This window comes from Pseudonocardia petroleophila, assembly GCF_014235185.1.
GTDB classification, from domain to species: Bacteria; Actinomycetota; Actinomycetes; order Mycobacteriales; family Pseudonocardiaceae; genus Pseudonocardia; species Pseudonocardia petroleophila.
On sequence record NZ_CP060131.1, the window covers coordinates 2,364,449 to 2,420,321 of the forward strand.

A 55,873-nucleotide genomic window follows, 5' to 3' on the forward strand; every position below is an offset into this window, starting at 1 on the left:
GCAACTGGAAGTACGCGCAGCGCGCGGCCGCGCTCGTCGCGCTGGGCCCGCTCGACAAGTAGGGCGGGCGGAACCGCCCCGTCGGGTGCCGTACACTCGTCGTGCTGGGTGCGTCGTCACGCGACGCACCTCTCCGTCGGCGGGCAGGTCTCCCGGCGGGGTGGTCTAGGGGTGTAGCTCAACTGGCAGAGCAGCGGTCTCCAAAACCGCAGGTTGCAGGTTCAAGTCCTGTCACCCCTGCACTGCGTACAGGACGGAAGCAGCGGATCCGACCGGCAGTTCCTGCCGGTCGGCCATCCGACGGCGAGCTGGAGGACGGTCGTGACGGACGAGCGCGAGGCAAGCGAAGACGGGCGGGAACGCCCGGGCTCCGCTGCCGACCGTCGGGGTCGACGGGCCGGCTCCACGCCGACCGGCGGCGGCGACAAGGGTCGGGCCACCGCGGTCCGGGACGGCCGTCCCGAGAAGGCCTCGCTGCCGAGCAGGCTGATCCGGTTCCTGCGCGAGGTGATAGCCGAGCTGCGCAAGGTCATCTGGCCCACGCGCAAGCAGCTCATCACCTACACGATCGTCGTGCTGGTCTTCGTGTCCTTCATGGTCGCGTTCGTCGCACTGCTGGATCTGGTGTTCGCGCAGGGTGTCACGTACCTGTTCGGCACGTGACCCGGCACGACACGGAGAAGGAAGCGAGACGTACGTGAGTTCCCCAGACGGCGGCACACAGCTGTCCGACAGCGAGATCGAGGCCAACGAGGCCGCGCTCGACGCCACGGCCGAGGCCACTCCCGACGCTGATCTCCCCGAGCAGGCCGTGCAGGACGCCGACGTCGAGGCCGCCCACGGCGCCGAGGTCGTGTCCGACAGCTACACCGAGGACGAGCCCGGGGCCGACGACGTCGCCACGGACGAGGTCGTGGAGCCGGAGGTCGAGGAAGAGGTCGACCCCGTCGAGGAGATGCGGGCCGCGCTGCGGCGCGCGCCCGGCGACTGGTACGTCGTGCACTCCTACGCCGGCTACGAGAACAAGGTGAAGACCAACCTCGAGACGCGCGTGCAGACGCTCGACGTCGAGGACTTCATCTTCCAGGTCGAGGTGCCCACCGAGGAGGTCACCGAGATCAAGAACGGCCAGCGCAAGCAGGTGCAGCGCAAGGTGCTGCCCGGCTACATCCTGGTCCGGATGGATCTCAACGACCAGTCGTGGGGCGCCGTGCGCAACACGCCCGGCGTCACCGGGTTCGTGGGTGCCACCTCGAAGCCCTCGCCGCTCACCCACGACGAGGTCATCAAGTTCCTGCTGCCCAAGGTCGAGCCGAAGCCGGCCGCCGCGGGTGGCAAGGCCGACTCCGGCGCGAGCACGGGCGGCAAGCCCACGGTCGAGGTCGACTTCGAGGTCGGCGAGTCCGTCACCGTCATGGACGGTCCGTTCGCCACGCTCCCGGCCACCATCAACGAGGTCAACATCGACGCCCAGAAGCTCAAGGTGCTGGTGTCGATCTTCGGCCGCGAGACCCCTGTCGAGCTGGCATTCAGCCAGGTCTCCAAGATCTAGTACGAGGACACAGAGATGCCCCCCAAGAAGCGGAAGCTCTCCGCGATCATCAAGCTCCAGATCAAGGCCGGGGCCGCGACCCCGGCCCCGCCGGTCGGCCCCGCGCTCGGCCAGCACGGCGTCAACATCATGGAGTTCTGCAAGGCCTACAACGCCGCCACCGAGGCGCAGCGCGGCGACATCGTGCCGGTCGAGATCTCGGTGTTCGAGGACCGCTCGTTCACCTTCGCTCTCAAGACCCCGCCCGCGGCGCGTCTGCTGCTCAAGGCGGCCGGTGTGGAGAAGGGCAGCGGCGAGCCGCACAAGACCAAGGTCGCCTCGGTGACCATGGACCAGGTGCGCTCCATCGCCCAGACCAAGATGGCCGATCTGAACGCCGACGACATCGAGCAGGCCGCGAAGATCATCGCCGGCACCGCGCGCTCGATGGGCATCACGATCAAGGGCTGAGCACCACCCCCCCTGCATGCGTGGGAGAGCCGGGCGCGGCTCGCACCACGACCTGAACGAGACTGAGGATTCAGATGGCACAGCGCAGCAAGGCCTACCGCGAAGCCGCGGAGAAGATCGACAAGGACAACCTGTACACGCCGCTCCAGGCCGCCAACCTGGCCAAGGAGACGGCGAGCACGAAGATGGACGCCACCGTCGAGGTCGCGATGCGCCTCGGTGTCGACCCCCGCAAGGCCGACCAGATGGTCCGCGGCACGGTCAACCTGCCGCACGGCACGGGCAAGACCGCCCGCGTCATCGTGTTCGCCACCGGTGACAAGGCCGCCGAGGCCGAGGCCGCCGGCGCCGACGTCGTGGGCGCCGAGGACCTCATCGAGCGGATCCAGGGCGGGTGGCTCGACTTCGACGCCGCCATCGCCACCCCGGACCAGATGGCCAAGGTCGGCCGGATCGCCCGCATCCTGGGCCCGCGCGGCCTGATGCCGAACCCGAAGACCGGCACCGTGACGCCCGACGTCACCAAGGCGGTCAACGACATCAAGGGCGGAAAGATCAACTTCCGCGTCGACAAGCAGGCCAACCTGCACATGGTGATCGGCAAGGCGTCGTTCGACACCGAGAAGCTGGTGGAGAACTACGGCGCCGCGCTGGACGAGATCCTGCGCGCCAAGCCGAGTGCGGCCAAGGGCAAGTACATCAAGAAGATCACGGTGAGCACGACGACGGGACCGGGCATCCCCGTCGACCCGCTGCGCACCCGCAACCTCCTGGTGGACGAGACCCCCTCGGCCTGACACCGGACGCTCGACGAACGCCCCCGCCGCCCGATCCGGGCCGCGGGGGCGTTCGTCGTCCGGGGGTCAGCGCCAGTCGGCGAGCACCGACTCCACGTCCTCCGGGGCGGCGGGCGCCCCCGGGAGGTCCGGGACCGTGCGGGAGAAGCGGGGGGCGGGGGCGGCCTGCGCTACGCCGTCGGACTCCACGATCGTCGAGCGCGCCGCGATGTGCGGGTGCGCCGCGACCTCCCCGAACGCGAGCACGGGCGTGACGCACGCGTCGGTGCCGCCGAAGACCGCGGCCCACTCGTCGCGGGTGCGGCCGGCGAAGGCCTCGGTGAACCGCGCGCGCAGCACGGGCCACTGCTCGCGGTCGTACTGCGGCGGCAGGTCGGCGGGGTCGATGCCCAGCCCGGTGAGCAGTGCCGCGTAGAACTGCGGCTCCAGCGACCCGACGGCGACGTGCTTGCCGTCGGCGCAGGTGTAGGTGTCGTAGAAGGGCGCGTGGCCGTCGAGGACGTTGGAGCCGCGCTCGTCGAGCCAGATCTTCCGCGACAGGAAGCCCCAGAACATCTGGCTCAGCAGCGACGCCCCGTCGACCATCGCGGCGTCGACGACCTGGCCCTGCCCGGACCGCCCCGCCTCCCACAGCGCGGAGAGCACCCCGACGACGACCAGCATCGAGCCGCCGCCGAAGTCGCCGACCAGGTTCAGCGGCGGCACCGGGCGCTCGCCGGCCCGGCCGATGGCGTGCAGCGCACCGGTCAGCGAGATGTAGTTGATGTCGTGCCCGGCGCGCTGGGCCATCGGGCCGTCCTGGCCCCAGCCGGTCATCCGGGCGTAGACCAGCTTCGGGTTGCGCGCGTGGCAGTCGGCCGGGCCCACGCCGAGCCGCTCGGTGACGCCGGGCCGGTAGCCCTCGATCAGCACGTCGGCCCGCTCGGCCAGCCGCAGGACCGTCTCGACCCCCTCGGGCGACTTGAGGTCGGCGGCCACCCGGCGACGGCCGCGCAGCGTCGGGTCGGGGGCGTCGGCGTCGCCGAGCTGCAGCCCGCCCGGCCGGTCCACGCGCACGACCTGGGCCCCCAGGTCGGCGAGGATCATCGCGGCGTGCGGGCCCGGTCCGATCCCGGCCAGCTCCACGACCTTGCACCCTGCCAGCGGTCCACTCACCCAAAGCCTCCTCGTGATCGTCGAGCCGACACTAGGCGACCGCCACCGGTTCGGCGGTCGCACCCGCGTCGACGTGGTCGAGCCCGCGCCAGGCCAGCAGCAGCCGCTCCAGCGCGGCGTCGATGCGTTCGGGCCGCAGCGTGTAGGGCAGGCGCAGCCGCCGCTCGAACGCGCCGTCGAGCCCGAAGCGCGGTCCGGCGGCCAGCAGCACGTCGTGGCGGCGGGCGGCGACCGCGAGCCGGCTCGACACCGGTTCGCCGAGGTCGACCCACAGGCTCAGCCCGCCGCCGGGCCGCGACGGCCGCCAGTGCGGGAAGTCCGCGGCGAGCCGTCCGAGCAGGTGGGCCCGCGCGGCGGTCAGCTCGGTGCGCCGCGCCGCGCTCACGGCGTCGACGTCGGCGAGCAGACGCGCGACGACGAGCTGCTCCAGCGCGGGCCCGCCGAGGTCGATCGACGCCCGCAGCGCCGCCAGCCGCCGGACCGTCGAGGCCGAGCCCCGGATCCACCCGACGCGCAGCCCGCCCCAGAACACCTTGCTCGCCGACCCGACGGTGAGCAGGTGCGCGGAGTCGCCGAACGTCGCCACCGGCGGGGGCAGCGGCCCGTCGAGCGCGAGCTCGGCCAGCGTCTCGTCGACGACGAGCGCGGTGCCGGTGCGGCGGGTGAGGTCGACGAGCCGCTCGCGGCCCGCGGCGTCGAGCACGGCGCCGGTGGGGTTCTGGAACTCCGGGATGACGTACGCCAGGCGCGGGGCGGCGTCGCGGACGGCGGCGGCGAGCAGGTCGAGGTCCCAGCTCCCGGTGCCGTCCGGGCCCGCGCCCATCGGCAGCGGCACGGCCCGGGCGCCGCGGGCCGCGACGGCGTCGAGGGCGTTGGGGTAGGTCGGGTGCTCGACGAGGACGCGGTCCCCGGGTGCGGTGAACGCGGCGAGCACCAGCCCGATCGCGCTCTGCGCGCCCGCGGTGACCAGCACCTGGTCCGGCGAGGTGGGCAGCCCGCGGTGGGTGAACCGGTCGGCGATCGCGGTGCGCAGCGCGGGGAGCCCGAGCAGGTCGTAGCCGTGGCCGCCGAGCAGGGCGTCGAGGTCGTGGACGGCGCCCGCCGCGGCCCGGCGCAGCTCCTCTCCGGGCGCGGGGAGGGCGGCGTGGGCCAGGTCGTACAGCGACCGGTCGCCGTGCGGGGAGAACGGCGACTGCGTCGTGGCGCCCGCGGGACCGTCGGGGAGCCGGGTCCAGCTGCCGGACCCGCGCCTGCTGAGCAGGACGCCGGCGTCGCGCAGCGCGTCGTAGGCGGCGGCGACGGTGGTGCGGCTGACGCCCAGCGCCCCGGCCAGCTCGCGCTCGGCGGGCACCCGCGTCTGCAGCGGGAGCCGCCCGTCCAGGACGAGGAGCCGGACGCGGTCGGCGAGCGCGTCGGCGAGACCCCGCCCGTCCGGTGGCCGCCACTCGCCGAGCAGCCGGGCGAAGCTGCGCGCGCCGATCCGACGGTCCACGTCGTTCATGGGGTCCACCTTCCCGGAATTGGCCTTCGATGCCAAGGCCAATCGGGGTGACGATGGACGGCATGGAGATCTGGGTGTACGTCGTCCTCGTCCTGATCGCCGTCGCGGCCCCCCGCTACGGCGTCGACAGCCGCTGGGGTCCGCCGGACGGACGCGGGCGCACACCGTGGGGCGACCTCGCCCTGCTGCGTCGGGTGCTGCAGCGTCAGGTGTTCCAGTCCCAGGTGCCGCGGGCGAAGACGGCGAGCGTGTGCCCGCCGTCGTCGCGCTGCTCGGCGCTGTAGTGGTAGCGGCCGGGCTGCCACCCCTCGTGCGTCGCCACGGCCCCGAGGTAGGCGGCGGCCCACCGCTGCCACTCGTCGACGACCTCGGGCAGCGGCTCGGGGGCGTCGCACACGACGTCGGTGAACGGGTGGAAGTTGCCCCGCAGGCCGGTCCACATCCGCACGTCGAGCCACACCTGGTCCATGGACCGGGAGTATCGGGCTGCCCGCGATCGGCGGCCCGGCGGATCACCCGATCGAGCTACGCGTCGAGGAGGTCCGACCGCCCGGCCGACTCCAGGTGCGCGCGGTAGGGGCCGAACAGCTGCTTGGCCAGCGGCAGCACCTTGAGCAGCTTCGCGACCGGCCCCTTCGCCCGGACCTGCCCCTTGGCCAGCGCCACCGGCAGGATCACCTTGCCGAGCCAGAACCGGTTGCCGGTGTCGGCGGTCATGAACAGCTCGACGTTGGGCTCCGGGCCCAGGCCCGCGCCCTCGTGGATCTCCTTGCCCGGCATGTCGACGGTGATCACCGCGTCCGGGTCGGTATAGGTGATGCGCAGGACGATGCCGGTGGGTTCGAGCTTGGCGACGAGGTCGGCGTCGTCCATGCCGCGCCGGAACACCCCGCCCAGGAACTCGTAGACCTCTGCCTCGCTGCTGAACGCCGCCACGTCGGCCCCTTCGCTGGGATGGATGCTGGTCGCAGGAGTCTGGCGCACCGCGGCGGCCGCGCGCAGGACCACGAACGGGCCATGTGCGGCCCGTGCGGGCCAGGGCCGCCGCTCCCGGTTCAGCGCCCGGAGCCGCCGTCGGTGTCGTCGAGCAGGCCGTAGCGCCCGGCCAGCGCGGCCGCCTCGATCCGGTTGGCCGCGCCGAGCCGGTGCAGCAGGGAGGCGATCATGCGCTTGGCGGTGCGCTCGCTGACCAGCATCGGCTTCGCGATCTCGCTGGTCTCCAGGCCGCGGGCCAGCAGCCGCCACAGCGCCACCTCGCGCGGGCCCAGGCGCTCCAGCAGCCCGTCCCCGGTGCGGTCGCCCGCCGCGAGCAGGGCGTCGAGCAGGTCGGGGCGCACCACCCGGACCCCGGCCAGGATGGCCAGCAGCGGCGCCACCAGCACCTCCGGGTCCGCCGACTTGCCCAGGAACCCGCCGGCGCCCGCCCGCAGCGCCGCGGTGGCCAGCGCGAGGTCGTCGGTGCCGGAGAGGGCGAGGACGTGCGTCCGCGGGTAGGCGGCGGTGATCCGCCGGATCGTCTCGACGCCGCCGAGCGGGGGCAGCGCGAGGTCGACGATCGCGATGTCGGCCGCCTCGCGCCCGACGAGGGCGACCGCGTCCTCGCCCGCCGTGGTGGAGCCGGCCACGACGAAGGTGTCGCCCGCGCGCGACTCCAGCAGCAGGGCGAGGCCCTGCGAGAAGAGGGCGTGGTCGTCGACGATGACCACGACGTAGCGGCCGTCGCGCACGGGACGGGACCCTAAACCAGGCGACGGGCGGCGGGCGCCGGCCCTACCGTCCGCGCTCGTGACCCCACCCCGCGTCCGGCCCCCGCTCGTCGCCGACGAGCGCACCCAGCTCCTCGGCTGGCTCGACCTGCAGCGCGCGCTGGTCCGGTGGAAGTGCGAGGGGCTGTCCGACGAGCAGGCGCGGCGGGCGGTCCTGCCCGGCTCGCCGCTGATGACGGTGGCCGGGCTCGTGTCGCACCTGCGCTGGACCGAGCACTGCTGGTTCGAGGTGCTCTTCCTCGGCGGGCCGTCCGCGGGCAACCCGCAGTTCGACGCCGACGTCGAGGACGCCGACATGCGGCCCGACGGCGTCCCGCTCGCCCGGCTCCTCGACGAGTTCGACGCCCAGTGGGCGCGGTCGAACGAGATCGTCGCCGCGCACTCCCTCGACGACACCGGGCGGCACCCCGACTTCTCCGCGGGAGGGGCGAGCCTGCGGTGGGTCCTGCTGCACGTGCTCGAGGAGACGGCCCGCCACGTCGGGCACCTCGACACGATCCGCGAGCAGCTCGACGGGGTGACGGGCTACTACTGAGCGCCGTCCCGTCATGCTCCTCCCGTGGAGCACTCAGGGGAGGACCGGCCCGCGGTCGTCATCCGGGTCGTCGCGGTGGCGGCGGTCGGGCTGGCGCTGGCGCTGGGGCCGCAGCTCGCCCGCGGCCTCGTCGCACCCCTCACCGCACTGGTGGTGGCCGCGTTCGCCTACGCCGCGCTGCTCGCCGTCGCGGAGTTCCGGGGGTGGCGGCTGCTCCCGCCGCGGGTCGCGACCGCGATCGACGGCGGGCTGGTGCTCGTCGCGTGCGGGCTGACCGGTGGGGCGGAGAGCATCATGGTCGCGCTGCTGCCGCTCATCGTCATCGCGGCGTCGGTGCGCGGCGGGGCGGTGGTCGGGCGGCTCGCCGCGGTCGTCGCCGGGGCGGGGTTCACGGTGGGGTCGGTGCTCGGCTCCGACGCCGACGTCCCGCTCGCCGACCGCTGGCTGGCGGGGGCGTGGTGGACCGGGTTCCTGGTGGCGGCGTCGGTGCTGGTCGGGGCACTGGTGCAGATGCTGGAGCGGCAGCTGGAGGCGGCGGCCGTCGCGCGGTCGGAGCACGAGGCGTTCCTGGAGGAGCGCGACCTGCGGGCGCGGCTGCTCGCCGCCCAGCAGGCCCGGCTCGACGGCGTGCGGGTGGTGCTGCACGAGTTCCGCACACCGGTGGCGTCGCTGACCGCGCTGAGCGCCGACCTCGCCGCGGACCGGCTGCCCGGGCCGTCCCGCGCCGTCGCGACCCGCCTGCTGGCCGAGCACGCGGTGCACCTGCGCGACATGCTCGACGGCCTCGCCGACGTCGCGGTCACCGACGGGAGCCCGATCGGGCGGGTGCGGGCCCGGGTCGTGCCCCTGTCCGAGCTGGCCGACGCCGTGCTGGACGCGGCCGGGGTGGCCGCGGCGCGCCGCCGCCCGTCGGTGGAGCCGGAGGGGGCGGCCGTCCGCTGCGACCCCCAGCGCCTGCGGCGCGTCCTCACCAACCTCGTCGAGAACGCGGCCCGGCACAGCGGTGACGCCCCCGTCGAGCTCGACCTCCGCCACGCCGACGGCGTGCTGGTCGCCGAGGTCCGCGACCGCGGCCCCGGCCTCCCGCCCGGACAGGAGGGCGTGGTGACGGCGAAGGGCGTGGCGCTGGGGGAGCGGCGCGGCACCGCGGGGCTGGGCCTGTGGATCGTCGAGGCGCTGGTGGCGGCGATGGACGGCGAGCTCAGCCTGGAGCCCCGGGCCGGCGGCGGCCTGGTCGCCCACCTCGAGCTCCCCCTCCCCGCCCCCTGAGCCGTCACCCGGACGGGTGGGCTGGCACCCGCGGGCCAGGGGCGGACCCTCCGGGCCGGTGCGCACGACGGGACCGTCCCGGCATGCTTCCCCCATGCGGACGCAGGCGGCGGTGTTGTGGGAGCAGGGCGGCAAGTGGGAGGTCGAGGAGGTCGAGCTCGATCCGCCGAACGCCGGTGAGGTGCTCGTCGAGCTCGCCGCGAGCGGCCTGTGCCACTCCGACGAGCACCTCGTCACCGGGGACCTCCCGGTCGGGTTCCCGATGGTCGGCGGGCACGAGGGCGCCGGGCGGGTGCTGCAGGTCGGGCCCGGCGTCACCGACGTGGAGGTCGGCGACCCCGTCGTCATGACGTTCCTGCCGTCGTGCGGGCGCTGCTCCTACTGCGTGCGCGGCTACACGTCGCTGTGCGACGACGGCGCGGGCGCCACGCTCGGCCCGCAGCTCGACGGCACCTACCGCTTCCACGCCCGCGGCGAGGACGTCGGCCAGATGTGCCTGCTCGGCACGTTCGCCCGGCACACCGTGGTGCCGGTCAAGTCGGTCGTGAAGATCGACGAGGGCTTCCCGCTGCACCTCGCGGCCCTCGTCGGCTGCGGCGTGACGACCGGCTTCGGCAGCGCCGTGCGCACCGCGGAGCTGCGCGCCGGGGACACCGCCGTCGTCATCGGGATCGGGGGCATCGGGGCCAACGCGGTGCAGGGGGCGCGGATCGCGGGCTGCCGGTACGTCGTCGCCGTCGACCCGGTGGAGTTCAAGCGCGAGAAGGCGCTCGAGCTCGGCGCCACGCACGTCGCCGCGAGCATGGACGAGGCCTGGAACACCGTCTCGGAGATCACCCGCGGCCAGCTCGCCGACGCCGCGATCCTGACGACCGGCGTCGCCGAGGGCGCGTACCTGCAGCCCGCGCTGCAGCTCGTCGGCAAGAAGGGGCGCGTGGTCGTCACCGCGCTGGGCCACCCCGACGAGGACACCGCGTCGCTGTCGCTGCTCGACCTCACGCTCTACGAGAAGCAGATCCGCGGCGCCCTGTTCGGCAGCTCCAACGGCCAGCACGACGTGCCGCGCCTGCTGGAGATGTACAACCTGGGCCAGCTCAGGCTCGACGAGCTGATCACCCGCGAGTACTCCCTGGAGGAGATCAACCAGGGCTACGACGACATGCGCGAGGGCCGCAACATCCGCGGCCTGATCCGGTACTGACTCAGGAGAGGTCTGCAATGACGCGATCGATCGAGCACGGCAAGCGCACCGGTTTCGCCACCCTCGGCGCGGGCGGGCTGAACTTCGACTCGTTCCCGATGCGGCTGTTCGCGAAGGGCAACGCGAAGCACTGGAACCCGGCCGACATCGACTTCTCCCAGGACGCCCGCGACGTCTCCGCGATGACCGACGCCGAGCGCTGGTGGACGACGATGCTCGCCGCGCAGTTCATGGCGGGCGAGGAGTCGGTGACGCAGGACCTGCAGCCGTTCGTCGCCGCCATGGCCGCGGAGGGCCGCCTCGCCGACGAGATGTACCTGACGCAGTTCGTGTTCGAGGAGGCCAAGCACACCGAGGGCTTCCGGCGGTGGTTCGACGCCGTCGGGATCACCGAGGACCTGCACCCCTACATCGCCGACAACGCCTCCTACCAGCAGATCTTCACCCACGAGCTGCCCGACAGCCTCTACGCGCTGGCCGCGGACCCGTCGCCGCGCAACCAGATCCGCGCCTCCGTCACCTACAACCACATCGTCGAGGGGACGCTCGCGCTCACCGGGTACTTCATCTGGGCGAAGATCTGCAAGGGCCGGGGGATCCTGCCCGGGATGCAGCAGCTCATCAAGCACATCGGCGACGACGAGCGCCGCCACATGGCCTGGGGCACGTTCACCTGCCGCCGCCACGTCGCCGCCGACGACTCCCTGTGGGACACCGTCGACGAGCGCATGCAGGAGCTGCTGGTGCCGGCGATGGGAGTGGTCGCCGAGCCGTTCGACCGGCTCGCCGAGGGCGACGACCCCCCGTTCGCGATCGAGCTGAACGAGCTGGCCGAGTACGCGATGGACAAGATCGGCCGCCGGCTCGGCGCCATCGAGTCGGCCCGCGGGGCCGACCTGCTCGTCATCGACGTCGACGCGGCCCCCGAGGCGCTCGAGGAGCGCTTCCACGCCGAGGACGAGGCGGAGCTGGCCGCCGCCTGACCGTCCCGCCCGGGCAGAAGTACGGCCCGCCGCCCCCGGAGCCGGTCCGCGGAGGGGGCGGCGGGCGATCCACCGCGGCGGAGGTTCGCGCACACGCTCGGTAGCGGTGCCCGACCGACAGTAGCGACGCCCTGAGCTGGGGGTACCACCGGTTACACCTGCTGGGTGAGGCGCTCGGCGCGAACGGACCAACTTCGGGTTTCCCAGCAACTGGTCAGTAACCCACCTCACGATTCGTCGTTGGGGTGTTGTGGGCAGTCGGCCGCCCGCTCCCCGCACCGCGGCCGCGATCCGCCCGGAACCTGAACGAGGAGGCGGCGCCGTGGCCGGTGTCGAGGTGAAGGTCGAGGGGCTCTCGAAGTCCTTCGGTCGGGCGAACATCTGGTCGGACGTCACGCTGACGCTGCCGCCGGGTGAGGTGTCGGTGCTGCTCGGCCCGTCCGGCACGGGCAAGTCCGTCTTCCTCAAGACCCTGATCGGGCTGCTCAAGCCGGAGAAGGGCTCGATCGTCATCAACGACGTCGACCTCGTGAAGTGCTCGGAGTCGAAGCTCTACGAGATCCGCAAGCTGTTCGGGGTGCTGTTCCAGGACGGTGCCCTGTTCGGGTCGATGAACCTGTTCGACAACATCGCCTTCCCGCTGCGCGAGCACACGAAGAAGCCCGAGGCGCAGATCAAGGACATCGTCGCGGAGAAGATGGACCTGGTCGGGCTCAAGGGCGACGAGCGCAAGCTCCCCGGCGAGATCTCCGGCGGGATGCGCAAGCGCGCCGGGCTGGCCCGCGCGCTGGTGCTCGACCCGGAGATCATCCTGTTCGACGAGCCGGACTCGGGCCTGGACCCGGTGCGCACCGCGTACCTCAACCAGCTGATCATCGACCTGAACGCGCAGACCGACGCCACGTTCCTCATCGTCACCCACGACATCAACACCGCGCAGACCGTCCCGGACAACATCGGGATGCTCTACCGCAAGCACCTGGCGATGTTCGGGCCGCGGGAGGTGCTGCTGACCAGCGAGGAGCCGGTCGTCAGCCAGTTCCTCAACGGCCGCCGCCAGGGGCCCATCGGGATGTCGGAGGAGAAGGACACCGCGCAGGCGCAGCGGGAGATGGCCGAGGCGGGCGAGCTCGCCGGGCTGCCGGAGATGAAGCCGCAGCTCGAGGTCAGCCCGGGTGTGCCCGAGCGCAAGGCCGTGGCCCGGCGCCGGGAGCGGGTGCAGCAGATGCTGCACACCCTGCCGGCCGCCGCACAGGAGGCGATCCGCCGCAGCTACGCGAACGAGCCGGTGGCCGCGATGGCCGGCGGGGGAGGGCCCCTGCCCCAGCGCGGCCCGCGCGCCGGCGCCGACACCGAGGTGCTCCGCCCCGGCGACAACCCGCCCACGTGGTTCACCGGTCCCGGCAGCGGTCCCGGCCCGCAGGCGCCCCCGCCCGGCCCCGGCCGGCACCGGCCCCGGATGTAGGGCCCCGAGACCATGAGCGCTCCCCTCACCCGCGCGCTGACCCCCGTCGGCCGCCTGTTCTCCCTCGGCGCCGACGTCGTCGTCAGCGCGTTCAAGCCGCCGTTCCAGCTGCGCGAGTACATCGAGCAGACCTGGTTCGTCACCAAGGTGTCCGCGCTGCCCACGGCGCTGTTCACCATCCCCTTCGGCGCGACGATCGCCCTGCTGCTCGGCGAGCTCACCCGCCAGTTCGGCGCGCAGAGCCAGACCGGCGCCGGCAGCGTGCTGGCGATCGTGCAGCAGGCCGCGCCGATCGTCACCGCGCTGCTGATCGCCGGGGCCGGCGGCAGCGCCGTCTGCGCCGACCTCGGGGCCCGCACCATCCGTGAGGAGATCGCGGCGATGGAGGTGCTGGGCATCTCGCCGATCCAGCGGCTCGTCGTGCCGCGGGTCCTCGCGATGGCCACCACCGCGGTCGTCCTCAACGGGCTGGCCACGGTCGTCGGCGTGGCGGGCGGCTACTTCTTCAACGTCATCGTCCAGGGCGGCACGCCCGGCGCCTACATCGCGGCGTTCTCCTCGATCGCGCAGGTCAGCGACATCCTGGTCAGCGAGCTGAAGGCGCTGCTGTTCGGCTTCACGGCGGGGATCGTCGCGGCGTACCGCGGCCTGAACCCCCCGCCGGGGCCGAAGGGCGTCGGCGACGCGGTGAACCAGGCCGTCGTCATCTCGTTCGTGCTCGTGTTCTTCCTCAACCTGGTGCTGACGACCCTGTACCTGGACCTCGTCCCGCCGAAGGGCTCCTGAGATGGCGACCATCGGTTCCCGGGCCCGCAGCCTCGTCCGCGGCCCGCTCGACCAGCTCGAGGAGTTCGGCGACCAGCTCTCGCTCTACGGCCGGGCGATCGGTTGGGTGCCGCGCACGCTGCGGCGCTACCGCACCGAGATCGCGCGCCTGCTCGCCGAGGTCAGCTTCGGCTCCGGCGCGCTCATCGTCATCCTCGGCACCGCGGGCGTGATGCTGTCGCTGTCGCTGTTCGTCGGCTCGCTGGTCGGCCTGCAGGGTTTCCGCGCGCTCGACTCGCTCGGCGTCGAGGCACTGACCGGCTTCATCACCGCCTACTTCAACACCCGCGACATCGCGCCGCTGGTCGCCGCCGCGGCACTGACGGCCACGCTCGGCGCGGGCTTCACCGCCCAGCTCGGCGCGATGCGGATCTCCGAGGAGGTCGACGCGCTGGAGGTCATGGCGGTGCCGTCGGTGCCGTTCCTGGTGACCACGCGCGTCATCGCCGGGACGATCGCGATCATCCCGATCTACACGATCGGCCTGCTGGCGAGCTTCATCTCCTCGCGGCTCAACGTCACGCTGATCAACGGGCTGCCGGGCGGCACCTACGACCACTACTTCGACCTGTTCCTGCCGGTCAGCGACGTCCTGTACTCCTACCTCAAGGTCATCGTCTTCGCGATCGTGATCATCCTGATCCACTGCCACTACGGCTACTACGCCAAGGGCGGGCCGGCCGGGGTGGGGATCGCGGTGGGCCGCTCGGTCCGCCTGTCGATCGTCAGCACGGCGATCCTCGACTTCTTCCTCACCCTCGTGATCTACGGGACGGAGACCTCGGTGCGGGTGGCCGGATGATCAGGCGTCGGATCCAGGGACTCGCGTTCGTCCTGGTCATCGTCACCCTGCTGGGGCTGGCGATCGCGAAGTACAACGGGACGTTCGAGAGCGGGGTCCCGGTGACCCTGCAGGTCGACCGCGCGGGCAACCAGCTCACCGAGCGCTCCGACGTCAAGGTGCGCGGCCTGATCGTCGGCACGGTGGAGCAGATCAGCACCACCGGGTCGGGAGCCGACGTCACGCTGTCGCTGCGGCCCGACATGGTCGACATGATCCCCGCGGGGGTCTCGGCGCGGCTGCTGCCCAAGACGCTGTTCGGCGAGAAGTACGTGTCGCTGGTGGTGCCGGAGAACGGCGGGAGCAGCACGATCGCGGCGGGCGACGTCATCCCGATGGACCGCAGCGAGACCGCCCGCGAGATCGACGCGGCGCTCGACGGCCTGCTCCCGCTGCTGCAGGCCGTGAAGCCCGACGACCTCGCGACGACGCTCGGCGCGCTGTCGCAGGCGCTGTCCGGCCGCGGCGAGCGGCTCGGCGACACCCTCGTGCGCCTGCAGGAGCTGACCGGCGGCCTCCGCCCGGGGATCCCGGACCTGCAGGAGGACATCACGCAGTTCGCCGACTTCGCGGCCAACCTCGACTCGGCCGCGCCCGACCTGCTCGACGCGCTCGAGGACTTCACCGTGACCACCCGGACGGTGTCCGAGCAGCGCGAACAGCTCCGCGCGCTGATCGGCGGGGTGACCACGGCGTCCGACGACCTGCGCGGCTTCCTCGACCGCAACGGCGAGAACATCATCTCGCTGTCGGCTGCCTCGCGGCCGACGCTGGAGAGCCTGGCGCGCTACTCGCCGGAGTTCCCCTGCTTCTTCGAGCAGCTCAACGGCCTCATCCCGCGCCTGGACGACGTGTTCGGCGCGAACAACGGCCGGCCCGGCGTGTACGTGACCGTCGAGATCGTCAACAACAAGGGCAAGTACGTCCCGAACCAGGACGAGCCCGTGTACCTCGACGACCGCGGCCCGCGCTGCTACCCGATCCTGCCGCTGGGCCCGCAGGAGCCGCCGGACGGCCCGTTCTGCGACGGCTCGCTCGCCCCGCCGCCGCCCGCCGACTCCCCGCGCGGCGACGTCGACGACCTGGGTGGCGACACCTTCGGCACCGGCGACGCCTCCTACACCTGCGAGGACGGGTCCAGCGCCCGCGGCGAGGCCCCCGAGGGCGGGCTGCCCGGCCTACCGGGGTTGCCCGGCCTGCCGGAGCTCCCGATCGAGGCCATCGCCTACGAGGGCATGGGCCTGCCCAACTCGCCCGGTGAGCGCCGGCTCGTCGCCGAGCTGGTCGCGGCCCAGGACGGCGGCGACCCGGCCGCCGTGCCGAGCTGGAGCTCGATGATGGTCGGTCCCCTCTACCGCGGCACGGAGGTGACGCTGACGTGAGGAACCTGCCTCTCGCGCCCCTGCTCAAGTTCCTGGCGCTCGCCGTCGTGGTCGCGCTGGCCACCACCGTGCTCGGCGTGACCATCGCGAACGGCTCCGGGGGCGAGCGCACGACCTACACCGCGCGCTTCACCGACGCCGCCGGCCTGCTCGTCGGCGACGACGTCCGGATCGCCGGGGTCGTCGTCGGCGCCGTCGAGGACGTCCGGATCGTCGACCGCCGCTTCGCCGAGGTCGCGTTCAGCGTGGACCGCGCGCAGGACCTGCCCGCCTCGGTGTCGGCCTCGATCAACTACAAGAACCTCGTCGGCCAGCGCTACCTCGGGCTGGCGCAGGGATCGGGCCCGACCGGCGAGGTCCTCGCCGACGGCGCCACCATCCCGCTCGAGCGGACCCGCGGCCCGCTGAACCTGACGACGCTGTTCAACGGGTTCAAGCCGCTGTTCGCCGCGCTGGACGCCGACCAGGTCAACAAGCTCTCCTTCGAGATCATCGAGGTGCTGCAGGGCCAGGGCGGCACGATCCAGAGCCTGCTCGCGAGCACGGCGTCGCTGACCAACGAGATCGCCGACCGCGACGCGGTCATCGGCCAGGTCATCGACAACCTCAACCTCGTGCTCGACACCGTCAACCAGCGCGACGAGGAGCTGTCGAACCTCGTGATCTCGCTGCAGCAGCTGGTGTCCGGGCTGTCGGAGGACCGCGAGCCGATCGGCCAGGCGCTCGCCTCCATCGGCGACCTCACCCAGGTCACGGCCGACCTCGTCGAGGACGGGCGGCCCGCGCTGCGCGACGACATCGCCGCGCTCGGGGACCTGTCGGACAACCTCAACGCGAGCGAGCCCGCGCTGGAGAGCTTCCTGGTCAACTGGCCCGGCAAGCTCAACACGATCACCCGGGCCGGCAGCTACGGCAGCTGGTTCAACTTCTACCTCTGCCAGGCCAGCGGCACGGTCGGCCTCTCGCCGTTCGTCCCGTCGTTCCAGTTCGACGCCTACACGAACACGCAGGCCCGCTGCGGGGCCGACCCGGCCGGCAGCGGGGAGGGCGACACCAGCCTGCTGGGCGGGCCCCTCCCGGCCCTGCCCTCCTCCCCGGACCTGCCCGCGATCCCGCTGCTGGGGGAGAACTGATGCCCGAGAAGCGCGGACCCGTCCCGATCGCGTTGATCGGCATCGTGGTCATCCTCGCGGTGCTGGTGGGGGCGTTCACCCTCCCGGCCCTGCTCACCCGGGGGGAGACCCACCGGGCCGAGTTCAGCGAGGCGGCCGGGCTGCAGTCCGGCGACCTGGTCACCATCGCCGGCGTCGAGGCCGGCCGGGTCGACTCCGTCGAGCTCGCGGGGGACCGCGTGCTGGTCACCTTCGACGTCAAGGACGCCTGGGTCGGCGACCGGACGACGGCGTCGATCGAGGTCAAGACCCTGCTCGGCGCGAAGTACCTCGCGCTCGACCCGCAGGGCGACGCCGAGATCGCCCCCGACGCCGTCATCCCGCTCGACCGCACCGCGTCCCCCTTCGACGTGGTCGAGGCCTTCAACGGCCTGTCCAGCACCATCGACGCGCTCGACACCGACCAGCTCGCGGCCAGCCTCGACACGCTGTCGGAGACCTTCTCCGGCACCGCGCCCGAGGTCCGCGGGGCGCTCGACGGGCTGTCCCGGCTGTCGGAGACCATCGCGAGCCGCGACGAGGAGATCCGCAGGCTGCTCGCCGGCACACAGAACCTCTCCGGCGTGCTGGCCGACCGGGCGCCGGAGTTCGAGCGGCTGCTGCGGGACGGCAACCTGCTGCTCGCGGAGATCCAGCGCCGCAAGGACGCGATCAGCGCCCTGCTCGACGGCACCCGGGAGCTGTCCGTGCAGCTGCGCGGCCTCGTCGCCGACAACCAGGAGCAGCTCACGCCGACCCTGGAGGCGCTCGACGGCGTCGCGGAGATCCTGCAGCGCAACCGCGACAACCTCGACCTGGCCCTGGAGCGGCAGGCGGTCTTCACCCGCCTGTTCGCCAACGCCGTCGGCAACGGGCGCTGGTTCGACAACTACATCTGCGGCCTCGTCTTCCCGCCGCTGGGCCCGATCAACGAAGGCGGCTGCTGATGGCGCTCAACGACACCGACCGGCGGCAGTTCCAGCTCGTCGGGCTGGTCGCGGTGATCGCGGTGCTGCTGGCGTCGGCGTTCGTCGTCATCGCCCGCCCGCCCGGCCGCACGGTCGTCGCCTACTTCACCTCGGCCACCGCGGTGTTCGAGGACAACTCGGTGCGGGTGCTCGGCGTCGACGTCGGCACGATCGACCGGGTGGTCCCGGAGGGCACGCGGGTCCGCGTCGAGATGACGATCGACGACCCCGACCTGGTCCTGCCGGCCGACGCACGCGCCGTCGTGATCTCGCCGAGCCTGGTCACCGGCCGCTACGTCCAGCTCACGCCGACGTACTCCGGTGGCCCGGAGCTGGCCGACGGCGCCGAGATCCCGATGGAGCGCACCGCGGTCCCGCTCGACGTCGACGACCTCGCCCGCACCGCCACGGACCTCACCGAGGCGCTCGGACCGAACGGCGTCAACCGCGACGGGGCGCTGTCGCGGGTGCTCGACGTCGGCGCCGAGAACCTGGGCGGCAACGGCCAGGCCATCAACGACACGATCACCGACCTGGGCGAGCTCTCCGGCACCCTCGCCGACTCCCGCGAGGAGCTGTTCGGCACGGTCACCGAGCTGCAGCGGTTCGTCTCGGTGATCGCCGCGAACGACGCCGAGGTCCGCGAGTTCAACACCCGCCTCGAGGACGTCTCCGGCTTCCTCGCCGACGAGCGCGGCGACCTCGGCGCGGCCCTGCAGGAGCTCTCGATCGCCCTCGGCGAGGTCGCGGCGTTCGTCCGCGACAACCGCGAGATCCTCAACTCCAACGTCGACCGGCTCACCGACGTCACCGGGGTGCTGGTCCGGCAGCAGCAGGCGCTCGCCGAGACCCTGGACGTGGCCCCGACCGCGCTGGGCAACCTCGCCAACGCCTACAACGGCTCGTCGGGCACGCTCGACACCCGGGCCAACATCAACGAGCTGACGCTGCCGCCGCTCGTGCTGATCTGCGAGCTGCTCGAGCGCGGCACGCCGGAGGCGCTGGCCGACCTCCCGGTCGGGATCTCCGACGCCTGCGCCGCGCTCGGCCCGCTCGACCAGCTGCCGCTGCCGTCGGCGGCCGAGGTGATCACCTCGCTGCAGGCGGGCGAGGTCCCCCCGGTACCCGGGCTGGCGCTGCCCACCGTCCCCGCGGCCGCGGCGCCCGCCGCTCCCGCCGTCCCCCTGGAGGGTGGCCGATGATCGCCCGGAAGCTGCGGCTGGCGGCCGTGCTCACGGTCGCGACCGTGTTCACCTCCGGCTGCGGGCTGCTGTCCGACGGTCTGCGCGGGGTCACCCTCCCCGGTGGTGCCGACCTCGGCGACACGCCGTTCGAGGTGACCGCCGAGTTCAGCGACGTCGTCGACCTCGTGCCCCAGTCCCTCGTGATGGTCGACGACGTGCCGGTCGGCACCGTCACCGGCATCACGGTCAGCGACCGGTGGACCGCCATGGTCACGATGCTCGTCAACGACGACGTCGAGCTGCCGTCGGACGCGTCCGCCCGGGTGCGCACCACGAGCCTGCTGGGCGAGAAGTTCGTCGAGCTGGGCGGCCCGTCCGACGGGGCGGGCTCCGGCTCGCTCGCCGACGGCGCGGTGATCCCGCTGGAGCGCTCCGGCCGGGCCGCCGAGGTCGAGGAGGTGCTCGGTGCGCTGTCGATGCTGCTCAACGGCGGCGGCGTCGCGCAGATCCGGACCATCGCGAACGAGCTGAACCAGGCCCTCGACGGCAACGAGCCGGAGATCCGGGCCCTGCTCGACGACGTCGACACGCTGGTCGGCGCGCTCGACGAGCGCAAGACCGAGATCACCCGCGCCCTCGACGAGGTCAACCGGCTCGGCATCACCCTGGCCGACCGCCGCGGGCAGATCGAGGTGGCCCTCGACGACCTGGAGCCCGGGCTGACCGAGCTGGAGAACCAGCGTGCGCAGCTCGTCGACATGCTGCAGGCGCTCGACCGGCTCTCCGTCGTCGGCACCGACGTGATCAACCGCAGCCGCGACGACCTGCTGGCCGACCTCGAGCTGCTGCGCCCGGTGCTGCAGAAGCTCGCCGAGTCCGGGGCCGACCTGCCCGAGTCGCTGCAGCTGCTGTTCACCCCGCCGTTCACCGACGCCGGCGAGGCCGCCTTCGCGGGCGACTACGCGAACCTCTACGCCACCGTCGACCTCGACCTGGGGACCGTGCTGGCCAACCTCACGCGGTCCGAGCAGCCGCTGCTCGGCCCGGACAGCCCGCTCGCGGCGCTGCCCCCCACCGGCCAGCTGCTCGGGCCGCTGCTCGGCCCGACCGGCGCGCTGCAGGGCCTGCAGGAGTTCCCGCTCCTCGGCGACACCCTGCCGATCCTGCCCGGCCAGGTGGAACCCCTGCCCGAGCGCGCCCCGGAGGGCTCCACGACCCCGCCGCCCGCCACGCCGACCCGGCAGCCGGACGCCGGACAGAACGGCGGCGGCCTGCTCGGCGGCCTCCTGGGAGGCGGACGATGATCACCCGGTCGACGAAGATCCAGCTGGTGGCGTTCCTGCTGCTCACCGTCCTCGGCGTCGGCTACACCGGCTTCCGGTACGCGGGGTTCGGCGACGTCTTCGGCACCACGACCTACCCGGTGACGATGCGGCTCGCCGACTCCGGCGGGATCTTCACCGGCGCCGACGTCACCTACCGCGGCGTCACCGTCGGGCGGGTCGGGCCGCTGACGCTCACGCCCCAGGGCGTGGACGTGCAGCTCGACGTCGAGCGCAGCGCCCCGGACATCCCCGCCGACGTCGACGCGGCCGTCCGCAACCTCTCCGCGATCGGCGAGCAGTACGTCGACCTGCAGCCCGCCTCCGACGGCGGGCCGTCGCTGGAGGACGGATCGGTCATCCCCGTCGACCGCACCAGCACCCCGGTTCCGGTGGAGGAGCTCGTCGTCGGCGTCGACGACCTGGCGCGCTCGGTGCCGCTGCAGTCGCTGCAGACCGTCGTCTCCGAGCTCGGCACGGCGTTCGACGGCACCGCCGGTCCGCTGCAGCGGATCCTGGCCACCACCGACGCGTTCAGCGAGGACGCCGTCGCGGCGCTGCCGCAGACCCTCGACCTGCTGCGCGACGGGCGCACCGTGCTCACCACGCAGAACGAGGTGTCCGGGTCGTTCCAGAACTTCAGCGCCGACCTGGCGCTGCTGGCCGAGCAGCTCAGGACCTCCGACCCGGACCTGCGGCGCCTGCTGGAGACCGCCCCCGAGGCCTCCGAGCAGATCACCGGTCTGCTGCGGGAGAGCGGTCCGGGGCTGTCCACGCTGATCTCGGACCTGCTCACGGTCGCCCGCGTCGCCGAGCCGCGCCAGACGGCCCTGCGGCAGCTGCTGGTGACCTACCCGGCCTTCGCCTCGGTCGCCTACACGGTGGCCCCCGGCGACGGCACCGCGCACCTCGGCCTCGCGGTCAACCTCTTCGACCCCTACCCGTGCACGCAGGGCTACGAGGGCACCCAGCGGCGCACCGGCATCGAGATCGAGGACGTCCCCGCGAACGCCGACGCGTACTGCGCGGAACCCCCCGGCAGCCCGATCTCGGTGCGCGGGGCGCAGAATGTCCCCCGGGCGGACACCCCCATGCCGCCCAAGGACGCCCCGGTCGGACCGCCCTCGGGCGGTGTGTTCGCCGGTACGGCGCCGGTCGGCTCGGAGACCCCGCTGAGCAGCCCGGCCCAGATCCTCACCGGCCTGCTCCCCTAGGCCGCGTTCCCCCATGGAGGGCGCATGACCCTGCTCGACGAACGCGACACCGCCGGAGAACCGGCCGCGGCGCCCCGCCGCGACCCGGTCCGGCTGCTCACGGTGCTGGTCGCCGTGGCGGCCCTCGTCGCACTGGTGCTCGGCGTGCTGTGGGCCCTGACGGTCACCGACGACGACCGCGACCTCGCGCAGGCCCGCGACGTCGTGCTGCTCGACGCCCGGCAGGCCGCGATCAACCTGAACACCCTCGACGCGGCGGACGTGGAGCCGGGGCTCGACCTGTGGGAGCAGTCCTCCACCGGCGGGCTGCTCGACGAGTTCCGCGCTAACCGCGCCGAGTACGCCGGGCTGGTCACCGAGTCCGGCCGCAGCACCTCCGCGTCCGTCACCGACGCCGCGGTCGCCGAGCTGGACCTGCGCTCCGGCGTGGCCCGCGTCGTCGTCGGGGTGGACGTGCAGGTCACCGTGCCCGACGAGGACCCGGTGCTGCTGCGGCAGCGCCTGCAGATCGAGATGACCCGCACCGACCAGGGCTGGAAGGCCAGCCGGGCCGACGTCGTCCGCTGACCGGCCCCCGACCCGACCGCCCCGAGCAGGAGGTGCGACCGATGCCCGCACGCCGCCGCACGAGCCCCAGCCCCGCCACCCGCCGTCCGAAGGTCGCGGGCACCGCGGCCCCTGGCCGTCCCGAGACCGACGGCGACGGCCCCACCCTCACCGGCGTCCGCGCGCCCCGGCCCGCGGCGTCCGTCGCGGCCCGCGCCCGGACGCAGCCGGCCGACCCGGCCACCGACGACGCCCCGGTCGCCGACGCCCCGGTCGCCGACGCCCCGGAGGCCCCCGCCGCCGCCGCCGCGACGGTCACCGACGCGGAGCCCGCGACCGGCGCCGACCCGACGGCCGATCGGGCGACCGCGCCCCGCGGCCGTCGCAGGTCCCGGCGGTCCGCCGAGCCCGAGTCCGAGTCCGAGTCCGCAGAATCCGCCGAGCCCGCAGGCCCCGGCCGCGGTGCCGCCCTGCTGGCGCGCCTGCGCACCGTGCCCGTGCTCGCCGCGCTGCTGGTCGTCCTCGTCGCCCTGTCGGTGTTCTTCGGGATCGCGACCGCGGCGCTGCGGGGCTCCCCGTCGGCGGCGAACACGGCCCTGACGGACCTCACGGCGACGTCGGAGGTGAGCACCCAGCTCGGCGACGCGCTGGAGCTGCTGTACTCCTACGACTTCGCCCGCCTCGACGAGAACGAGCGCGCGGCCCGCGACGTCATCACCGAGGGCTTCACCCCGGAGTTCGACCGCCTGTTCGCGCAGGTCCGGGAGCTCGCCCCGCAGCAGCAGGCGGTCGTCTCGGCGGTCGTCACGGTCTCCGCGGTGCAGTCCATCGAGGGCGACACCGCCGTGCTCGTCGCGTTCATGGACCAGCAGGCCACCACCGCGGCCTCGGCCGAGCAGGTCGCCGCGGCGGGCCGCCTCACCGTCACCGGCGAGCGTGTCGACGGCCGCTGGAGGATCGCCTCGGTCGAGAGCCGCTGACCCGGCCACCCCCCGCGCCGGGACCCGGCGCGGGGGCGTAGTCTGGCGAACGGTTCCACCGAAGACCGCAGGTCTGCGCCCGCCAGCACGGGGGCGTACGAAGGCCCCGCCAGGAGCGGGCGACCCGCGCAGGAGGACGAGGTAGCTCCGGTCGCCGTCGTGCGGCCGTTCACGCCCCGTGCGCTCTGCGCCGGGGCGTCTCGCGTCTCCAGGGGCGGTCGACGGTGGGTTCACATCACCGACGACTACCCGAGAGGAGGCAGGGAATGGCTCGATCCGACAAGGTCGCTGCGGTCGACGAGATCGCCAGCCGGTTCCGGGGCGCGTCCGCCTCGGTCGTCACCGAGTACCGCGGCCTCAGCATGACCCAGCTGATCGCCCTGCGGCGCGCTCTGGGCAACGACACCACCTACCGCGTCGCCAAGAACACCCTGGTGAAGCGGGCGGCCGAGGATGCCGGAGTCACCGGCATCGAGTCGCTGCTGGTCGGCCCGACGGCCATCGCGTTCATCAACGGCGAGCCGTCGGAGGCCGCCAAGGCCATCCGCGACTTCGCCAAGGACAACAAGGCCCTGGTCATCAAGGGCGGCTACATGGACGGTCGCGCGCTGACCGTCGCCGAGGTCGCCTCGCTCGCCGACCTGGAGTCGCGCGAGGTCCTCCTGGCCAAGCTGGCCGGCGCGATGAAGGCCAACCTGTCCAAGGCCGCCGGTCTGTTCGCCGCCCCGGCGTCGCAGGTCGCGCGCCTGGCGCAGGCGCTCGCCGACAAGCGTGCGGAGGAGGGTGGCGAGGCCCCGGCCGCCGCCACCGACGACTCCGCCGCCGCGGACGACGCCACCGAGGCCCCGGCCGCCGCCGAGAGCTGATCTCCACCCCCCACCTGAGCTAGATCACCTTCCAGAAAGGACCGCCACCATGGCGAAGCTGTCCACCGACGAGCTGCTCGAGGCCTTCAAGGACCTCACCCTCATCGAGCTGTCGGAGTTCGTGAAGAAGTTCGAGGAGACCTTCGACGTCACCGCGGCCGCCCCGGTCGCCGTCGCCGCCGCCGGTGGTGGCGGTGGCGCCGCCGCCGCCCCCGCCGAGGAGGAGAAGGACGAGTTCAACGTCGTCCTCGACGCCGCAGGCGACAAGAAGATCCAGGTCATCAAGGTCGTCCGCGAGCTCGTCTCGGGCCTGGGCCTCAAGGAGGCCAAGGACCTCGTCGAGGCCGCCCCGAAGCCCGTGCTCGAGGGCGTCGACAAGGCCGCGGCCGACGCCGCGAAGGCCAAGCTCGAGGAGGCCGGCGCGAAGGTCAGCCTGAGCTGATCACCGCGTCACCACCGCACGAACGCCAGAGGGGCGGCACCCGGACCGGGTGCCGCCCCTCTGCGCGTGTCCGCTACCGCCCGCGCAGCTCGCGCCGCAGCAGCTTGCCGGTCACGGTCTTGGGGATCTCGTCGAGGAACTCGATGGCCCGCGGGTACTTGTAGGCCGCCATCCGCTCCTTGGCGAACGCGATGAGGTCGGCCTCGGAGACCTCCTTGCCCGGACGCAGGCTGACGAACGCCTTGACGCTCTCGCCGCGGTACTCGTCGGGCACCCCGACCACCGCGGCCTCGCGCACCGCCTCGTGCTCGTAGAGCACGTCCTCGACCTCGCGCGGCCAGACCTTGTAGCCGCCCGCGTTGATCTGGTCCTTCTTGCGGTCGACGATGTAGAACCAGCCGTCGGCGTCCATGTAGCCGACGTCGCCGGTGTGCAGCGAGCCGCCGGGCAGGGCCTTGGCGGTCTCCTCGGGCTTGTTCCAGTACCCGACGACCACCTGGGGGCCGGTGGTGACCAGCTCGCCGATCTCGCCGACGGGCAGGTCGTCGCCGTTGTCGTCGACGATCTGGACCACGGTGTCGTAGACGGGCACCCCGACCGACAGCGCGCCGGAGGCCTCGTCGACGGGTCCCTCGGTGCCGAACGGGGTGCCGTGGCTCGGGGACGTGGTCTCGGTGAGGCCGTAGACGTTGTGGATGTAGTGCCCGAACGTCGACGCGAACGCCTTCACCGTGGACGGCGGGATGGGGGCCCCGCCGGACAGGATCTTGGTCAGCGACGCCAGCGCGTCCTTCTCGGCGGCGGGGGAGTTCATCAGCGCGATGAACACCGTGATCGACCCGACGGTGAAGGTCGCCCGCTCGTCGCGGATCGTCTCGATCGTGACGGCCGGATCGAGCCGGTACATGAGCACCAGCGGCGCGCCGATCAGCAGCGAGATCGCGATGTGGGCGATCAGGCCGGTGATGTGGAACAGCGGGGCGACGCCGAGCACGACGTCGTCGCTGCTCAGGCCCACCCAGTCGCGGTAGGTCTGGGCGTTGAAGACCACGTTGCGGTGGGTGGTCATCGCGCCCTTGGGCGGGCCGGTGGTGCCGGAGGTGTAGGTCAGGAACGCGATGTCGTCGGGCCCCAGCGACACCGCGGGGGGCGACTGCCCGGCGAACCGCTCCAGCGCCCCCGCGAGGTCGACGGTGCCCTCGCAGGCGATCCGCTCGACGCCGGTGAAGATCCGCGGGTCGTTGCGGGTCTGGTACTCCAGCTCCGAGGTGGTGAGCACCGTGCGCACCGAGGTGTTCGGCACGACCTTCGACGCGACGTCGCGGTGCAGGCTCTCCAGGCACACGAGCACGGTCGCGCCGGAGTCGGTGAGCAGCTCGGTGAGCTCGCGCTCCTTGTTCATCGGGTTGATCGACACGGCGATGCCGCCGGCCTTCCAGGTCCCGATCTGGGCGATGAGGAACTGCGGCACGTTCTGCAGGTAGACCGCCACCCGCTCGCCCGGGGTGAACCCGGCGTCGACGATCGCGGCGGCGAACGCGTCGGTGAGCCCGTCGAGCTCGCGCAGGGTGATGCGCCCGTCGAAGTAGCGGATGATGTCGCCGTCGGGGTCGCGCTCCACCGCGGCCCGGAACATGTCCAGCGCGCTGTCGAACTCGACCGTGATGGACGAGGGCTGGCCGGGGGAGTAGCGGGCCAGCCACGGCTTGGAGCCGTAGATCGTGGACTCGGCGGCGGTGGTCATCGGATCGCGATCGGGTTCACCGGCGCACCCGTCCCGTTGACGACCTTCAGGGGCGCGGCGACGTAGAGGAAGCTCCAGCGCCCGTCCGCGGCGCAGGCGTCGGCGAGGTCGTCGAGCCAGGCGATCTCGGTGAGGGTGACGCCCAGGTTGCGCATCAGGGCGCAGTGCAGGGGCAGCGCGACCCCGGTCTCGGGCTCGTAGGTGACCTCGTTGGCGATGGTGTCGGTGACCAGGTTGGGCACCTCGCGGTCCTGGAACCACTCGACGAGCTCGCGGGAGTAGGTCAGGCCCGGCTCCTTGAAGCCCTCGTAGAACTTCGCCGGGTCGTTGAGGTCGTACCAGTACTTCATCCAGCCGGTGCGCACGCAGAGGATGTCGTGCGGCTCGATGGCGACGCCCTGGGCGGCCGCGGCGGCCTCGAGGTCGGTGTGGTCGAAGGTCTCGCCCTTGTCGAGGTAGTCCTTGCCGCGGTGCCGGGCCATGTCGATCAGCACGCCGCGGCCGACGATCCCCTTCTCGGCGATCGGGAGCACGGAGGCCTTCTGCATCGCGTCGATGGTGGAGCGGGCGTCGTAGCCGTTCCACAGCTTGCCGTCGTACCAGACGTGGCCCAGCGCGTCGTACTGCGTGGAGCCCTGGAGGAAGATGTGCGCGGTGTCGTCGGCGTAGTGCAGGCCGCCGGGGAACGCCGGGGCGCCCTCGCCGTCCCAGGTGCCCTCGTCGAGCTCGTTCTTGCGCTTGATGCCCTCACGGCCGGGCCACAGCGGGTCGCCGGGGCCGTCGGTGCGGCCCATCTGGATCTGCAGCGTGAACGTCTCCCCGGACGTCACGTGCTGGATGCCGCGCAGCACCTCGCCGGCGTCGAGGTAGTTCAGGGCCCCGAGCTCGTCGTCCGGGCCCCACTTGCCCCAGTTGGACGGGGCGTCGGCACCCAGTAGATCGCGCATGGCGGGGGCGTCGGACATCGTTGTCTCCTCGTGTGTCGACAGAAGCGTTGACGTCCGCGATCGTCATGTCGGCTGTCACAGCCTGTCAAGACGGGGGGCCGCTCACCGTGCCGCCGCAGCGTCGATCACGGAGCGCGACGACGAACGGGGGCGCCGTCGGCGGTCGACACGACGGGGTGAACCTCCGGGGTGACCGGTTGCGGAGTGCAGGAACAGGCCCGTAGGGGCCGGTCGTCCCGCGAAACAGACCACTTACCGACGCGTAGCGTCTTGACTCGGTGCGCCTGTCAGGTCACTCTTAGGTCTCGATGGTTTCCTTGGGGACCTGTCTCGACAGCGGCTGCGTATGCAGCTAGACTGCCTCTTTGCGCTGCCTCCGTCCAGCTTCGCGCGCGCATCGAGGAGTCCACCCCGGTGGTCCACCCCGAAACGCTCGCGAAGGTGGTCGGCGGCCGCGCCCTGACAACAGACGGCGTGACCCGGATCTTCCCGCTCCTACCGGACTGAACGAAACGGTAGCGCGAGGAACCCGGAGCACGCCAGATGAAGAGCGCAGTTCCGGAAGGACGCATCTTGGCATCGCCGCACGCCACCAAGACCCCCGCGACCACCTCGGACCACATGGCCCTCCCCGGAGCCCCCACCCGGGTCTCCTTCGCGAAGATCCGCGAGCCGCTCCGGGTCCCCGACCTCCTCGACCTGCAGACGCAGTCGTTCGAGTGGCTGGTCGGCGACGAGGCGTGGTTCCAGCGGCGGATCGATGCCGGGGACGAGAACCCGGTGGGTGGTCTCGAGGAGATCCTCACCGAGATCTCGCCGATCGAGGACTTCTCCGGGTCGATGTCCCTGTCCTTCTCCGACCCTCGCTTCGACGAGGTCAAGGCGTCGGAGGAGGAGTGCAAGGACAAGGACATGACCTACGCGGCTCCGCTGTTCGTCACCGCGGAGTTCACGAACAACACCACGGGTGAGATCAAGAGCCAGACGGTCTTCATGGGCGACTTCCCCGTGATGACGTCGAAGGGCACGTTCATCATCAACGGCACCGAGCGTGTCGTCGTGTCGCAGCTCGTCCGGTCGCCGGGCGTCTACTTCGACCACAACATCGACAAGACGACCGAGAAGGACGTCTACTCGGTCAAGGTCATCCCCAGCCGCGGTGCGTGGCTGGAGTTCGACGTCGACAAGCGCGACACCGTCGGCGTCCGCATCGACCGCAAGCGCCGCCAGCCGGTCACCGTGCTGCTGAAGGCGCTGGGCTGGGACGCCGAGCAGATCTCGAAGCGCTTCGGCTTCTCCGAGACGATGCTCGCCACCCTGGAGAAGGACCACACGGCCGGCCAGGACGAGGCCCTGCTCGACATCTACCGCAAGCTGCGCCCCGGCGAGCCCCCCACCCGCGAGAGCGCGCAGACGCTCCTGGAGAACCTGTTCTTCAAGGACAAGCGCTACGACCTCGCCAAGGTGGGCCGCTACAAGGTCAACAAGAAGCTGGGCCTGTCCACGCCCAACCCGGTCGGCACGCTGACCGAGGAGGACATCGCCACGACGATCGAGTACCTCGTCCGGCTGCACGCCGGTGACACCACGATGGTCTCCGACGCCGTCGAGGGCGAGGAGGGCTCGGGCGTCGAGATCCCGGTCGAGACCGACGACATCGACCACTTCGGCAACCGTCGCCTGCGCACCGTGGGCGAGCTGATCCAGAACCAGATCCGGGTCGGCCTCTCGCGCATGGAGCGCGTCGTCCGCGAGCGGATGACGACCCAGGACGTCGAGGCGATCACGCCGCAGACCCTGATCAACATCCGGCCCGTCGTGGCCGCGATCAAGGAGTTCTTCGGCACGTCGCAGCTGTCGCAGTTCATGGACCAGACCAACCCCCTCGCGGGCCTGACGCACAAGCGTCGCCTCTCCGCGCTGGGCCCGGGTGGTCTGTCCCGTGAGCGCGCCGGCTTCGAGGTGCGCGACGTGCACCCGTCCCACTACGGCCGCATGTGCCCGATCGAGACCCCGGAGGGCCCGAACATCGGCCTGATCGGGTCGCTGGCCAGCTTCGCGCAGGTCAACCCGTTCGGCTTCATCCAGTCCCCGTACCGCAAGGTCGAGGACGGCAAGGCCACCGAGCAGATCGACTACCTCACGGCCGACGAGGAAGACCGCTTCATCATCGCGCAGGCCAACGAGCCGCTCGACGAGGACGGCAACTTCGTCGGCGACCGCGTGCTGGTGCGCCGCAAGGGCGGCGACGTCGACTACATCTCCCCGGCCGGCGTCGACTACATCGACGTCTCGCCGCGCCAGATGGTCTCGGTCGCCACCGCGATGATCCCGTTCCTCGAGCACGACGACGCCAACCGCGCCCTGATGGGCGCCAACATGCAGCGCCAGTCGGTGCCGCTGCTCCGTTCCGACTCGCCGCTCGTCGGCACCGGTATGGAGCTGCGCGCCGCGGTCGACGCGGGCGACGTGGTCGTGGCCGAGAAGGCCGGTGTCGTCGAGGAGCTGTGCGCCGACTTCATCACGGTGATGGCCGACGACGGCACCCGCCGCACGTACCGGCTGCACAAGTTCCGCCGGAGCAACCAGGGCACCTGCACCAACCAGAAGCCGATCGTGCTCGAGGGCGCGCGCGTCGAGGTCGGGCAGGTGCTGGCCGACGGGCCGTGCACCGAGAACGGCGAGATGGCACTGGGCAAGAACCTGCTCGTGGCGATCATGCCGTGGGAGGGCCACAACTACGAGGACGCGATCATCCTCTCGCAGCGCCTGGTGCAGGACGACGTGCTCACGTCGATCCACATCGAGGAGCACGAGATCGACGCCCGCGACACCAAGCTGGGCGCCGAGGAGATCACCCGGGACATCCCGAACGTCTCCGAGGAGGTCCTCGCCGACCTCGACGAGCGCGGCATCATCCGCATCGGTGCCGAGGTCCAGCCCGGCGACATCCTGGTCGGCAAGGTCACGCCCAAGGGCGAGACCGAGCTGACCCCGGAGGAGCGCCTGCTCCGCGCGATCTTCGGTGAGAAGGCGCGCGAGGTCCGCGACACCTCGCTCAAGGTGCCCCACGGCGAGACCGGCAAGGTCATCGGCATCCGGGTCTTCTCCCGCGACGACGAGGACGAGCTGGCGCCCGGCGTCAACGAGCTGGTCCGCGTCTACGTGGCCCAGAAGCGCAAGATCCAGGACGGCGACAAGCTCGCCGGCCGCCACGGCAACAAGGGCGTCATCGGCAAGATCCTCCCCGCCGAGGACATGCCCTTCCTGCCCGACGGCACCCCGATCGACATCATCCTGAACACCCACGGTGTCCCGCGACGGATGAACATCGGCCAGGTCCTGGAGACCCACCTCGGGTGGATCGCCAAGACCGGCTGGGACATCGAGGGCGGCGAGAACGAGAACGGGCTCGACTGGGCCAAGCAGATCCCGGAGAGCCTGTACTCCGCTCCCGCCGGCACCAAGACCGCCACCCCGGTGTTCGACGGTGCCAAGGAGCACGAGATCACCGGTCTGCTCGGGTGCACGCTGCCCAACCGCGACGGCGAGCGGATGGTCAAGTCCGACGGCAAGGCCACGCTGATGGACGGTCGTTCCGGGGAGCCCTTCCCGTTCCCGGTCGCGGTCGGCTACATGTACATCCTGAAGCTGCTGCACCTGGTGGACGACAAGATCCACGCCCGCTCCACCGGCCCGTACTCGATGATCACGCAGCAGCCGCTGGGTGGTAAGGCGCAGTTCGGTGGCCAGCGCTTCGGTGAGATGGAGTGCTGGGCGATGCAGGCCTACGGCGCGGCCTACACGCTGCAGGAGCTGCTCACGATCAAGTCCGACGACGTCGCGGGCCGCGTGAAGGTCTACGAGGCGATCGTCAAGGGCGAGAACATCCCGGAGCCCGGCATCCCGGAGTCGTTCAAGGTGCTCCTCAAGGAGCTCCAGTCGCTCTGCCTGAACGTCGAGGTGCTCTCCAGCGACGGCCAGGCGATCGAGATGCGCGACACCGACGACGAGGACCTCGAGCGGGCCGCGGCGAACCTGGGCATCAACCTGTCCAGCCGCCCCGGTTCCGAGTCGATGACCGTCGACGACGTCGTCAACTGACCGCCTGCCCGAGCCAGATACACAGAAGGAACTGAGGCGAATAGTGCTCGACGTCAACTTCTTCGACGAACTGCGCATCGGCCTGGCCACCGCGGAGCACATCCGTGAGTGGTCCCACGGCGAGGTCAAGAAGCCCGAGACGATCAACTACCGCACGCTCAAGCCCGAGAAGGACGGACTCTTCTGCGAGAAGATCTTCGGTCCGACCCGGGACTGGGAGTGCTACTGCGGCAAGTACAAGCGCGTCCGGTTCAAGGGCATCATCTGCGAGCGCTGCGGCGTGGAGGTCACGCGCGCCAAGGTGCGTCGTGAGCGGATGGGCCACATCGAGCTGGCCGCCCCGGTCACGCACATCTGGTACTTCAAGGGTGTGCCGAGCCGGCTGGGCTACCTGCTCGACCTGGCGCCCAAGGATCTCGAGAAGATCATCTACTTCGCGGCCTACGTGATCACGTCGGTCAACAAGGAACTGCGCCACAACGACCTGTCCACGCTCGAGACCGAGATGAGCGTGGAGCGCAAGCGGGTCGAGAACCGGCGCGACACCGACCTCGAGGAGCGGGCCCAGAAGCTCGAGGCCGACCTGGCCGAGCTCGAGGCCGAGGGCGCGAAGGGCGACGTCCGGCGCAAGGTCAAGGACGGCGGCGAGCGCGAGATGCGCCAGCTCCGTGACCGCGCGCAGCGCGAGCTCGACCGGCTCGACGAGATCTGGACCGCGTTCACCAAGCTCGACGTGCAGCAGCTCATCGCCGACGAGTCGATCTACCGGGAGCTCTACGACCGGTACGGCGACTACTTCACCGGCGCCATGGGCGCCGAGGCGATCCAGACGCTGCTGCAGAACTTCGACATCCCGGCCGAGGCCGAGAACCTGCGGGAGACCATCCGCAGCGGCAAGGGGCAGAAGAAGCTCCGCGCCCTCAAGCGCCTCAAGGTCGTCGCGGCGTTCCAGACCACCGGCAACTCGCCGATGGGCATGGTGCTCGACTGCGTCCCGGTCATCCCGCCGGACCTGCGCCCGATGGTGCAGCTCGACGGTGGCCGCTTCGCCACGTCCGACCTCAACGACCTGTACCGCCGGGTCATCAACCGCAACAACCGCCTCAAGCGACTGATCGACCTCGGCGCGCCCGAGATCATCGTCAACAACGAGAAGCGGATGCTGCAGGAGGCCGTCGACGCGCTGTTCGACAACGGCCGCCGCGGCCGGCCGGTGACGGGCCCGGGCAACCGGCCGCTCAAGTCGCTGTCCGACCTGCTCAAGGGCAAGCAGGGCCGGTTCCGCCAGAACCTGCTCGGCAAGCGCGTCGACTACTCGGGCCGTTCGGTCATCGTCGTCGGCCCGCAGCTCAAGCTGCACCAGTGCGGTCTGCCCAAGCAGATGGCGCTGGAGCTGTTCAAGCCGTTCGTCATGAAGCGGCTGGTCGACCTCAACCACGCGCAGAACATCAAGTCCGCGAAGCGCATGGTCGAGCGCGGCCGCTCGCAGGTGTGGGACGTGCTCGAGGAGGTCATCTCCGAGCACCCGGTGCTGCTCAACCGGGCACCGACCCTGCACCGCCTGGGCATCCAGGCCTTCGAGCCGCAGCTGGTCGAGGGCAAGGCCATCCAGCTCCACCCGCTGGTGTGCGAGGCGTTCAACGCCGACTTCGACGGTGACCAGATGGCGGTGCACCTGCCGCTGTCGGCCGAGGCGCAGTCCGAGGCGCGCGTCCTGATGCTGTCGTCGAACAACATCCTGTCGCCGGCGTCGGGCCGTCCGCTGGCCATGCCGCGTCTGGACATGGTCACGGGCATCTACCACCTGAGCCGGCTGCGCGAGGGCGCACACGGCGAGGGCGGGATCTACTCCTCGGTCGCCGAGGCGATCATGGCGTACGACCGCAAGGTGCTCCACCTGCAGGCGCCGATGAAGATCCGCCTGCACGGGGTCACCCCGCCCGCCGCGATCGCGGAGTCCATCGGCTGGTCCGAGGGCGACCCGTGGCTGGCCGACACCACGCTGGGTCGGGTGCTGTTCAACGAGCTGCTCCCGGCCGACTACCCGTACGTCAACGAGATCCTGCCGAAGAAGCGCCAGGCCATGATCATCAACGATCTGGCCGAGCGGTACTCGATGACCGAGGTCGCGCAGTGCCTCGACCGGCTCAAGGACGCGGGCTTCTACTGGGCCACGCGCTCCGGGGTCACGATGGCCGTCTCCGACGTCATCGTGCCGCCGAACAAGCAGGAGATCCTCGACGGCTACGAGGTCAAGGCCGAGCAGGTCAACAAGCGGTACCTGCGCGGGGCGCTGTCCCACCAGGAGCGCAACGACGAGATGGTCAAGATCTGGACCCAGGCGTCCGAAGAGGTCGCCCGGGCCATGGAGGCCAACTTCCCCGAGGACAACCCGATCCCGACGATCGTCAAGTCGGGCGCGGCGGGCAACATGACCCAGGTCCGGCAGCTCGCCGGTATGCGTGGTCTGGTGGCCAACCCCAAGGGCGAGTACATCCCCCGTCCGATCAAGGCCAACTTCCGTGAGGGCCTGTCGGTGCTGGAGTACTTCATCTCCACGCACGGCACCCGCAAGGGCCTCGCCGACACCGCGCTGCGCACCGCCGACTCGGGCTACCTGACCCGTCGTCTGGTGGACGTGTCGCAGGACGTCATCGTCCGCGAGGTCGACTGCGGCACCGAGCGGGGCGTCACGATGGCCGTCACGGAGGAGACCTCCGACGGCCGCCTGATCCCGCACCGCTACCTGCGCACCAGCGTCTACGCCCGCACCGCGGGCGAGGACGCGATCGGCGCCGACGGCTCGGTCGTCATCCGTCGCGGTGAGGACCTCGGCGACCCGGCGCTCGACGCGATCGTCGCGGCCGGCGTCAAGACGATCAAGGTGCGCAGCCCGCTCACCTGCACGTCGGCCACCGGCATCTGCGGCATGTGCTACGGCCGCTCGATGGCCACCGGCAAGCTGGTCGACGTCGGCGAGGCGGTCGGCATCGTCGCGGCGCAGTCGATCGGTGAGCCCGGCACCCAGCTGACGATGCGCACGTTCCACACCGGTGGTGTGGCGGGTGACGACATCACGACGGGTCTGCCGCGTGTCCAGGAGCTGTTCGAGGCCCGCGTCCCCAAGGGCAAGGCCCCGATCGCCGACGTCGACGGTCGCATCGCGATCGAGGACGGCGAGCGCTTCTGGAAGATCACCCTCACCCCGGACGACGGTGGCGAGGAGATCGTCTACGAGAAGCTGTCCAAGCGGCAGTGGCTCGCGATGACCACGGTCGACGGCCAGGAGCGTCCGCTGGCCGACGGCGACCACGTGCACGTGGGCCAGCTGCTCCTCGAGGGCACGGCCGACCCGCACGAGGTGCTGCGCGTCATGGGTCCGCGTGAGGTGCAGCTGCACCTCGTGCGTGAGGTGCAGAAGGTGTACCGCACGCAGAGCGTCGACATCCACGACAAGCACATCGAGGTGATCGTCCGGCAGATGCTGCGCCGGGTCACGATCATCGACTCGGGGGCCACGGAGTTCCTGCCCGGCGCACTCGCCGAGCGGGCCGACTTCGAGACCCAGAACCGGCGCGTCGTGGCCGAGGGCAACGAGCCCGCGTCCGGCCGCCCGGTCCTGATGGGGATCACGAAGGCCTCGCTGGCCACGGAGTCGTGGCTGTCCGCGGCCTCGTTCCAGGAGACCACCCGGATCCTCACCGATGCCGCGATCAACGGGAAGCGCGACAAGCTCGTCGGGCTCAAGGAGAACGTGATCATCGGAAAGCTGATCCCGGCGGGTACGGGCATCGCCCGCTACCGCGACATCCAGGTCCAGCCCACGGAGGAGGCCCGCGCGGCCGCCTACGCGCTGCCGAGCTACGACGACGGCTACTACAGCCCCGACGTGTTCGGCACGGGCACCGGTGCCGCGGTGCCGCTGGACGACTACGACTTCGGCCGCGACTACCGCTAGGCAGCTCGCCGGCCCGAAGGCCCAGAACGGGGCCGGTCACCTCTCTCCCGTGGAGGTGGCCGGCCCCGTTCGTCGTTGCGCCGGCTCAGTGGTCGCGGTAGTCGCCGACCTCGAAGTGCGCGGTGCGCCTGCGGTACTCGAGCATCAGGCCGGGCCAGTTGTTGACGATCCGGCCCGACGCGGTCCGGTACCAGCTCCGGCAGCCCGTCCAGACGCTGCGGTCGAGCCGGTCCTGCATCTCGGTGTCGAACCGGCTCTCCACCTCCGGGCGCACCGACAGCGGGCCCGCTCCGCCCGCGATCGCGGTGATCGCCTGGCGCACGTAGGCGATCTGGCTCTCCAGCATGTGCACGATCGACCCGGAGCCGACGTTGGTGTTGGGGCCGTAGAGCAGGAACAGGTTGGGGAAGCCGGGCACCGCGATGCCCAGGTGGGCCCTGGCCCCCTCGCGCCACCGGTCCGAGAGCTCGACGCCGCCGGGGCCGAAGACCTTCATCGGGGTGAGGAAGTCGGTGGTGGCGAACCCGGTGCCCAGGACGATCACGTCCGCCGGGTGCTCGGTGCCGTCGGCGGTCCGGACGCCGGTGGGCGTCACGGCCGCGATCGCGTCGGTGACGACGTCGACGTGCGGCCGGGCCAGCGCCGGGAACCAGTCCGAGGAGATGCCGACGCGCTTGCAGCCGACGGGGTAGTCGGGCTGCAGCTTCGCGCGCAGGTCGGCGTCGGGGACCTGGTGGCGCAGCATCGCGTCGTGCGCCCACCGGAACGGGGGCGTCAGCAGCGGGAACCGGGTGAAGCCCAGCGCCCCCGTCTCGAAGAACAGCGTCCAGAACGCGCGGGCGGGCAGCCGCCCGGCGGGGAGCACGCGGAGCAGGGCGCGCCGGACGCGGCCGTAGGCGCGGTCCGGCTTGGGGATCAGGTAGGGCGCGGAGCGCTGGAAGACCGTCATCGACGCGACGTCGTCGACGATCGCGGGCACGAACTGGATCGCGCTCGCGCCCGTGCCGACCACCGCGACACGCTTCCCGGTGAGGTCGACGTCGTGGTCCCACTCGGCGGAGTGGAAGACCGGGCCGGTGAACGAGTCGAGCCCGGGGATCCGCGGGACCGCGGGCCGGGAGAGCTGGCCGCACGCCGGCACCAGCACGTCGGCCTCGATCGAGTCGCCGTCGGAGAGGTCGAGCCGCCACGCGGCGCGCGCCTCGTCCCAGTGGGCCTCGGTGACCTCGGTGCCCAGCCGCGGTTCCAGCCGGTGCTCGGCGGCCACCCGCTCCAGGTAGCGCAGGATGTCGGGTTGCGGGGCGAACCGGCGGGTCCACTCCCGGCCGGGGGCGAAGGAGAACGAGTACAGGTGCGAGGGCACGTCGCACGCCGCGCCGGGGTAGGTGTTGGCGCGCCAGACCCCGCCGACGCCGTCGGCCTTGTCCAGGATCGTCACCTCGGCCGTGCCCGACCCGTGCAGCGCCGCACCCAGCCCGATCCCCCCGAAACCGGCGCCGACCACCGCCACCCGCACCGGGGCCACCGCGCAGTCGCGCCGGACGGTCGCACCCAGCTCCGCGACGGCGGCGTCGGCCTCGGCGAGCAGGCCCGCGAACACCGGGTAGGCGTGCCACAGCCCGGCCGCCCGGGTGTAGGAGACCGGGACGCCCGCCGCCCGGGCCCGCTCGACGAGGGCGTCGGAGTCGCCGACGAGGATCTCGTCGGCCCCGGCCACGACGTGCAGCGGCGGGAAGCCGGTCAGGTCGGCGGTCAGCGGAACGAGCTCCGGGGCGTCGGCGCCGCGGCGGTACTCCTCGGCGGCAGGCGCGAGCGTGGACGGGTCGAGCATGGCGTCGCGGGAGGCGTTGGTGGTGACCCAGGGGGAGCGGAGGTCGAGGTCGAGCCACGGCGAGATCAGCCCGAGCGACCCGGGGAGGTCCTCGCCCGCGGCGCGCAGCCGCAGCGCCAGTGCCATCGCCAGCCCGCCGCCCGCGGAATCACCGAGCACCGCGATGCGTTGTGCCGCATGGCCCGCCGCGCGCAGCGCCCGCCACACCGCCACGGCGTCGTCGACGGCGGCGGGGAACGGGTGCTCGGGAGCGAGCCGGTAGGCCGGCACGTGCACCGGCGCGCCGCAGGCCCGGCTCAGGTGCGCGGTCAGCGCGCGGTGCGAGGTGGGGGAGCCCGTCTTGTACCCGCCGCCGTGGAGGTAGAGCACCTGGTGCGGGCCGTCGGCGCCCGGCGCCGCGACGCGCTCGACGGCCACGCCGCCGAGCGTCGTCGCGGTGCGGCGGGTGCCCAGCGGCAGGGGCAGGACGTACCCCGTGGCGTCGAGCAGGCGCCTGCTGACCGGCAGCGGCAGCAGCGGGGAGAGCAGGGGGGCGACGACGCCCCGGGTGAGCAGCCGGACGGCGGCGCGCGGAAGGGCCATGCCCGACGGTATCCACCCGTGCCCGGTGTCCGGAACGGCTCGCCGGGGCCAGGACGTGCACGAACGGGCCACGTCGCGGATCACGGTGGGTCCCCGCCCGTCTGCGACGAGCGGGGGTCGCTACGCGGCGAGCGGGCGAGTCTGCTTGCACCGCGCGCCGAGGTGCGGCACTCTGGCCGGACCGGCAGACGCTGACCAGGACCCGTTTTGACCCCCTCTCTGCGGGGCGGGTACTCTTGGTGCTTGCGCTCGACCACGGTCGGGCCGATCTGCGCGCCCGGGGGCCGCTGATCGCAGGCTCCGGCCCGTGATCGCGTCCCCGACGCGCAGGGCCGATGGCCACCCGGTGAGGTTCCCCGACTTCATTCATGCGGTGTTCGTCGGTGCGACACGCCCGACCTCGGGGGAGGGCGGCCGGTGCTACCGGCCTCCCCGGCACGACCCAGTCCAGTTAGAGCACCAGCACCACCGACGGGAAGAAGCAGACGGTTCATGCCCACGATCCAGCAGCTGGTCCGCAAGGGCCGTCAGGACAAGGCCACCAAGACGAAGACGGCCGCGCTCAAGGGGAGTCCCCAGCGTCGCGGCGTCTGCACGCGCGTCTACACGACCACCCCGAAGAAGCCGAACTCGGCGCTCCGCAAGGTCGCTCGTGTGCGGCTCACCAGCAACATGGAGATCACGGCCTACATCCCCGGTGAGGGCCACAACCTCCAGGAGCACTCGATCGTCCTCGTCCGCGGTGGCCGCGTGAAGGACCTCCCGGGTGTCCGCTACAAGATCGTCCGTGGCTCGCTGGACACGCAGGGCGTCAAGAACCGCAAGCAGGCTCGCAGCCGTTACGGCGCGAAGAAGGAGAAGAGCTGATGCCTCGCAAGGGCCCTGCTCCGAAGCGACCGCTGGTCTCCGACCCGGTCTACAGCTCGCCGCTGGTCACCCAGCTGGTGAACAAGGTGCTCCAGGACGGCAAGCGCAGCCTCGCCGAGCGGATCGTCTACGCGGCCCTGGAGGGCACGCGGGAGAAGACCGGCACCGACCCGGTCGTCACGCTCAAGCGCGCGCTCGACAACGTCAAGCCCGCCCTGGAGGTGCGCAGCCGCCGCGTCGGTGGCGCCACCTACCAGGTCCCGGTCGAGGTGCGTGCCGTCCGGCAGACCACCCTGGGCCTGCGCTGGCTGGTGTCCTACGCCGGCGCGCGTCGTGAGAAGACCATGGTCGAGCGGCTCATGAACGAGCTCCTCGACGCGAGCAACGGTCTGGGCGCTGCCGTGAAGCGGCGCGAGGACATGCACAAGATGGCGGAGTCCAACAAGGCCTTCGCCCATTACCGCTGGTGACGGGCCGATCGTCCGCGCCAACCTCTTGAGGGAAGCGAGATAGCTGTGGCACGCGACGTGCTGACGGACCTGGGCAAGGTCCGCAACATCGGCATCATGGCCCACATCGACGCCGGCAAGACGACGACGACCGAGCGGATCCTGTACTACACCGGTCTGAACTACAAGATCGGTGAGGTCCACGACGGTGCGGCCACGATGGACTGGATGGAGGAGGAGCAGAAGCGCGGCATCACGATCACGAGCGCCGCGATCACCTGCTTCTGGAAAGACCACCAGATCAACATCATCGACACCCCCGGGCACGTCGACTTCACCGTCGAGGTGGAGCGGTCCCTGCGGGTGCTCGACGGCGCGGTCGCCGTCTTCGACGGCAAGGAAGGTGTCGAGCCGCAGTCCGAGCAGGTCTGGCGGCAGGCCACCAAGTACGACGTCCCGCGCATCTGCTTCGTCAACAAGATGGACAAGCTCGGTGCGGACTTCTACTTCACCGTGCGGACGATCAAGGAGCGCCTCGGCGCCACGCCGCTGCCCCTGCAGCTGCCGATCGGTTCCGAGAACGACTTCATCGGCGTCGTCGACCTGGTCGAGATGCGCGCGCTCACGTGGCGCGGCGAGGTGAAGATCGGTGAGGACTACACCGTCGAGGAGATCCCGGCCGATCTCGCCGAGAAGGCCGCGGAGTACCGCACGGCCCTCGTCGAGGCCGTCGCCGAGACCGACGACGAGCTCATGGAGCTCTACCTCGGTGGCGAGGAGCTCACGGTCGAGCAGATCAAGCACGGCATCCGCAAGATCGTGACCGACCGCATCGCCTACCCGGTGCTGTGCGGGTCCGCGTACAAGAACAAGGGCGTCCAGCCCATGCTCGACGCGGTCATCGCCTACCTCCCGTCCCCGCTCGACGTGCCGCCGGTCGAGGGCACGCTGCAGGACGGCGAGACGGTCGCCACCCGCAAGCCGGACGTGACCGAGCCGTTCTCCGCGCTCGCGTTCAAGATCGCCGCGCACCCGTTCTTCGGCAAGCTCACCTACATCCGGGTCTACTCCGGCAAGGTCGCCGCGGGGTCCCAGGTCGTCAACTCGACCAAGGACCGCAAGGAGCGCATCGGGAAGATGTTCCAGATGCAGGCCAACAAGGAGAACCCGGTCGAGGAGGCCCAGGCCGGCCACATCTACGCGGTCATCGGCCTGAAGGACACCACGACCGGGGAGACCCTGTCGGACCCGCAGCACCCCATCGTGCTCGAGTCGATGTCCTTCCCCGACCCGGTCATCCAGGTCGCGGTGGAGCCGAAGACCAAGGCCGACCAGGAGAAGCTGGGCGTCGCGATCCAGAAGCTGGCCGAGGAGGACCCCACCTTCCAGGTCACGCAGGACGAGGAGTCCGGTCAGACGATCCTCGCCGGCATGGGGGAGCTGCACCTCGAGGTGCTGGTGAACCGCATGAAGACCGACTACAAGGTCGAGGCGAACATCGGCAAGCCGCAGGTCGCCTACCGCGAGACCATCCGCCGGACGGTGGAGAAGTACAGCTACACGCACAAGAAGCAGACCGGTGGCTCGGGCCAGTTCGCCAAGGTGATCATCACCATCGAGCCCCTGGACACCGCCGACGGTGCGCTGTACGAGTTCGACAACAAGGTCACCGGTGGCCGCATCCCGCGGGAGTACATCCCGTCGGTCGACGCCGGAGCGCAGGACGCCATGCAGTACGGCATCCTGGCCGGCTTCCCGCTCGTCGGGGTCAAGCTGACCCTGGTCGACGGTGCGTACCACGAGGTCGACTCGTCCGAGATGGCGTTCAAGGTCGCCGGCTCGATCGCGCTCAAGGAGGCCGCACGTCAGGCCAGCCCGGCGCTGCTCGAGCCGATGATGGCCGTCGAGGTCACCACGCCCGAGGACTACATGGGTGAAGTGATCGGCGACCTCAACTCCCGCCGCGGCCAGATCCAGGCCATGGAGGAGCGGGCGGGCGCCCGCGTCGTCAAGGCGCTGGTCCCGCTGTCCGAGATGTTCGGCTACGTCGGCGACCTCCGGTCGCGGACCCAGGGCCGGGCGAACTACACCATGGTCTTCGACTCCTACGCGGAGGTCCCGACCAACGTGGCCAAGGAGATCATCGCCAAGGCCACGGGCGAGTAAGAGATCGTCCCCGGCGGGCCCTCCCTGGGCCCGCCGGACCCCGTTCCACCCACAGACCCCCCCGTCAGCACGGCGGATGAAGTCACTCAGTCCAGGAGGATTCCCCAGTGGCGAAGGCGAAGTTCGAGCGGACCAAGCCGCACGTCAACATCGGCACCATCGGTCACATCGACCACGGTAAGACCACGCTGACGGCGGCCATCACCAAGGTTCTGCACGACAAGTTCCCGACGCTCAACGCGGCGTCGGCGTTCGACCAGATCGACAAGGCTCCCGAGGAGCGCCAGCGCGGCATCACGATCTCGATCGCGCACGTCGAGTACCAGACCGAGAAGCGCCACTACGCGCACGTCGACTGCCCCGGGCACGCCGACTACATCAAGAACATGATCACCGGTGCGGCCCAGATGGACGGCGCCATCCTCGTGGTCGCCGCCACCGACGGCCCCATGCCCCAGACGCGTGAGCACGTGCTGCTCGCCCGCCAGGTCGGCGTGCCGTACATCGTCGTCGCGCTGAACAAGGCCGACATGGTGGACGACGAGGAGATCATGGAGCTCGTCGAGCTCGAGGTCCGTGAGCTGCTCTCGGCTCAGGAGTACCCCGGCGACGACCTCCCGATCGTCCGCGTCTCGGCGCTCAAGGCGCTCGAGGGCGACCCGGTGTGGGCCGAGAAGCTGCTCGAGCTCATGGACGCCGTCGACGAGTCGATCCCGGAGCCCGAGCGCGACGTCGACCGTCCGTTCCTGATGCCGGTCGAGGACGTCTTCACGATCTCCGGTCGTGGCACCGTCGTCACCGGCCGCATCGAGCGCGGCATCGTCAAGGTGAACGAGGAGGTCGAGGTCGTCGGCATCCGCGAGAAGTCGTTCAAGACCACCACGACCTCCATCGAGATGTTCAAGAAGTTCCTCGACGAGGGTCGCGCCGGCGACAACGCGGCGCTGCTGCTCCGCGGCATCAAGCGTGAGCAGGTCGAGCGCGGCATGGTCATCGTGAAGCCCGGCACCACCACGCCGCACACCGAGTTCGAGGGCCAGGTCTACATCCTGTCCAAGGACGAGGGCGGCCGGCACACGCCGTTCTTCAACAACTACCGTCCGCAGTTCTACTTCCGGACGACGGACGTCACCGGCGTGGTCACGCTGCCCAGCGGCACCGAGATGGTCATGCCCGGCGACAACACCACCATGGAGGTCAAGCTGATCCAGCCGATCGCCATGGAGGAGGGCCTGCAGTTCGCCATCCGCGAGGGTGGCCGGACGGTCGGCGCCGGCCAGGTCATCAAGATCAACAAGTAGGACCGCACCACCCCCGGTCAAGGATGCCGCGCACCCGTGTGGCATCCTTGACGGGTTGCGCGTAGGGCGCCGGCATGCGCGGAGTTCGTCTCCGCGCGTGCCGGGCCCGGCGCCAGCCCCCCGAGCACAGCGACCCCCCGGGGTCGCGGGTGATCCCGGGGACCGGATCGCGAGAAACGGCGACACGCCCGACCTCGTGGACCGGAGCCCAGACCGTGCGAACCGACAGCGCCACCGCGCGCTGCGCCGGTCCACGGGCCGGGCCCGACCCGGACCACCCGTACACGCGGCAGGACAGAGAAGGACGACCGACGACCATGGCGGGACAGAAGATCCGCATCAGGCTGAAGGCCTACGACCACGAGGCCATCGACGCCTCCGCGCGCAAGATCGTCGAGACGGTCACGCGCACGGGAGCTCGGGTCGTCGGGCCGGTGCCTCTGCCGACGGAGAAGAACATCTACTGCGTCATCCGCTCGCCGCACAAGTACAAGGACTCGCGCGAGCACTTCGAGATGCGCACCCACAAGCGGCTGATCGACATCCTCGACCCGACGCCCAAGACGGTCGACGCGCTCATGCGCATCGACCTGCCGGCGTCCGTCGACGTGAACATTCAGTAGGGCTGACGGACATCATGAGCGAACGACAGATCACCGGGATCCTGGGCACCAAGCTCGGGATGACCCAGGTCTTCGACGAGAACAACCGGGTGGTCCCGGTCACCGTGGTCCAGGCGGGCCCGAACGTGGTGACCCAGGTCCGCACCACCGAGAAGGACGGCTACGTCGCCGTCCAGCTGGCGTACGGCGCCATCGACCCGCGCAAGGTGAACAAGCCGCGCACCGGCCACTTCGGCAAGGCGGGCACCACGCCGCGTCGCCACCTGGTCGAGCTGCGCACCTCCGACGCCGGCGAGTACTCGCTCGGCCAGGAGATCACCGCCGAGGTGTTCGAGAACGGCGCCACCGTCGACGTGGTCGGCACGTCCAAGGGCAAGGGCACCGCGGGCGTCATGAAGCGCCACGGCTTCCACGGCCTCGGCGCCAGCCACGGCGTGCAGCGCAAGCACCGCTCGCCGGGCTCCATCGGTGGCTGCGCGACCCCCGGTCGCGTCTTCAAGGGCATCAAGATGGCCGGTCGCATGGGCGTCGCGCGCGTCACCACCCAGAACCTCACGGTCTACCGGGTGGACGCCGAGCGCGGGCTGCTGCTGATCAAGGGTGCCGTCCCCGGACCCCGCGGCGGACTGCTGCTGGTCAAGAGCGCCGCGAAGGGTGGTGTGAAGGCATGACCACGACCGTGAAGGCCGATCTCCCCGCGCACGTCTTCGACGTCACCGCGAACGTGCCGCTGATGCACCAGGTGGTGGTGGCCCAGCTGGCCGCCGCCCGCCAGGGCACGCACGACACGAAGACCCGCGGTGAGGTTCGCGGTGGCGGCAAGAAGCCGTACCGCCAGAAGGGCACCGGCCGCGCGCGCCAGGGCTCGACCCGTGCGCCGCAGTTCGCCGGCGGTGGTGTCGTCCACGGCCCCACGCCGCGCGACTACACGCAGAAGACGCCCAAGAAGATGAAGGCCGCCGCCCTGCGCGGTGCCCTCTCCGACCGGGCCCGCGCCGGCCGCGTGATCGTCGTCGACTCGCTGGTCACCGGCGAGGCGCCCTCGACCAAGGCCGCCCGGCAGACCATCGAGTCGCTCGTGAGCGACGCGGGGCGCCGCGTGCTCGCCGTCGTCGGCCGCGAGGACGTCGTCAGCCAGCTCAGCCTGCGCAACCTGCCGGACGTGCACCTCATCGCGCCCGACCAGCTGAACACCTACGACGTGCTCGTCAACGACGTCGTGCTGTTCACCGAGGAGTCGCTCGAGACCTTCCTCGCCGGCCCGATCGCGGTGCCGACGCGGAAGTCCGCCGCCGCTGCCGCGGACGCGCCGCAGGGACTCGTCAAGAAGGCCCCGGCCGAGCCCGCCGGCGACGCCCCCTACGGCCCGCAGAGCCACGCTCCGCTGGCCGACGGCGGCGAGCCCGAGGGCTTCCCCGTCAAGGGCAACGCCGACTCGATGCTCTACCACGTGCCGGGCAGCTCGTTCTACGCCCGCACCGTGGCGGAGGTCTGGTTCGCCACCGCGGAGGCGGCCGAAGAGGCCGGCTTCCAGCTGCCGCCGTCGCAGCGCGGTGAGAAGGAGGAGAAGTGATCCCCGATCCGCGCGACATCCTGCTCGCGCCGGTGGTCTCGGAGAAGAGCTACGGGCTGCTCGAGGAGCGCCAGTACACCTTCCTCGTGAAGCCGGACGCGAACAAGACCGAGATCAAGATCGCCGTCGAGAAGGTGTTCGGCGTCAAGGTGCTCTCCGTGAACACCCTGAACCGCAACGGGAAGCGCAAGCGCTCCCGCACCGGCTTCGGCAAGCGCCGCGACACCAAGCGCGCGATCGTGACGCTCTCCGAGGAGAGCCGCACCATCGACGTGTTCGGTGGAAGGGCAGGGGCCTGAGCCATGGGTATCCGCAAGTACAAGCCGACGACCCCCGGTCGCCGCGGCTCCAGCGTCTCCGACTTCGCCGAGATCACCCGGTCGACGCCGGAGAAGTCGCTGATCCGTCCGCTGCACTCCAAGGGCGGCCGCAACGCTCACGGGCGCATCACCACCCGGCACCAGGGCGGTGGTCACAAGCGCGCGTACCGGCTGATCGACTTCCGCCGGAACGACAAGGACGGCGTGCCGGCCAAGGTCGCCGAGATCGAGTACGACCCGAACCGCACCTCGCGGATCGCGCTCCTGCACTACGCCGACGGCGAGAAGCGCTACATCATCGCGCCGGAGAAGCTGAAGCAGGGCGACCGCGTCGAGGCCGGCCCCCGGGCCGACATCAAGGTCGGCAACAACCTGCCGCTGCGCAACATCCCCACGGGCACCGTGATCCACGCCATCGAGCTCCGCCCCGGTGGCGGCGCGAAGATGGCGCGCTCGGCCGGGGCCAAGGTGCAGCTGGTCGCCAAGGACGGCCCGTACGCGCAGCTCCGGCTGCCCTCGGGCGAGATCCGCAACGTCGACGTCCGCTGCCGCGCGACGATCGGCGAGGTCGGCAACTCCGACCACTCCAACATCAACTGGGGCAAGGCGGGCCGCATGCGGTGGAAGGGCAAGCGCCCGACCGTCCGCGGTGTCGCCATGAACCCGGTCGACCACCCGCACGGTGGTGGTGAGGGCAAGACCTCCGGTGGTCGCCACCCGGTCAACCCCGCGGGCAAGCCCGAGGGCCGCACCCGCCGCACCAAGCCGTCCGACAAGTTGATCGTCCGTCGCCGTCGCACCGGCAAGAACAAGCGCTGAGCAGGGAGGTAAAAGATGCCACGCAGCCTGAAGAAGGGCCCGTTCGTGGATGACCACCTGCTCAAGAAGGTGGACGTCCTCAACGAGTCGGGCAAGAAGACCGTCATCCGTACCTGGTCCCGACGGTCCACCATCATCCCCGACATGATCGGGCACACGATCGCGGTGCACGACGGCCGCAAGCACGTGCCGGTGTTCGTGTCGGACTCGATGGTCGGCCACAAGCTGGGGGAGTTCGCGCCCACGCGGACCTTCCGGGGCCACATCAAGGACGACCGCAAGTCGCGCAGGCGCTGAGACGGAGCAGGAGGAAGTGACCATGGCTGGAACAGCCGAGAGCACGACCGCCGCGCCCGTCCGGGCGCGCGCGATCGCGCGGCACGTGCACATGTCGCCGACCAAGGTCCGGCGCGTCATCGCGCTGATCAAGGGTCGGCCGGTCCAGGACGCTCTCGACATCCTGCGGTTCTCGCCGCAGGCTGCCTGTGAGCCCCTGTACAAGGTGGTCGCCAGTGCGGCGGCCAACGCCCAGAACAACCTCGACCTGGACCCCGACACCCTCGTGGTGGCCGTGGCCATGGCCGACGAGGGCCCGACGCTCAAGCGCATCCGTCCGCGGGCCCAGGGCCGCGCGTACCGGATCCGCAAGCGCACGAGCCACATCACCGTCGAGGTCGAGTCGCAGCCCGCCAAGAACGGGCGCGGCGCTCGTGGTGCGAAGGGGAGGACCCGCTAATGGGTCAGAAGATCAACCCGCACGGCTTCCGCCTCGGTATCACCACCGACTGGAAGTCGCGCTGGTACGCCGACAAGCAGTACGCCGAGTACGTCAAGGAGGACGTCGAGATCCGCCGCATGCTCTCCAAGGGCATGGAGCGGGCCGGCATCTCCAAGGTCGAGATCGAGCGCACCCGCGACCGCGTCCGGGTGGACATCCACACCGCGCGTCCGGGCATCGTGATCGGCCGGCGCGGCGCCGAGGCCGACCGCATCCGCGGCAACCTCGAGAAGCTGACCAAGAAGCAGGTCCAGCTCAACATCCTCGAGGTCAAGAACTCCGAGTCGGACGCCCAGCTCGTCGCGCAGGGCGTGGCCGAGCAGCTGTCCAACCGCGTGGCGTTCCGCCGCGCGATGCGCAAGGCCATCCAGTCGGCCATGCGCTCCCCGCAGGTCAAGGGGATCCGGGTCCAGTGCTCGGGTCGCCTCGGCGGCGCGGAGATGTCGCGCTCGGAGTTCTACCGCGAGGGTCGGGTCCCGCTGCACACGCTGCGCGCCGACATCGACTACGGCCTGTTCGAGGCCCGCACCACGTTCGGGCGCATCGGCGTCAAGGTGTGGATCTACAAGGGTGACGTCGTCGGTGGCCGTCGCGAGGGTGCCCCGGCTGCGGCCGCGGCCCCCGGTGGCGACCGCGGCCCGCGCCGCGAGCGCCCGGCCCGCCGTCGCTCGGGTGCCTCGGGCACCACGGGCTCCGGCACCGAGGCCGGTCGCGCCGCCGCCGAGTCGTCGGGTGGCACCGCCACCGCGACGGTCGACGCGCCCGCGCCCGAGACGACCGGTGGGGAGGCCTGATCATGCTGATCCCCCGCAGGGTCAAGCACCGCAAGCAGCACCGTCCGCACCGCACCGGTGCGGCCTCGGGCGGCACCCGCGTCACCTTCGGTGAGTACGGCATCCAGGCCCTCGAGCCCGCGTACGTCACCAACCGGCAGATCGAGTCCGCTCGTATCGCCATCAACCGGCACATCAAGCGCGGCGGCAAGGTCTGGATCAACATCTTCCCGGACCGCCCGCTGACGAAGAAGCCGGCGGAGACCCGCATGGGTTCCGGTAAGGGCTCCCCCGAGAAGTGGGTGTCCAACGTGAAGCCGGGTCGGGTCCTGTTCGAGATGAGCTACCCCAACGAGCAGCTCGCCCGCGAGGCCCTGCGCCGCGCGATCCACAAGCTGCCCATGAAGTGCCGGATCGTGACCCGTGAGGGTGGTGACATCTGATGGCCGCGTCGACGACGACCGCAGCCGAGCTGCGTGAGCTCACCGACGAGGAGCTCGTGCTCCGCGTGCGTGAGGCCAAGGAGGAGCTGTTCAACCTCCGCTTCCAGATGGCCACCGGGCAGCTGGACAACAACCGGCGGCTGCGTACCGTCCGGCACGACATCGCGCGGATCTACACGATCATGCGCGAGCGCGAGCTGGGCCTCTCTGCCGCCCCGGACGAGAATGAGGGCGCGGCATGAGCGACACAGCGAAGACGCCGCCCACCGAGGTGGAGCGGAACGAGCGCAAGGTCCGTGAGGGCCTCGTGGTCTCCGACAAGATGGCGAAGACGATCGTCGTCGTCGTCGAGGACCGCGTGAAGCACCGGATGTACGGCAAGGTCATCCGCCGGACGACGAAGATCAAGGCGCACGACGAGGCCAACACGGCCGGCGTCGGCGACCGCGTCCGGCTGATGGAGACCCGCCCGCTGTCGGCCACCAAGCGCTGGCGCCTGGTGGAGATCCTGGAGAAGGCGAAGTGATCCAGCAGGAGTCGCGGCTGCGCGTCGCCGACAACACCGGTGCCAAGGAGATCCTCTGCATCCGGGTGCTGGGCGGTTCGGCCCGGCGCTACGCGGGGATCGGCGACACCATCGTCGCCACGGTGAAGGACGCCATCCCCGGAGCGGGGGTGAAGCGCGGTGACGTCGTCAAGGCCGTCATCGTGCGCACCGTCAAGGAGCGTCGCCGCCCGGATGGTTCCTACATCCGTTTCGACGAGAACGCCGCCGTGCTGATCAAGCCCGACGGCGAGCCGCGCGGGACCCGCATCTTCGGACCGGTCGGTCGCGAACTCCGCGACAAGAAGTTCATGAAGATCATCTCCCTCGCGCCGGAGGTGCTGTAACCCATGAAGATCAAGAAGGGCGACACCGTCGTGGTGATCGCCGGCAAGGACAAGGGAGCGAAGGGGAAGGTCATCCAGGCCTACCCCGAGCGTGACCGCGTCCTGGTCGAGGGCGTGAACCGGATCAAGAAGCACACCCGGGTCAGCCAGAACCAGCGCGGCGCCCAGTCCGGCGGCATCGTCACGCAGGAGGCCGCCATCCACGTCTCGAACGTGATGGTCGTCGACTCCGAGGGCAAGCCGACGCGCGTGGGCCGCCAGGTCACCCGCGACGAGGACGGCAAGCGGTCCAGCGTTCGGGTCTCCCGGAGCACCGGGAAGGAGATCTGACGTGACCAGCACCGAGGAGAAGACGATCCCGAGGCTCAAGCAGCGCTACCGCGACGAGATCGCGCCGCAGCTGCGTGAGCAGTTCGAGTACCCCAACGTCATGCAGATCCCCGGCGTCGTGAAGGTCGTCGTGAACATGGGTGTCGGCGACGCCGCCCGTGACGCGAAGCTGATCGACGGCGCCATGCGCGATCTCGCGACCATCACCGGTCAGAAGCCGCAGATGCGGCGGGCGACCAAGTCCATCGCGCAGTTCAAGCTGCGCGAGGGCATGCCGATCGGCGCGAAGGTCACCCTCCGCAGCGACCGGATGTGGGAGTTCCTGGACCGGCTGCTGACGATCGCCCTGCCGCGCATCCGGGACTTCCGCGGTCTGTCGAGCACGCAGTTCGACGGCCGGGGCAACTACACGTTCGGCCTGAACGAGCAGTCGATGTTCCACGAGATCGACCCCGACTCGATCGACCGTCCGCGCGGCATGGACATCACGGTCGTCACCACGGCGACGACCGACGACGAGGGCCGTGCGCTGCTCCGCAAGCTCGGCTTCCCTTTCAAGGAGGCATGAGACATGGCCAAGAAGGCGCTCCGCATCAAGGCCGCGGCCGTTCCGAAGTTCAAGGTCCGCGGCTACACCCGCTGCCAGAAGTGCGGACGGCCCCGTGCCGTGCTGCGCAAGTTCGGCCTCTGCCGGATCTGCGTCCGCGAGATGGCCCACGCCGGCGAGCTGCCGGGCGTGAGCAAGTCCTCCTGGTAGTTCCTCCTTCCTCCAGATCGTCACAGGCCCCCGGGTGAGAGCCCGGGGGAACCAGGCGGGAAAGCAGTGACGTCACCATGACGATGACCGATCCCATCGCGGACATGCTCACGCGTCTCCGCAACGCCAACTCGGCGTACCACGACCGCGTGGTCATGCCGCACTCCAAGCTCAAGGTGTCGATCGCCGAGATCCTCCAGCGCGAGGGCTACATCGCGTCGCACTCCGTCGAGGACGCCGAGGTCGGCAAGTCCCTGGTCATCGAGCTGAAGTACGGGCGCAACCGCGAGCGGAGCATCGCCGGCCTGCGCCGGGTCTCTAAGCCCGGCCTGCGCGTCTACGCCAAGTCCACGAACCTGCCGCGCGTGCTCGGCGGTCTGGGCGTGGCCATCATCTCCACGTCCGCCGGTCTCCAGACCGAGCGGCAAGCACACAAGAACGGCGTGGGCGGAGAAGTCCTCGCCTACGTCTGGTGAGGGGGTAACACCATGTCCCGAATCGGGAAGCTGCCCATCACCGTGCCGTCCGGTGTGGATGTCCAGATCGACGGCCGTACGGTGACCGTCAAGGGCCCCAAGGGCACCCTGACGCACACCGTCATCGAGCCGATCACGGTCGAGCGCGACGACGACGGCACCGTGCTCGTCAAGCGTCCGGACGACGAGCGGCGCAGCAAGGCCTACCACGGCCTGTCGCGCACGCTGGTCAACAACCTCATGCTCGGCGTCACCGCCGGCTACGAGAAGAAGCTCGAGATCGTCGGCGTCGGCTACCGCGTCGCCCTCAAGGCCGGCAACCTCGAGTTCGCGCTCGGGTTCAGCCACCCCGTGGTCGTCCAGCCGCCCGAGGGCATCACCTTCGTCGTCGAGACCCCGAACAAGTTCTCCGTTCAGGGCATCGACAAGCAGCTGGTCGGCGAGACCGCCGCCAACATCCGCAAGATCAGGAAGCCCGAGCCCTACAAGGGCAAGGGCGTGCGGTACGCCGGCGAGAACGTGCGCCGCAAGGTCGGGAAGACGGGTAAGTAATGGCCGAGACGATCAGTGCGGCCGCCAAGAAGCGGACCGCCTCCCAGGTGTCGGCCAAGCGCCGCACCGCAGTCACGCGCCGGCACGCCCGGCTCCGCAAGAAGGTCAGCGGCAGCCCGGAGCGTCCGCGCCTCGCGGTCAAGCGCAGCTCGCGGCACATCGTCGTGCAGCTCATCGACGACCTCGCGGGCCGCACGCTGGCCTCGGCGTCGACGATGGAGGCCGACGTCCGCGCCTTCGACGGCGACAAGAAGGCCCGTGCGGCCAAGGTCGGCGAGCTCGTGGCCGCCCGTGCGCGCGAGGCCGGCGTCACCTCCGTCGTGTTCGACCGCGGTGGCTTCGGCTACCACGGTCGGATCGCGGCGCTGGCCGACGCCGCCCGCGAGGGTGGGCTGGAGTTCTGATGGTGAACAACATGGAAGGGAACCACTGATGCCGGGACGTGCACGGCGCGACGGCGGAGGGCCCGGTGGGTCCGGTGGGCCCAACAGCGGGCCCGGTGGCGAGCGCAGCAACTCGGGTGGTGGCCGTGACCGTCGCGACAGCGGCGGCCGGGGCGGCGCCCAGGACAAGACCCCGTACATCGAGCGGTTGGTCACGATCAACCGCGTCGCCAAGGTCGTCAAGGGCGGTCGGCGCTTCAGCTTCACCGCGCTGATGATCGTCGGCGACGGCGACGGCCTGGTGGGTGTCGGCTACGGCAAGGCCAAGGAGGTGCCCGCGGCGATCGCCAAGGGTGTGGAGGAGGCGAAGAAGAACTTCTTCCGCGTCCCCCGCATCGGCGGCACGATCGTCCACCGGGTGCAGGGCGAGGCCGCAGCCGGCGTCGTCCTCCTCCGCCCGGCCAGCCCCGGTACCGGCGTCATCGCCGGTGGCCCGGTGCGTGCCGTGCTGGAGTGCGCCGGGATCCACGACATCCTCTCCAAGAGCCTGGGCTCCGACAACGCGATCAACGTCGTGCACGCCACGATCGCCGCGTTGAAGATGATCCAGCGCCCGGAGGAGGTGGCGGCCCGCCGTGGCCTGCCGCTCGAGGACGTCGCCCCGGCCCAGATGATGCGCGCGCGGGCGGAAGCCGCGCAGGCGGCGAGGGCCTGATGTCGAAGCTGATCATCACCCAGCGCAAGAGCGTCATCGGCGCCAAGGCCAACCAGCGCGCCACGATGCTCTCGCTCGGGCTGCGCAAGATCCGCCAGACGGTGGAGAAGGACGACACCCCGCAGATCCGGGGCATGGTCCACACCGTCCGGCACCTCGTGACGGTTGAGGAGGTGTCCTCGTGAGCGAGTCCACCATCAAGATCCACCACCTGCGCCCCGCGCCGGGTGCGAAGACCGCCAAGACCCGCGTCGGACGCGGTGAGGGCGGCAAGGGCGGCAAGACCGCCGGCCGCGGTACCAAGGGCACGCGCGCCCGCAAGGGCGTGCCCGCGGGCTTCGAGGGTGGGCAGATGCCGCTGCACATGCGGCTGCCCAAGCTGAAGGGTTTCAAGAACCGCTTCCGCGTGGAGTTCCAGGTCGTGAACGTCGGCGACCTGGCCACCCTGTTCCCGCAGGGCGGCACGGTCGGCCCCGACGAGCTCGTCGAGGCCGGCGCGGTGCGTCGCAACCAGCCCGTCAAGGTGCTGGGCAACGGCGACCTGGACGGCGTGAAGCTCACCGTGAGTGCGCACGCGTTCTCCGGCAGTGCCCGCGACAAGATCGCGGCAGCAGGCGGGTCCGTCACCGAGCTGTGACTCCCGTTCGGTGCGGACCGGCGCCATCGTGCGCCGGTCCGCGCCGTGGGGGCGGCACAGCCGCTGTTAGGGTTCTGCGCGGTCGCCCCAGTGCCGCCGCGGCAGCCCGCGACGCGGGGGCCACCAGTACAGGAGGATCACACCAGTGCTCAGCGCTTTCCGGTCGGCACTGACCACGCCGGATCTCCGGAAGAAGATCCTCTTCACTCTCGGGATCGTCGCGGTCTACCGGCTCGGTGCCACCATCCCGTCGCCCGGCGTGTCGTACCCCGCCGTGCAGCAGTGCATCGCCGACGTCTCGGGCGGGGCGAACTCCAGCGTCTACTCGCTGATCAACCTGTTCTCCGGCGGGGCGCTGCTCCAGCTCTCGATCTTCGCGCTGGGCATCATGCCCTACATCACGTCGAGCATCATCGTGCAGCTGCTCACCGTGGTCATCCCGCGGTTCGAGCAGCTGAAGAAGGAAGGGCAGTCGGGCCAGGCCAAGCTGACCCAGTACACCCGCTACCTCACGATCGCGCTGGGCATCCTCCAGGCCACGGGCATCGTCGCGCTGGCCGACCGCGGGCAGCTGTTCCAGGGCTGCACGCAGGACATCATCCCGGGCAACAGCGTCTTCGACCTCGCCCTGATCGTCGTCGTCATGACGGCGGGCACCGCGGTGATCATGTGGCTGGGCGAGCAGGTCACCGAGCGGGGCGTCGGCAACGGCATGTCGCTGCTGATCTTCGCCTCGATCGCGGCGCGGATCCCGGCCGAGGGCGCCAACATCCTCAACAACCCCGAGGGCGGGCCGCTGATCTTCGCCGGGGTCTGCGTCTTCGGTCTGGCGATCATCGCGAGCGTCGTGTTCGTCGAGCAGGGGCAGCGACGCATCCCGGTCCAGTACGCGAAGCGGATGGTCGGGCGCCGGATGTACGGCGGCACGTCGACCTACCTCCCGCTCAAGGTGAACCAGGCCGGCGTCATCCCGGTCATCTTCGGGTCCTCGCTGCTGTACCTGCCGCAGCTGATCTCGCAGCTCGTCGGCACCGAGTCCGGGGCGGTGCAGCAGTTCGTCCAGACCTACCTGGTCGACCAGTCCAATCCGGTGCACATCCTGCTGTACGTCGCGCTGATCATCTTCTTCACGTACTTCTACGTCGGGATCACGTTCAACCCCGACGAGCGGGCCGACGAGATGAAGAAGTTCGGCGGGTTCATCCCCGGCATCCGTCCGGGACGGCCCACTGCGGAGTACCTGAACTTCGTGCTCTCCCGCATCACCCTGCCGGGATCGCTCTACCTCGGCCTCATCGCGGTGCTCCCGAACTTCTTCCTCGGCATCACCGGTTCGGGTCAGAACCAGAACTTCCCCTTCGGCGGCACCGCGGTGCTGATCATGGTCGGAGTGGGGCTCGACACCGTGAAGCAGATCGAGAGCCAGCTCATGCAGCGCAACTACGAGGGCTTCCTGCGCTAACGTCGCATCGACAACCTGTAGAACAACTGGGGAAGGCGGGTTCACGTGCGACTCGTTCTGGTCGGACCGCCGGGCGCGGGCAAGGGAACTCAGGCGGAGCGGATGGCGGAGCGCCTCGACGTCCCGCACATCTCCACCGGTGACCTGTTCCGGGCGAACCTCAAGGAGGAGACCCCGCTCGGCATCGAGGCGAAGCGCTACATGGACGCAGGCGACCTGGTGCCCGACGAGGTCACCGTCGCCATGGTCCGCGAGCGCCTCACGGAGCCCGACGCCGCGAAGGGGTTCATCCTCGACGGCTTCCCACGGACCGCGCCGCAGGCCGAGTCGCTGGCCGGGCTGCTCAAGGACCAGGGTCTGGAGCTCGACGCGGTCGTGGAGTTCTCCGTGTCCGACGAGGTGGTCGTGGAGCGCCTCACCGGGCGCGGCCGCAGCGACGACACCGAGGACGTCATCCGGCGCCGCCAGCAGGTCTACCGCGACGACACCGCGCCCCTGCTCGAGTACTACGCCGACCGCCTGGTCAGCGTCGACGCCGTGGGCTCCGTCGAGGAGATCACCGACCGGGTCTTCGACGCCCTCCCGGCGTCGTGAGCCGGGGGCGCGGCGGCGTTCGCGGTCTCGTGGCGAGGCTGCGCGGCCGGGACATCGAGCTGAAGACGGCGGGTGAGCTGGAGGCCATGCGGGCCTCCGGCGCGCTCGTCGCCCGCACGCTGGCGGCGGTCACCGCGCTGGCCAAGCCGGGCGTCAGCAGCGGTGAGCTCGACGCGCTGGCCGAGCAGACCATCCGCGACGGCGGCGCCGTGCCCTCCTTCCTCGGCTACCACGGGTTCCCGGCGTCGATCTGCGCGTCGGTGAACGAGCAGATCGTGCACGGCATCCCGTCGGCAGGCACCGTGCTCGCCGACGGCGACCTGATCTCCGTCGACTGCGGGGCGATCCTCGACGGCTGGCACGGCGACGCCGCGGTGACGATCGCCGTCGGGTCCGTCGCCGAGGCCGACCTCAAGCTGTCGGCGGCCTGCGAGGCCGCCCTGCACGCCGGGATCGCCGCGGTGGTGCCCGGCGGGCGGCTCTCCGACATCTCGCACGCGGTGCAGGTGGCGTGCGAGGAGGCCGGGACCCGCGACGGCGTCGAGTACGGGATCGTCGCCGAGTACGGCGGTCACGGGATCGGCACGTCGATGCACATGGACCCGTTCCTGCCCAACCACGGCGAGCCCGGACAGGGCCCGCGCCTGCGCCCCGGCATGGCGCTGGCGGTGGAGCCGATGCTCACCGGCGGCGACCCGGAGACCCTCGAGCTGGCCGACGGCTGGACCGTCGTCACCGCCGACGGCAGCCGCGCGGTGCACTGGGAGCACAGCGTCGCGATCACCGACGACGGGCCGCGGATCCTCACGCTCCCCTGACGGGACTGAATCGGTCGAGCCGCACGAACCGGCCCAACACTGATCACACGGCGGGTCCGGTGGTCGGGTCACTGGGCTAGGTTCCCGCCATGACTGCAGCAAACGGGGGCACCACCGTCGGTGTGCCCCGCGAGTCCGGAGCGGGGGAGCGCCGGGTCGCGCTGGTCCCCAAGGTGGTGGAGAAGCTCGTCGCCAGGGGCGTCGGGATCGTCGTCGAGTCCGGCGCCGGGCTCGGTGCCCTGATCCCCGACGACCTCTACGTCGCGGCCGGGGCCACGATCGGCGACCCGTGGTCGTCCGACGTCGTGGTCAAGGTGGCGCCGCCGAGCACCGAGGAGATCGGGCGGCTCCGGTCCGGCGCCACGCTCATCGGCTTCCTCGCCCCGCGCACCGCACCCGAGTCGCTGGCCGCGCTGAAGGCCGCCGGCGTGGTGGCGTTCGCGATGGAGGCCATCCCGCGCATCTCCCGCGCCCAGTCGATGGACGCGCTCTCGTCCCAGGGCAACGTGGCCGGGTACAAGGCCGTGCTGCTCGCGGCCGAGCGCTCCACGCGCTTCTTCCCGATGCTGACCACGGCGGCGGGCA

Annotated in this window: 61 protein-coding genes and 1 tRNA gene (2 of these 62 cut by a window edge); 54 read left to right on the forward strand and 8 right to left on the reverse strand. The window is 71.1% G+C overall.

Annotation, left to right across the window (positions count from 1 at the left end):
- From H6H00_RS11960 to rplA, 6 genes are all read left to right on the forward strand, one after another.
- A protein-coding gene (locus H6H00_RS11960; protein ID WP_185721348.1) for a hypothetical protein crosses the window boundary here: on the forward strand, positions 1 to 62 show its final stretch. 148 nt of this gene lie to the left of the window's left edge; 62 of the gene's 210 nt are visible here — the last part of the coding sequence; the start codon falls outside the window, past its left edge; it ends in the stop codon at positions 60 to 62.
- A 105-nt stretch (positions 63 to 167) separates the two neighbouring features.
- A tRNA-Trp gene (locus H6H00_RS11965) sits at positions 168 to 240 on the forward strand.
- Between the two features lie 81 nt (positions 241 to 321).
- Positions 322 to 663 carry a preprotein translocase subunit SecE gene (gene secE / locus H6H00_RS11970; protein WP_185721349.1) on the forward strand — a complete coding sequence of 114 codons (342 nt, stop codon included), beginning with the start codon at positions 322 to 324 and terminating at the stop codon, positions 661 to 663.
- A 34-nt stretch (positions 664 to 697) separates the two neighbouring features.
- Entirely contained in the window at positions 698 to 1,552 is an 855-nt protein-coding gene (gene nusG / locus H6H00_RS11975) for a transcription termination/antitermination protein NusG (protein WP_221775861.1), read from the forward strand.
- A 15-nt stretch (positions 1,553 to 1,567) separates the two neighbouring features.
- A complete protein-coding gene (gene rplK / locus H6H00_RS11980; RefSeq protein ID WP_185721350.1) occupies positions 1,568 to 2,002 on the forward strand; it encodes a 50S ribosomal protein L11 in 435 nt (144 codons plus the stop codon).
- Between the two features lie 74 nt (positions 2,003 to 2,076).
- Positions 2,077 to 2,799, forward strand: a complete 723-nt coding sequence (gene rplA / locus H6H00_RS11985; protein ID WP_185721351.1) for a 50S ribosomal protein L1 — start codon at positions 2,077 to 2,079, stop codon at positions 2,797 to 2,799.
- 66 nt (positions 2,800 to 2,865) lie between these two features.
- On the opposite strand, the gene H6H00_RS11990 is transcribed toward rplA, so the two are convergent.
- From H6H00_RS11990 to H6H00_RS12010, 5 genes are all read right to left on the reverse strand, one after another.
- Entirely contained in the window at positions 2,866 to 3,954 is a 1,089-nt protein-coding gene (locus H6H00_RS11990; RefSeq protein ID WP_185721352.1) for a CaiB/BaiF CoA transferase family protein, read from the reverse strand.
- Positions 3,955 to 3,985: 31 nt separating this feature from the next.
- Positions 3,986 to 5,455: a MocR-like transcription factor YczR gene (gene yczR, locus H6H00_RS11995; RefSeq protein WP_185721353.1), complete on the reverse strand. Its 1,470-nt coding sequence runs from the start codon at positions 5,453 to 5,455 to the stop codon at positions 3,986 to 3,988.
- 205 nt (positions 5,456 to 5,660) lie between these two features.
- Positions 5,661 to 5,924: a hypothetical protein gene (locus H6H00_RS12000; protein ID WP_185721354.1), complete on the reverse strand. Its 264-nt coding sequence runs from the start codon at positions 5,922 to 5,924 to the stop codon at positions 5,661 to 5,663.
- A 56-nt stretch (positions 5,925 to 5,980) separates the two neighbouring features.
- Entirely contained in the window at positions 5,981 to 6,391 is a 411-nt protein-coding gene (locus tag H6H00_RS12005) for a sterol carrier protein (RefSeq protein WP_185721355.1), read from the reverse strand.
- A gap of 119 nt (positions 6,392 to 6,510) precedes the next feature.
- Entirely contained in the window at positions 6,511 to 7,182 is a 672-nt protein-coding gene (locus H6H00_RS12010; RefSeq protein WP_185721356.1) for a response regulator, read from the reverse strand.
- A gap of 58 nt (positions 7,183 to 7,240) precedes the next feature.
- On the opposite strand from H6H00_RS12010, the gene H6H00_RS12015 reads away from it, so the two are divergent.
- From H6H00_RS12015 to rplL, 17 genes are all read left to right on the forward strand, one after another.
- Positions 7,241 to 7,756: a DinB family protein gene (locus H6H00_RS12015; RefSeq protein ID WP_185721357.1), complete on the forward strand. Its 516-nt coding sequence runs from the start codon at positions 7,241 to 7,243 to the stop codon at positions 7,754 to 7,756.
- Between the two features lie 24 nt (positions 7,757 to 7,780).
- The gene (locus H6H00_RS12020) at positions 7,781 to 9,025 is read left to right on the forward strand and encodes a sensor histidine kinase (protein ID WP_185721358.1); all 1,245 of its coding nucleotides are present in this window, start codon (positions 7,781 to 7,783) and stop codon (positions 9,023 to 9,025) included.
- 94 nt (positions 9,026 to 9,119) lie between these two features.
- On the forward strand, positions 9,120 to 10,226 hold the full coding sequence (locus H6H00_RS12025) for an NDMA-dependent alcohol dehydrogenase (RefSeq protein ID WP_185721359.1): 1,107 nt from the start codon (positions 9,120 to 9,122) through the stop codon (positions 10,224 to 10,226).
- Between the two features lie 17 nt (positions 10,227 to 10,243).
- Entirely contained in the window at positions 10,244 to 11,209 is a 966-nt protein-coding gene (locus tag H6H00_RS12030; RefSeq protein ID WP_185721360.1) for a R2-like ligand-binding oxidase, read from the forward strand.
- Between the two features lie 322 nt (positions 11,210 to 11,531).
- A complete protein-coding gene (locus H6H00_RS12035; RefSeq protein WP_304633106.1) occupies positions 11,532 to 12,674 on the forward strand; it encodes an ABC transporter ATP-binding protein in 1,143 nt (380 codons plus the stop codon).
- Positions 12,675 to 12,686: 12 nt separating this feature from the next.
- Positions 12,687 to 13,460, forward strand: coding sequence for an MlaE family ABC transporter permease (locus tag H6H00_RS12040; RefSeq protein WP_185721361.1), 774 nt, complete (start codon positions 12,687 to 12,689; stop codon positions 13,458 to 13,460).
- Between the two features lies 1 nt (position 13,461).
- Complete coding sequence (locus H6H00_RS12045; protein ID WP_185721362.1) at positions 13,462 to 14,301, forward strand: MlaE family ABC transporter permease; 840 nt, start codon at positions 13,462 to 13,464, stop codon at positions 14,299 to 14,301.
- Positions 14,298 to 15,722, forward strand: coding sequence for an MCE family protein (locus H6H00_RS12050; RefSeq protein ID WP_185721363.1), 1,425 nt, complete (start codon positions 14,298 to 14,300; stop codon positions 15,720 to 15,722). The genes H6H00_RS12045 and H6H00_RS12050 overlap by 4 nt, the downstream gene beginning before the upstream one ends.
- Entirely contained in the window at positions 15,719 to 16,855 is a 1,137-nt protein-coding gene (locus H6H00_RS12055; protein ID WP_185721364.1) for an MCE family protein, read from the forward strand. The genes H6H00_RS12050 and H6H00_RS12055 overlap by 4 nt, the downstream gene beginning before the upstream one ends.
- The gene (locus H6H00_RS12060; RefSeq protein WP_185721365.1) at positions 16,855 to 17,820 is read left to right on the forward strand and encodes an MCE family protein; all 966 of its coding nucleotides are present in this window, start codon (positions 16,855 to 16,857) and stop codon (positions 17,818 to 17,820) included. The genes H6H00_RS12055 and H6H00_RS12060 overlap by 1 nt, the downstream gene beginning before the upstream one ends.
- On the forward strand, positions 17,820 to 19,043 hold the full coding sequence (locus H6H00_RS12065; RefSeq protein WP_185721366.1) for an MCE family protein: 1,224 nt from the start codon (positions 17,820 to 17,822) through the stop codon (positions 19,041 to 19,043). Before H6H00_RS12060 ends, H6H00_RS12065 begins: the two co-directional genes overlap by 1 nt.
- Positions 19,040 to 20,329: an MCE family protein gene (locus H6H00_RS12070; RefSeq protein WP_185721367.1), complete on the forward strand. Its 1,290-nt coding sequence runs from the start codon at positions 19,040 to 19,042 to the stop codon at positions 20,327 to 20,329. The genes H6H00_RS12065 and H6H00_RS12070 overlap by 4 nt, the downstream gene beginning before the upstream one ends.
- Positions 20,326 to 21,561 carry an MCE family protein gene (locus H6H00_RS12075; RefSeq protein WP_185721368.1) on the forward strand — a complete coding sequence of 412 codons (1,236 nt, stop codon included), beginning with the start codon at positions 20,326 to 20,328 and terminating at the stop codon, positions 21,559 to 21,561. The genes H6H00_RS12070 and H6H00_RS12075 overlap by 4 nt, the downstream gene beginning before the upstream one ends.
- Positions 21,562 to 21,585: 24 nt before the next feature.
- Positions 21,586 to 22,128: an Rv1363c family protein gene (locus H6H00_RS12080; protein WP_185721369.1), complete on the forward strand. Its 543-nt coding sequence runs from the start codon at positions 21,586 to 21,588 to the stop codon at positions 22,126 to 22,128.
- A 41-nt stretch (positions 22,129 to 22,169) separates the two neighbouring features.
- Entirely contained in the window at positions 22,170 to 23,087 is a 918-nt protein-coding gene (locus tag H6H00_RS12085) for a nuclear transport factor 2 family protein (RefSeq protein ID WP_185721370.1), read from the forward strand.
- Between the two features lie 266 nt (positions 23,088 to 23,353).
- Positions 23,354 to 23,953 (forward strand): 50S ribosomal protein L10, encoded by a 600-nt coding sequence (gene rplJ, locus H6H00_RS12090; RefSeq protein ID WP_185721371.1) that lies wholly within the window; start codon positions 23,354 to 23,356, stop codon positions 23,951 to 23,953.
- A 49-nt stretch (positions 23,954 to 24,002) separates the two neighbouring features.
- Positions 24,003 to 24,395, forward strand: coding sequence for a 50S ribosomal protein L7/L12 (gene rplL / locus H6H00_RS12095; protein ID WP_185721372.1), 393 nt, complete (start codon positions 24,003 to 24,005; stop codon positions 24,393 to 24,395).
- A gap of 73 nt (positions 24,396 to 24,468) precedes the next feature.
- On the opposite strand, the gene H6H00_RS12100 is transcribed toward rplL, so the two are convergent.
- Both H6H00_RS12100 and H6H00_RS12105 read right to left on the reverse strand, forming a co-directional pair.
- On the reverse strand, positions 24,469 to 26,139 hold the full coding sequence (locus H6H00_RS12100) for an AMP-binding protein (protein WP_185721373.1): 1,671 nt from the start codon (positions 26,137 to 26,139) through the stop codon (positions 24,469 to 24,471).
- Entirely contained in the window at positions 26,136 to 27,104 is a 969-nt protein-coding gene (locus H6H00_RS12105) for a cyclase family protein (RefSeq protein WP_185721374.1), read from the reverse strand. Before H6H00_RS12105 ends, H6H00_RS12100 begins: the two co-directional genes overlap by 4 nt.
- Before the next feature lie 555 nt (positions 27,105 to 27,659).
- Between H6H00_RS12105 and rpoB the strand changes: the two genes are divergently transcribed.
- Positions 27,660 to 31,190 carry a DNA-directed RNA polymerase subunit beta gene (gene rpoB / locus H6H00_RS12110; protein ID WP_379539733.1) on the forward strand — a complete coding sequence of 1,177 codons (3,531 nt, stop codon included), beginning with the start codon at positions 27,660 to 27,662 and terminating at the stop codon, positions 31,188 to 31,190.
- Positions 31,191 to 31,233: 43 nt separating this feature from the next.
- Complete coding sequence (locus H6H00_RS12115) at positions 31,234 to 35,148, forward strand: DNA-directed RNA polymerase subunit beta' (RefSeq protein WP_185721375.1); 3,915 nt, start codon at positions 31,234 to 31,236, stop codon at positions 35,146 to 35,148.
- Between the two features lie 85 nt (positions 35,149 to 35,233).
- Here the strand turns inward: H6H00_RS12115 and H6H00_RS12120 are convergent, their stop codons facing one another.
- Positions 35,234 to 37,561 carry an alpha/beta hydrolase fold domain-containing protein gene (locus H6H00_RS12120; RefSeq protein WP_185721376.1) on the reverse strand — a complete coding sequence of 776 codons (2,328 nt, stop codon included), beginning with the start codon at positions 37,559 to 37,561 and terminating at the stop codon, positions 35,234 to 35,236.
- A gap of 492 nt (positions 37,562 to 38,053) precedes the next feature.
- Here H6H00_RS12120 and rpsL point away from each other — a divergent pair, with 492 nt between their 5' ends.
- The 29 genes from rpsL to H6H00_RS12265 all read left to right on the forward strand — a co-directional run.
- Positions 38,054 to 38,428, forward strand: coding sequence for a 30S ribosomal protein S12 (rpsL, locus tag H6H00_RS12125; RefSeq protein WP_185721377.1), 375 nt, complete (start codon positions 38,054 to 38,056; stop codon positions 38,426 to 38,428).
- Positions 38,428 to 38,898: a 30S ribosomal protein S7 gene (rpsG, locus tag H6H00_RS12130; protein ID WP_185721378.1), complete on the forward strand. Its 471-nt coding sequence runs from the start codon at positions 38,428 to 38,430 to the stop codon at positions 38,896 to 38,898. The genes rpsL and rpsG overlap by 1 nt, the downstream gene beginning before the upstream one ends.
- A 45-nt stretch (positions 38,899 to 38,943) precedes the next feature.
- The gene (gene fusA / locus H6H00_RS12135; RefSeq protein WP_185721379.1) at positions 38,944 to 41,043 is read left to right on the forward strand and encodes an elongation factor G; all 2,100 of its coding nucleotides are present in this window, start codon (positions 38,944 to 38,946) and stop codon (positions 41,041 to 41,043) included.
- 107 nt (positions 41,044 to 41,150) lie between these two features.
- Positions 41,151 to 42,344 (forward strand): elongation factor Tu, encoded by a 1,194-nt coding sequence (tuf, locus tag H6H00_RS12140; RefSeq protein ID WP_185721380.1) that lies wholly within the window; start codon positions 41,151 to 41,153, stop codon positions 42,342 to 42,344.
- A 317-nt stretch (positions 42,345 to 42,661) separates the two neighbouring features.
- Positions 42,662 to 42,967, forward strand: coding sequence for a 30S ribosomal protein S10 (gene rpsJ, locus H6H00_RS12145; RefSeq protein WP_040804197.1), 306 nt, complete (start codon positions 42,662 to 42,664; stop codon positions 42,965 to 42,967).
- 14 nt (positions 42,968 to 42,981) lie between these two features.
- Complete coding sequence (gene rplC, locus H6H00_RS12150) at positions 42,982 to 43,638, forward strand: 50S ribosomal protein L3 (RefSeq protein WP_185721381.1); 657 nt, start codon at positions 42,982 to 42,984, stop codon at positions 43,636 to 43,638.
- Positions 43,635 to 44,540: a 50S ribosomal protein L4, sunset domain variant gene (rplD, locus tag H6H00_RS12155; protein WP_185721382.1), complete on the forward strand. Its 906-nt coding sequence runs from the start codon at positions 43,635 to 43,637 to the stop codon at positions 44,538 to 44,540. The genes rplC and rplD overlap by 4 nt, the downstream gene beginning before the upstream one ends.
- Positions 44,537 to 44,839: a 50S ribosomal protein L23 gene (rplW, locus tag H6H00_RS12160; RefSeq protein ID WP_185721383.1), complete on the forward strand. Its 303-nt coding sequence runs from the start codon at positions 44,537 to 44,539 to the stop codon at positions 44,837 to 44,839. Before rplD ends, rplW begins: the two co-directional genes overlap by 4 nt.
- Before the next feature lie 3 nt (positions 44,840 to 44,842).
- Positions 44,843 to 45,679 (forward strand): 50S ribosomal protein L2, encoded by an 837-nt coding sequence (rplB, locus tag H6H00_RS12165; RefSeq protein WP_185721384.1) that lies wholly within the window; start codon positions 44,843 to 44,845, stop codon positions 45,677 to 45,679.
- A gap of 15 nt (positions 45,680 to 45,694) precedes the next feature.
- Entirely contained in the window at positions 45,695 to 45,976 is a 282-nt protein-coding gene (gene rpsS / locus H6H00_RS12170; RefSeq protein ID WP_141278859.1) for a 30S ribosomal protein S19, read from the forward strand.
- Between the two features lie 22 nt (positions 45,977 to 45,998).
- Positions 45,999 to 46,415 (forward strand): 50S ribosomal protein L22, encoded by a 417-nt coding sequence (gene rplV / locus H6H00_RS12175; RefSeq protein WP_185721385.1) that lies wholly within the window; start codon positions 45,999 to 46,001, stop codon positions 46,413 to 46,415.
- Complete coding sequence (gene rpsC, locus H6H00_RS12180; protein ID WP_185721386.1) at positions 46,415 to 47,251, forward strand: 30S ribosomal protein S3; 837 nt, start codon at positions 46,415 to 46,417, stop codon at positions 47,249 to 47,251. The genes rplV and rpsC overlap by 1 nt, the downstream gene beginning before the upstream one ends.
- Before the next feature lie 2 nt (positions 47,252 to 47,253).
- Complete coding sequence (gene rplP / locus H6H00_RS12185; protein ID WP_141278862.1) at positions 47,254 to 47,673, forward strand: 50S ribosomal protein L16; 420 nt, start codon at positions 47,254 to 47,256, stop codon at positions 47,671 to 47,673.
- A complete protein-coding gene (gene rpmC, locus H6H00_RS12190; RefSeq protein WP_141278863.1) occupies positions 47,673 to 47,915 on the forward strand; it encodes a 50S ribosomal protein L29 in 243 nt (80 codons plus the stop codon). Before rplP ends, rpmC begins: the two co-directional genes overlap by 1 nt.
- On the forward strand, positions 47,912 to 48,199 hold the full coding sequence (gene rpsQ / locus H6H00_RS12195) for a 30S ribosomal protein S17 (RefSeq protein ID WP_185721387.1): 288 nt from the start codon (positions 47,912 to 47,914) through the stop codon (positions 48,197 to 48,199). The genes rpmC and rpsQ overlap by 4 nt, the downstream gene beginning before the upstream one ends.
- Complete coding sequence (gene rplN / locus H6H00_RS12200; RefSeq protein WP_172157780.1) at positions 48,196 to 48,564, forward strand: 50S ribosomal protein L14; 369 nt, start codon at positions 48,196 to 48,198, stop codon at positions 48,562 to 48,564. The genes rpsQ and rplN overlap by 4 nt, the downstream gene beginning before the upstream one ends.
- Before the next feature lie 3 nt (positions 48,565 to 48,567).
- On the forward strand, positions 48,568 to 48,894 hold the full coding sequence (gene rplX, locus H6H00_RS12205; protein ID WP_185721388.1) for a 50S ribosomal protein L24: 327 nt from the start codon (positions 48,568 to 48,570) through the stop codon (positions 48,892 to 48,894).
- A 1-nt stretch (position 48,895) separates the two neighbouring features.
- A complete protein-coding gene (rplE, locus tag H6H00_RS12210) occupies positions 48,896 to 49,462 on the forward strand; it encodes a 50S ribosomal protein L5 (RefSeq protein WP_255425706.1) in 567 nt (188 codons plus the stop codon).
- Between the two features lie 3 nt (positions 49,463 to 49,465).
- Positions 49,466 to 49,651 (forward strand): type Z 30S ribosomal protein S14, encoded by a 186-nt coding sequence (locus tag H6H00_RS12215; RefSeq protein WP_141278868.1) that lies wholly within the window; start codon positions 49,466 to 49,468, stop codon positions 49,649 to 49,651.
- 77 nt (positions 49,652 to 49,728) lie between these two features.
- A complete protein-coding gene (rpsH, locus tag H6H00_RS12220) occupies positions 49,729 to 50,127 on the forward strand; it encodes a 30S ribosomal protein S8 (protein WP_141278869.1) in 399 nt (132 codons plus the stop codon).
- Positions 50,128 to 50,139: 12 nt separating this feature from the next.
- The gene (gene rplF / locus H6H00_RS12225; protein ID WP_185721389.1) at positions 50,140 to 50,679 is read left to right on the forward strand and encodes a 50S ribosomal protein L6; all 540 of its coding nucleotides are present in this window, start codon (positions 50,140 to 50,142) and stop codon (positions 50,677 to 50,679) included.
- Positions 50,679 to 51,083 carry a 50S ribosomal protein L18 gene (gene rplR / locus H6H00_RS12230; RefSeq protein ID WP_185721390.1) on the forward strand — a complete coding sequence of 135 codons (405 nt, stop codon included), beginning with the start codon at positions 50,679 to 50,681 and terminating at the stop codon, positions 51,081 to 51,083. The genes rplF and rplR overlap by 1 nt, the downstream gene beginning before the upstream one ends.
- 28 nt (positions 51,084 to 51,111) lie before the next feature.
- Positions 51,112 to 51,777 carry a 30S ribosomal protein S5 gene (rpsE, locus tag H6H00_RS12235; protein WP_185721391.1) on the forward strand — a complete coding sequence of 222 codons (666 nt, stop codon included), beginning with the start codon at positions 51,112 to 51,114 and terminating at the stop codon, positions 51,775 to 51,777.
- On the forward strand, positions 51,777 to 51,962 hold the full coding sequence (rpmD, locus tag H6H00_RS12240) for a 50S ribosomal protein L30 (protein WP_185721392.1): 186 nt from the start codon (positions 51,777 to 51,779) through the stop codon (positions 51,960 to 51,962). The genes rpsE and rpmD overlap by 1 nt, the downstream gene beginning before the upstream one ends.
- Positions 51,959 to 52,414 carry a 50S ribosomal protein L15 gene (rplO, locus tag H6H00_RS12245; RefSeq protein ID WP_141278875.1) on the forward strand — a complete coding sequence of 152 codons (456 nt, stop codon included), beginning with the start codon at positions 51,959 to 51,961 and terminating at the stop codon, positions 52,412 to 52,414. The genes rpmD and rplO overlap by 4 nt, the downstream gene beginning before the upstream one ends.
- A 145-nt stretch (positions 52,415 to 52,559) precedes the next feature.
- Positions 52,560 to 53,876: a preprotein translocase subunit SecY gene (secY, locus tag H6H00_RS12250; protein ID WP_185721393.1), complete on the forward strand. Its 1,317-nt coding sequence runs from the start codon at positions 52,560 to 52,562 to the stop codon at positions 53,874 to 53,876.
- Positions 53,877 to 53,921: 45 nt separating this feature from the next.
- Positions 53,922 to 54,470 (forward strand): adenylate kinase, encoded by a 549-nt coding sequence (locus H6H00_RS12255; protein ID WP_185721394.1) that lies wholly within the window; start codon positions 53,922 to 53,924, stop codon positions 54,468 to 54,470.
- A gap of 29 nt (positions 54,471 to 54,499) precedes the next feature.
- Entirely contained in the window at positions 54,500 to 55,288 is a 789-nt protein-coding gene (gene map, locus H6H00_RS12260) for a type I methionyl aminopeptidase (RefSeq protein ID WP_255425707.1), read from the forward strand.
- 89 nt (positions 55,289 to 55,377) lie between these two features.
- On the forward strand, positions 55,378 to 55,873 hold the 5' end (the start) of the coding sequence (locus tag H6H00_RS12265) for a Re/Si-specific NAD(P)(+) transhydrogenase subunit alpha (RefSeq protein WP_185721396.1). The gene runs 602 nt beyond the window's last position; only the first 496 of its 1,098 coding nucleotides appear in the window; the start codon lies at positions 55,378 to 55,380; its stop codon lies off the right edge, out of view.

Bases quoted from the DNA above. Each gene is read 5' to 3' on its own strand.
- rpmC (WP_141278863.1), top strand. From the start codon at position 47,673: ATGGCCGCGTCGACGACGACCGCAGCCGAGCTGCGTGAGCTCACCGAC.
- H6H00_RS12070 (WP_185721367.1), top strand. From the start codon at position 19,040: ATGATCGCCCGGAAGCTGCGGCTGGCGGCCGTGCTCACGGTCGCGACC.
- rplJ (WP_185721371.1), top strand. From the start codon at position 23,354: ATGGCTCGATCCGACAAGGTCGCTGCGGTCGACGAGATCGCCAGCCGG.
- rplR (WP_185721390.1), top strand. From the start codon at position 50,679: ATGGCCGAGACGATCAGTGCGGCCGCCAAGAAGCGGACCGCCTCCCAG.
- H6H00_RS12050 (WP_185721363.1), top strand. From the start codon at position 14,298: ATGATCAGGCGTCGGATCCAGGGACTCGCGTTCGTCCTGGTCATCGTC.
- H6H00_RS12025 (WP_185721359.1), top strand. From the start codon at position 9,120: ATGCGGACGCAGGCGGCGGTGTTGTGGGAGCAGGGCGGCAAGTGGGAG.
- rpsG (WP_185721378.1), top strand. From the start codon at position 38,428: ATGCCTCGCAAGGGCCCTGCTCCGAAGCGACCGCTGGTCTCCGACCCG.
- rpsQ (WP_185721387.1), top strand. From the start codon at position 47,912: ATGAGCGACACAGCGAAGACGCCGCCCACCGAGGTGGAGCGGAACGAG.
- H6H00_RS12080 (WP_185721369.1), top strand. From the start codon at position 21,586: ATGACCCTGCTCGACGAACGCGACACCGCCGGAGAACCGGCCGCGGCG.
- H6H00_RS12040 (WP_185721361.1), top strand. From the start codon at position 12,687: ATGAGCGCTCCCCTCACCCGCGCGCTGACCCCCGTCGGCCGCCTGTTC.
- rpsS (WP_141278859.1), top strand. From the start codon at position 45,695: ATGCCACGCAGCCTGAAGAAGGGCCCGTTCGTGGATGACCACCTGCTC.
- H6H00_RS12120 (WP_185721376.1), bottom strand. From the start codon at position 37,561: ATGGCCCTTCCGCGCGCCGCCGTCCGGCTGCTCACCCGGGGCGTCGTC.
- yczR (WP_185721353.1), bottom strand. From the start codon at position 5,455: ATGAACGACGTGGACCGTCGGATCGGCGCGCGCAGCTTCGCCCGGCTG.
- rplA (WP_185721351.1), top strand. From the start codon at position 2,077: ATGGCACAGCGCAGCAAGGCCTACCGCGAAGCCGCGGAGAAGATCGAC.
- rplL (WP_185721372.1), top strand. From the start codon at position 24,003: ATGGCGAAGCTGTCCACCGACGAGCTGCTCGAGGCCTTCAAGGACCTC.
- rpsE (WP_185721391.1), top strand. From the start codon at position 51,112: ATGCCGGGACGTGCACGGCGCGACGGCGGAGGGCCCGGTGGGTCCGGT.
- rpsL (WP_185721377.1), top strand. From the start codon at position 38,054: ATGCCCACGATCCAGCAGCTGGTCCGCAAGGGCCGTCAGGACAAGGCC.
- rpsH (WP_141278869.1), top strand. From the start codon at position 49,729: ATGACGATGACCGATCCCATCGCGGACATGCTCACGCGTCTCCGCAAC.
- H6H00_RS12085 (WP_185721370.1), top strand. From the start codon at position 22,170: ATGCCCGCACGCCGCCGCACGAGCCCCAGCCCCGCCACCCGCCGTCCG.
- H6H00_RS12030 (WP_185721360.1), top strand. From the start codon at position 10,244: ATGACGCGATCGATCGAGCACGGCAAGCGCACCGGTTTCGCCACCCTC.
- H6H00_RS12000 (WP_185721354.1), bottom strand. From the start codon at position 5,924: ATGGACCAGGTGTGGCTCGACGTGCGGATGTGGACCGGCCTGCGGGGC.
- rplF (WP_185721389.1), top strand. From the start codon at position 50,140: ATGTCCCGAATCGGGAAGCTGCCCATCACCGTGCCGTCCGGTGTGGAT.
- rplC (WP_185721381.1), top strand. From the start codon at position 42,982: ATGAGCGAACGACAGATCACCGGGATCCTGGGCACCAAGCTCGGGATG.
- rpsJ (WP_040804197.1), top strand. From the start codon at position 42,662: ATGGCGGGACAGAAGATCCGCATCAGGCTGAAGGCCTACGACCACGAG.
- rplD (WP_185721382.1), top strand. From the start codon at position 43,635: ATGACCACGACCGTGAAGGCCGATCTCCCCGCGCACGTCTTCGACGTC.
- rplK (WP_185721350.1), top strand. From the start codon at position 1,568: ATGCCCCCCAAGAAGCGGAAGCTCTCCGCGATCATCAAGCTCCAGATC.
- rplV (WP_185721385.1), top strand. From the start codon at position 45,999: ATGGCTGGAACAGCCGAGAGCACGACCGCCGCGCCCGTCCGGGCGCGC.
- rpsC (WP_185721386.1), top strand. From the start codon at position 46,415: ATGGGTCAGAAGATCAACCCGCACGGCTTCCGCCTCGGTATCACCACC.
- H6H00_RS12045 (WP_185721362.1), top strand. From the start codon at position 13,462: ATGGCGACCATCGGTTCCCGGGCCCGCAGCCTCGTCCGCGGCCCGCTC.
- rplX (WP_185721388.1), top strand. From the start codon at position 48,568: ATGAAGATCAAGAAGGGCGACACCGTCGTGGTGATCGCCGGCAAGGAC.
- H6H00_RS12100 (WP_185721373.1), bottom strand. From the start codon at position 26,139: ATGACCACCGCCGCCGAGTCCACGATCTACGGCTCCAAGCCGTGGCTG.
- H6H00_RS12215 (WP_141278868.1), top strand. From the start codon at position 49,466: ATGGCCAAGAAGGCGCTCCGCATCAAGGCCGCGGCCGTTCCGAAGTTC.
- rplB (WP_185721384.1), top strand. From the start codon at position 44,843: ATGGGTATCCGCAAGTACAAGCCGACGACCCCCGGTCGCCGCGGCTCC.
- rplP (WP_141278862.1), top strand. From the start codon at position 47,254: ATGCTGATCCCCCGCAGGGTCAAGCACCGCAAGCAGCACCGTCCGCAC.
- rpmD (WP_185721392.1), top strand. From the start codon at position 51,777: ATGTCGAAGCTGATCATCACCCAGCGCAAGAGCGTCATCGGCGCCAAG.
- H6H00_RS12075 (WP_185721368.1), top strand. From the start codon at position 20,326: ATGATCACCCGGTCGACGAAGATCCAGCTGGTGGCGTTCCTGCTGCTC.
- H6H00_RS12065 (WP_185721366.1), top strand. From the start codon at position 17,820: ATGGCGCTCAACGACACCGACCGGCGGCAGTTCCAGCTCGTCGGGCTG.
- H6H00_RS12105 (WP_185721374.1), bottom strand. From the start codon at position 27,104: ATGTCCGACGCCCCCGCCATGCGCGATCTACTGGGTGCCGACGCCCCG.
- H6H00_RS12060 (WP_185721365.1), top strand. From the start codon at position 16,855: ATGCCCGAGAAGCGCGGACCCGTCCCGATCGCGTTGATCGGCATCGTG.